Annotated in this window: 47 protein-coding genes (2 of these 47 cut by a window edge); 26 read left to right on the top strand and 21 right to left on the bottom strand. The window is 71.2% G+C overall.

All coding sequences use genetic code 11. From position 1 onward, the window contains the following. On the bottom strand, positions 1–204 hold the start of the coding sequence (locus ACFQSB_RS08885) for an SDR family NAD(P)-dependent oxidoreductase (RefSeq protein ID WP_380825523.1). It extends 555 nt beyond the left edge of the window; the window shows 204 of its 759 coding nt (coding positions 1–204); it begins with the start codon at positions 202–204; the stop codon falls past the left edge of the window. A 62-nt stretch (positions 205–266) separates the two neighbouring features. Here ACFQSB_RS08885 and ACFQSB_RS08880 point away from each other — a divergent pair, with 62 nt between their 5' ends. Next, the gene (locus ACFQSB_RS08880) at positions 267–743 is read left to right on the top strand and encodes a MarR family winged helix-turn-helix transcriptional regulator (protein WP_354843040.1); all 477 of its coding nucleotides are present in this window, start codon (positions 267–269) and stop codon (positions 741–743) included. Between the two features lie 148 nt (positions 744–891). On the opposite strand, the gene ACFQSB_RS08875 is transcribed toward ACFQSB_RS08880, so the two are convergent. Continuing rightward, the gene (locus tag ACFQSB_RS08875) at positions 892–2,004 is read right to left on the bottom strand and encodes a Vgb family protein (protein WP_380825522.1); all 1,113 of its coding nucleotides are present in this window, start codon (positions 2,002–2,004) and stop codon (positions 892–894) included. Between the two features lie 282 nt (positions 2,005–2,286). After that, entirely contained in the window at positions 2,287–3,255 is a 969-nt protein-coding gene (locus ACFQSB_RS08870) for a hypothetical protein (RefSeq protein ID WP_380825520.1), read from the bottom strand. 485 nt (positions 3,256–3,740) lie between these two features. On the opposite strand from ACFQSB_RS08870, the gene ACFQSB_RS08865 reads away from it, so the two are divergent. The 8 genes from ACFQSB_RS08865 to ACFQSB_RS08830 all read left to right on the top strand — a co-directional run bounded on the left by ACFQSB_RS08865 (position 3,741) and on the right by ACFQSB_RS08830 (position 11,876). After that, positions 3,741–4,301 (top strand): hypothetical protein, encoded by a 561-nt coding sequence (locus ACFQSB_RS08865; protein WP_380825519.1) that lies wholly within the window; start codon positions 3,741–3,743, stop codon positions 4,299–4,301. Continuing rightward, complete coding sequence (locus ACFQSB_RS08860) at positions 4,294–5,316, top strand: peptidase (RefSeq protein ID WP_380825518.1); 1,023 nt, start codon at positions 4,294–4,296, stop codon at positions 5,314–5,316. The genes ACFQSB_RS08865 and ACFQSB_RS08860 overlap by 8 nt, the downstream gene beginning before the upstream one ends. A 308-nt stretch (positions 5,317–5,624) precedes the next feature. Next, complete coding sequence (locus tag ACFQSB_RS08855) at positions 5,625–6,863, top strand: MFS transporter (RefSeq protein ID WP_354843025.1); 1,239 nt, start codon at positions 5,625–5,627, stop codon at positions 6,861–6,863. A 251-nt stretch (positions 6,864–7,114) separates the two neighbouring features. Beyond that, entirely contained in the window at positions 7,115–7,258 is a 144-nt protein-coding gene (locus ACFQSB_RS08850) for a hypothetical protein (RefSeq protein WP_380825517.1), read from the top strand. Between the two features lie 97 nt (positions 7,259–7,355). Next, positions 7,356–8,465 carry a HesA/MoeB/ThiF family protein gene (locus ACFQSB_RS08845; RefSeq protein ID WP_380825515.1) on the top strand — a complete coding sequence of 370 codons (1,110 nt, stop codon included), beginning with the start codon at positions 7,356–7,358 and terminating at the stop codon, positions 8,463–8,465. 16 nt (positions 8,466–8,481) lie between these two features. Beyond that, the gene (locus ACFQSB_RS08840; RefSeq protein WP_380825513.1) at positions 8,482–9,720 is read left to right on the top strand and encodes a hypothetical protein; all 1,239 of its coding nucleotides are present in this window, start codon (positions 8,482–8,484) and stop codon (positions 9,718–9,720) included. A 378-nt stretch (positions 9,721–10,098) separates the two neighbouring features. Beyond that, positions 10,099–11,265: a molybdopterin-dependent oxidoreductase gene (locus tag ACFQSB_RS08835; protein WP_380825512.1), complete on the top strand. Its 1,167-nt coding sequence runs from the start codon at positions 10,099–10,101 to the stop codon at positions 11,263–11,265. Continuing rightward, positions 11,262–11,876: a hypothetical protein gene (locus tag ACFQSB_RS08830; RefSeq protein WP_380825510.1), complete on the top strand. Its 615-nt coding sequence runs from the start codon at positions 11,262–11,264 to the stop codon at positions 11,874–11,876. The genes ACFQSB_RS08835 and ACFQSB_RS08830 overlap by 4 nt, the downstream gene beginning before the upstream one ends. Positions 11,877–11,894: 18 nt before the next feature. Here the strand turns inward: ACFQSB_RS08830 and ACFQSB_RS08825 are convergent, their stop codons facing one another. Next, positions 11,895–12,530, bottom strand: a complete 636-nt coding sequence (locus ACFQSB_RS08825) for a TIGR04282 family arsenosugar biosynthesis glycosyltransferase (RefSeq protein ID WP_380825508.1) — start codon at positions 12,528–12,530, stop codon at positions 11,895–11,897. Then, positions 12,527–13,183 carry a glycosyltransferase family 2 protein gene (locus tag ACFQSB_RS08820; RefSeq protein ID WP_380825507.1) on the bottom strand — a complete coding sequence of 219 codons (657 nt, stop codon included), beginning with the start codon at positions 13,181–13,183 and terminating at the stop codon, positions 12,527–12,529. Before ACFQSB_RS08820 ends, ACFQSB_RS08825 begins: the two co-directional genes overlap by 4 nt. 320 nt (positions 13,184–13,503) lie before the next feature. Between ACFQSB_RS08820 and ACFQSB_RS08815 the strand changes: the two genes are divergently transcribed. After that, positions 13,504–14,754, top strand: a complete 1,251-nt coding sequence (locus ACFQSB_RS08815) for an anhydro-N-acetylmuramic acid kinase (protein WP_380825506.1) — start codon at positions 13,504–13,506, stop codon at positions 14,752–14,754. Here ACFQSB_RS08815 and ACFQSB_RS08810 read toward each other — a convergent pair. Further along, a complete protein-coding gene (locus ACFQSB_RS08810) occupies positions 14,725–15,951 on the bottom strand; it encodes an MFS transporter (RefSeq protein ID WP_380825505.1) in 1,227 nt (408 codons plus the stop codon). The two genes, ACFQSB_RS08815 and ACFQSB_RS08810, sit on opposite strands and share 30 nt — an antisense overlap. A gap of 242 nt (positions 15,952–16,193) precedes the next feature. Here ACFQSB_RS08810 and ACFQSB_RS08805 point away from each other — a divergent pair, with 242 nt between their 5' ends. Next, positions 16,194–16,799, top strand: coding sequence for a TetR/AcrR family transcriptional regulator (locus tag ACFQSB_RS08805; protein ID WP_380825504.1), 606 nt, complete (start codon positions 16,194–16,196; stop codon positions 16,797–16,799). A 222-nt stretch (positions 16,800–17,021) separates the two neighbouring features. After that, complete coding sequence (locus tag ACFQSB_RS08800) at positions 17,022–18,131, top strand: aldo/keto reductase (RefSeq protein WP_380825503.1); 1,110 nt, start codon at positions 17,022–17,024, stop codon at positions 18,129–18,131. 19 nt (positions 18,132–18,150) lie between these two features. Here the strand turns inward: ACFQSB_RS08800 and ACFQSB_RS08795 are convergent, their stop codons facing one another. Beyond that, complete coding sequence (locus ACFQSB_RS08795) at positions 18,151–20,217, bottom strand: beta-galactosidase (protein ID WP_380825501.1); 2,067 nt, start codon at positions 20,215–20,217, stop codon at positions 18,151–18,153. A 427-nt stretch (positions 20,218–20,644) separates the two neighbouring features. Here ACFQSB_RS08795 and ACFQSB_RS08790 point away from each other — a divergent pair, with 427 nt between their 5' ends. The 4 genes from ACFQSB_RS08790 to ACFQSB_RS08775 all read left to right on the top strand — a co-directional run bounded on the left by ACFQSB_RS08790 (position 20,645) and on the right by ACFQSB_RS08775 (position 26,459). Further along, positions 20,645–22,930 (top strand): alpha-glucuronidase, encoded by a 2,286-nt coding sequence (locus ACFQSB_RS08790; RefSeq protein ID WP_380825499.1) that lies wholly within the window; start codon positions 20,645–20,647, stop codon positions 22,928–22,930. A 195-nt stretch (positions 22,931–23,125) separates the two neighbouring features. After that, the gene (locus ACFQSB_RS08785; protein WP_380825497.1) at positions 23,126–24,262 is read left to right on the top strand and encodes a LacI family DNA-binding transcriptional regulator; all 1,137 of its coding nucleotides are present in this window, start codon (positions 23,126–23,128) and stop codon (positions 24,260–24,262) included. Between the two features lie 162 nt (positions 24,263–24,424). Next, positions 24,425–25,558 (top strand): Gfo/Idh/MocA family protein, encoded by a 1,134-nt coding sequence (locus ACFQSB_RS08780; RefSeq protein ID WP_380825495.1) that lies wholly within the window; start codon positions 24,425–24,427, stop codon positions 25,556–25,558. Continuing rightward, entirely contained in the window at positions 25,551–26,459 is a 909-nt protein-coding gene (locus ACFQSB_RS08775; RefSeq protein ID WP_380825494.1) for a DUF6807 domain-containing protein, read from the top strand. The genes ACFQSB_RS08780 and ACFQSB_RS08775 overlap by 8 nt, the downstream gene beginning before the upstream one ends. Before the next feature lie 53 nt (positions 26,460–26,512). On the opposite strand, the gene ACFQSB_RS08770 is transcribed toward ACFQSB_RS08775, so the two are convergent. After that, positions 26,513–27,523 (bottom strand): LacI family DNA-binding transcriptional regulator, encoded by a 1,011-nt coding sequence (locus tag ACFQSB_RS08770; RefSeq protein WP_380825492.1) that lies wholly within the window; start codon positions 27,521–27,523, stop codon positions 26,513–26,515. A 345-nt stretch (positions 27,524–27,868) separates the two neighbouring features. On the opposite strand from ACFQSB_RS08770, the gene ACFQSB_RS08765 reads away from it, so the two are divergent. The 5 genes from ACFQSB_RS08765 to ACFQSB_RS08745 are packed head-to-tail and all read left to right on the top strand — an operon-like array spanning position 27,869 to position 32,243. Further along, on the top strand, positions 27,869–28,000 hold the full coding sequence (locus ACFQSB_RS08765) for a hypothetical protein (protein WP_354842974.1): 132 nt from the start codon (positions 27,869–27,871) through the stop codon (positions 27,998–28,000). Continuing rightward, complete coding sequence (locus ACFQSB_RS08760; RefSeq protein WP_354842971.1) at positions 28,000–28,980, top strand: ABC transporter permease; 981 nt, start codon at positions 28,000–28,002, stop codon at positions 28,978–28,980. The genes ACFQSB_RS08765 and ACFQSB_RS08760 overlap by 1 nt, the downstream gene beginning before the upstream one ends. After that, positions 28,977–29,852 (top strand): carbohydrate ABC transporter permease, encoded by an 876-nt coding sequence (locus tag ACFQSB_RS08755; RefSeq protein ID WP_380825491.1) that lies wholly within the window; start codon positions 28,977–28,979, stop codon positions 29,850–29,852. The genes ACFQSB_RS08760 and ACFQSB_RS08755 overlap by 4 nt, the downstream gene beginning before the upstream one ends. A 37-nt stretch (positions 29,853–29,889) precedes the next feature. Then, the gene (locus tag ACFQSB_RS08750) at positions 29,890–31,530 is read left to right on the top strand and encodes an ABC transporter substrate-binding protein (RefSeq protein WP_380825490.1); all 1,641 of its coding nucleotides are present in this window, start codon (positions 29,890–29,892) and stop codon (positions 31,528–31,530) included. After that, positions 31,527–32,243, top strand: coding sequence for a YesL family protein (locus ACFQSB_RS08745; protein ID WP_380825487.1), 717 nt, complete (start codon positions 31,527–31,529; stop codon positions 32,241–32,243). The genes ACFQSB_RS08750 and ACFQSB_RS08745 overlap by 4 nt, the downstream gene beginning before the upstream one ends. A 51-nt stretch (positions 32,244–32,294) precedes the next feature. On the opposite strand, the gene ACFQSB_RS08740 is transcribed toward ACFQSB_RS08745, so the two are convergent. Next, complete coding sequence (locus ACFQSB_RS08740; RefSeq protein ID WP_354842960.1) at positions 32,295–33,335, bottom strand: LacI family DNA-binding transcriptional regulator; 1,041 nt, start codon at positions 33,333–33,335, stop codon at positions 32,295–32,297. A 415-nt stretch (positions 33,336–33,750) separates the two neighbouring features. Here ACFQSB_RS08740 and ACFQSB_RS08735 point away from each other — a divergent pair, with 415 nt between their 5' ends. The 3 genes from ACFQSB_RS08735 to ACFQSB_RS08725 all read left to right on the top strand — a co-directional run bounded on the left by ACFQSB_RS08735 (position 33,751) and on the right by ACFQSB_RS08725 (position 36,920). Continuing rightward, positions 33,751–35,031, top strand: coding sequence for an ABC transporter substrate-binding protein (locus ACFQSB_RS08735; protein WP_354842957.1), 1,281 nt, complete (start codon positions 33,751–33,753; stop codon positions 35,029–35,031). A gap of 76 nt (positions 35,032–35,107) precedes the next feature. Then, positions 35,108–36,067 carry a carbohydrate ABC transporter permease gene (locus ACFQSB_RS08730; RefSeq protein WP_354842954.1) on the top strand — a complete coding sequence of 320 codons (960 nt, stop codon included), beginning with the start codon at positions 35,108–35,110 and terminating at the stop codon, positions 36,065–36,067. Between the two features lie 10 nt (positions 36,068–36,077). After that, positions 36,078–36,920 (top strand): carbohydrate ABC transporter permease, encoded by an 843-nt coding sequence (locus ACFQSB_RS08725; RefSeq protein ID WP_354842952.1) that lies wholly within the window; start codon positions 36,078–36,080, stop codon positions 36,918–36,920. Here ACFQSB_RS08725 and ACFQSB_RS08720 read toward each other — a convergent pair. Next, positions 36,910–37,980, bottom strand: coding sequence for a LacI family DNA-binding transcriptional regulator (locus ACFQSB_RS08720; protein ID WP_380825486.1), 1,071 nt, complete (start codon positions 37,978–37,980; stop codon positions 36,910–36,912). The two genes, ACFQSB_RS08725 and ACFQSB_RS08720, sit on opposite strands and share 11 nt — an antisense overlap. A 522-nt stretch (positions 37,981–38,502) precedes the next feature. Between ACFQSB_RS08720 and ACFQSB_RS08715 the strand changes: the two genes are divergently transcribed. Continuing rightward, on the top strand, positions 38,503–41,376 hold the full coding sequence (locus ACFQSB_RS08715) for a cellulose-binding domain-containing protein (RefSeq protein WP_380825484.1): 2,874 nt from the start codon (positions 38,503–38,505) through the stop codon (positions 41,374–41,376). Positions 41,377–41,625: 249 nt separating this feature from the next. Here the strand turns inward: ACFQSB_RS08715 and ACFQSB_RS08710 are convergent, their stop codons facing one another. The 5 genes from ACFQSB_RS08710 to ACFQSB_RS08690 form a co-directional block, all read right to left on the bottom strand. Next, positions 41,626–43,965 (bottom strand): beta-L-arabinofuranosidase domain-containing protein, encoded by a 2,340-nt coding sequence (locus ACFQSB_RS08710; RefSeq protein WP_380825481.1) that lies wholly within the window; start codon positions 43,963–43,965, stop codon positions 41,626–41,628. A 69-nt stretch (positions 43,966–44,034) separates the two neighbouring features. Next, entirely contained in the window at positions 44,035–46,098 is a 2,064-nt protein-coding gene (locus ACFQSB_RS08705; RefSeq protein WP_380825479.1) for a family 43 glycosylhydrolase, read from the bottom strand. A gap of 164 nt (positions 46,099–46,262) precedes the next feature. Further along, complete coding sequence (locus ACFQSB_RS08700; RefSeq protein WP_380825572.1) at positions 46,263–47,738, bottom strand: non-reducing end alpha-L-arabinofuranosidase family hydrolase; 1,476 nt, start codon at positions 47,736–47,738, stop codon at positions 46,263–46,265. A gap of 353 nt (positions 47,739–48,091) precedes the next feature. Next, positions 48,092–50,224, bottom strand: a complete 2,133-nt coding sequence (locus tag ACFQSB_RS08695) for a family 43 glycosylhydrolase (RefSeq protein WP_380825478.1) — start codon at positions 50,222–50,224, stop codon at positions 48,092–48,094. Positions 50,225–50,942: 718 nt separating this feature from the next. Then, a complete protein-coding gene (locus ACFQSB_RS08690; RefSeq protein ID WP_380825476.1) occupies positions 50,943–52,301 on the bottom strand; it encodes an extracellular catalytic domain type 1 short-chain-length polyhydroxyalkanoate depolymerase in 1,359 nt (452 codons plus the stop codon). Positions 52,302–52,560: 259 nt separating this feature from the next. Here ACFQSB_RS08690 and ACFQSB_RS08685 point away from each other — a divergent pair, with 259 nt between their 5' ends. Then, positions 52,561–53,031: a MarR family winged helix-turn-helix transcriptional regulator gene (locus ACFQSB_RS08685; RefSeq protein WP_380825474.1), complete on the top strand. Its 471-nt coding sequence runs from the start codon at positions 52,561–52,563 to the stop codon at positions 53,029–53,031. Between the two features lie 44 nt (positions 53,032–53,075). On the opposite strand, the gene ACFQSB_RS08680 is transcribed toward ACFQSB_RS08685, so the two are convergent. From ACFQSB_RS08680 to ACFQSB_RS08655, 6 genes are all read right to left on the bottom strand, one after another. Continuing rightward, entirely contained in the window at positions 53,076–53,669 is a 594-nt protein-coding gene (locus ACFQSB_RS08680) for a copper resistance CopC family protein (RefSeq protein ID WP_380825473.1), read from the bottom strand. 107 nt (positions 53,670–53,776) lie between these two features. After that, positions 53,777–54,526, bottom strand: coding sequence for a YcnI family copper-binding membrane protein (locus ACFQSB_RS08675; protein ID WP_380825472.1), 750 nt, complete (start codon positions 54,524–54,526; stop codon positions 53,777–53,779). Positions 54,527–54,614: 88 nt separating this feature from the next. Next, positions 54,615–55,217, bottom strand: a complete 603-nt coding sequence (locus tag ACFQSB_RS08670) for an MFS transporter (RefSeq protein WP_380825471.1) — start codon at positions 55,215–55,217, stop codon at positions 54,615–54,617. 79 nt (positions 55,218–55,296) lie between these two features. Next, positions 55,297–56,616 carry a hypothetical protein gene (locus ACFQSB_RS08665; RefSeq protein ID WP_380825470.1) on the bottom strand — a complete coding sequence of 440 codons (1,320 nt, stop codon included), beginning with the start codon at positions 56,614–56,616 and terminating at the stop codon, positions 55,297–55,299. A 10-nt stretch (positions 56,617–56,626) separates the two neighbouring features. Next, the gene (locus ACFQSB_RS08660) at positions 56,627–56,998 is read right to left on the bottom strand and encodes a cupredoxin domain-containing protein (RefSeq protein ID WP_380825469.1); all 372 of its coding nucleotides are present in this window, start codon (positions 56,996–56,998) and stop codon (positions 56,627–56,629) included. A 35-nt stretch (positions 56,999–57,033) separates the two neighbouring features. Next, positions 57,034–57,671: the 3' portion of a copper resistance protein CopC gene (locus tag ACFQSB_RS08655; protein ID WP_380825466.1), read on the bottom strand. The gene runs 340 nt beyond the window's last position; 638 of the gene's 978 nt are visible here — the last part of the coding sequence; its start codon lies beyond the right edge, outside the window; its stop codon occupies positions 57,034–57,036.

Below are 57,671 nucleotides of genomic sequence, written 5' to 3'. Positions count from 1 at the left end.
GTCGCGCTGGTCGATGCGCACCGCGATCGCCTTCCCGCCCGCCTGGGTGATCGACTCGACCACGGCGCGCGCGTTCTCCTCGTTGCCGTGCCAGCCCGCGGCGACCAGAGCGCCCTCCTGCGCGAACGTCGCGGCGATCGCGGCGCCGATGGCGCCGGACGCCCCGGTGACCAGCACGACGCGACCGTTGAGCCCGAGATCCATGGCTGCTCCCTAATAGTTAGTCGGCTATCTATTAGCCGACTATACATCGATAGGATGGGGGCATGGACAGCAGTGAGGTCATGCGCGTCAACCGGGCGCTGAACAAGATGAGCAAGCTCTACCGCGCCGCGAAGGCGCGCAAGCTGGCGGCGCTCGGGCTGCACCCGGGGCAGGACGTGCTGCTGTGGCTGCTGGTCCAGGAACGTGACGGCATGACGATCTCCGAACTGGCGGCACGGCTCGGCATCGAGCCGCCGACCGCCACTCGCAGCCTGGCCCGCCTGGAGTCGGGCGGGTGGTTCCGTCGTGAGCCCGTGCCCACCGATCGCCGCCAAGTGCGCATCGTGGTCACCGAGGCCGGCCACGAGCTGGTGCCCGCCATCGAACGCGTGTGGACGGAGCTGGCCGAGCAGACGCTGGGGGAGGCGAGCGGCGAGCAGCGCGAGATCGTGCTGAGCGCGATCGAGGACGCCAACGACCGGCTGCGCGGCCTCGTCGGGGGCGAGGATCAGGCCCAGGCCGTCCTGGCCGACGAGTGAGCCCGTACCCCCTGGAGATCATATTCGAACCTGTGTACGAGTCTGTGGAAACTGTGGACAACTCTCGTACGGCAGGACGGCAGGACGAGAGAAGACGGAACGACCGGCGGCCGCGGCGCCGGGGGCGGCGGCCGCCGGGATCACCGGGTCAGGGTGTGACGACGGCGAGCTTGTCGACGTAGTCCTCGGTGACCCAGAGGTTGTCGTCGGAGGCGACGGTGAGCTGTAGCGGCCCGGCGACACTGGTGGGCAGGGCGTACTCGCTGACCGTGCCGGTCGTGGTGACGCTCGCGACCTTGCCGGCGGACTGCTCGGCGAACCGCACGTTGCCGTCCAGGCCGAGGGTCATTCCCCAGGGCAAGGCGTTGGGGTCGGTGAGGGAGTAGTCGGTGAAGGTGCCGGTGGTGGTGACCGAGCCCACCTTGCCGTTGCCGTCGCCGTACCACAGGTTGCCGTCCGCGCCGGTGGTGATGCCCAGCGGCATCGCACCGGAGGGGGCGGTGAACTCGGTGACCGTGCCGCCGGTGGTGATCCGCGCGACCTTGCCGAGGAGCGGCTCGGTGAACCACAGGTTCCCGTCCGGTCCGGCGGTGATGAACAGCGGGTAGGCGCCGGAGGTCGGCAGGGTGTACTCGGTGATGGTGCCCGAGGTGGTGATCTTGGCGACCTTGTTGGCGTCGGGTTCGGTGAACCACAGGTTGCCGTCCGGCCCCGAGGTGATCGACCAGGGGTAGGAGCCCGAGACCGGCAGGGTGTACTCGGTGATGGTGCCCGAGGTGGTGATCTTGCCGATCCTGTTGCCCGTCGCCTCGGTGAACCACAGCAGGCCGTCCGGTCCGGCGGTGATGTGCGCGGGCTGGGAGTCGGCGGTGGGCAGGGAGTACTCGGTGAACACGCCCGCCGTGGTGACCTTGCCGATCTTGTTGCCGGCGTTCTCGGTGAACCACACGTTGTCGTCCGGCCCGGAGGCGATGCCGACGGGGGTGGCCGGGCTCGTCGGAATGGAGATCTCGTTGATGGTCGGCGTCAGCGCGGATCGCTCCGCGCTCGCGCCCCGCCGCTCCCGGGGCTTGGGCGGGATGGAACAGCGGATGCGCTTGTGACGGGGCTGCGTCTTGAGCTTCAGGCAGAGCTTCACCCACGGACGCGGGGGCGAAGGCCGGTGCGGCGGTGCGGTGGACGCGGCGGCCGGCATGTGGGCCGCCAGGATCAGCGCCATGACCATGAGCGGATATCCCAGCGACCTGGGGCTGCGAGGCATGACATTCCTTCCGGAAATATGCGGAACACGTGAGTGCATTGATTTCTTGGGCGGCTCGAATGCTTTTGGTGCCATGGCGTCATGCTCGATGCGCGGATTTCACCGGCAGTGGGCGTCGAACGCTCCGTCACGAGCCGTCCGGGTGAATTGCCACCGCGGTTCGGCCCAGCCGGTGCAACTATCTCCCGGCGCCGCGGCCCCGCCTCCGGCGCGTTTGTTCGTGGCCGGTCAGGAGTCCGCCAATAAAGAAGGAGAATGCGGCTCCGGCGGAGAAGGCCGCGATCAGGCGACCGCGTGGGTGATGACGCCGGTGTAGACGCCCGTCTGGACCGAGACGGGGATGGTCACCACCAGCGTCGGCTGCCAGCTGGTGATGGCGGTCAAAGGCGATTTGGTGCCCTTGAAGGCGGCCACCGGCGACGACAGCGGGACGCGCTGGGCCGCGGTGGGTTGTCCAGGGGTGCGGGTGCCGGCGCCGGAGGAGGCGGTGGTCGGTCCGGACCAGTAGGCGATGTTGCCTTTCGAGATGGTCTGTGACGCCGTTCTGGCGCCGGTGGTGAAGTCGGTGGCCGAGACCGTCGCGGTCCAGGAGGCCGACCCGTTGCGGGAGTCCTCCACGGTGACCGTGCCGAGGCTTGAGCTGATGGTGCCGCCGAGGTGGCCGGCGCCGAGGTTCGCCGTGGCGGGCACGGTGATCGTCAAGGTGTTCGCCAGCGCCGCCCTTCTCTGCCGGCGCGCCGGACGCGAGCCGGTGTCCCCGGCCTCCGCCCTGCCGGCACGGGGCCGGGGCCGGCGGGGTGGCGGCTCTGGGAGCGGGACCTCTCGCGGCGGCTCGGTCGCCTGCTCCGGCGACGGCTCGACGAGCGGCCCCCTGAACGGCTCGTCGGACGACGTGGCGAAGGGCGCGTCGAACGGCTCGTCGGACGGCGCGGCGAAGGGCGCGTCGGACGGCGCGGACGACGGCCCGCGAGACGGCTGGACCGGCGGCCCGGTGAACGACGGGAGCGGAGGGATGGACGGGTACGGCGGGGACGGCTCGGAGGTGGGCTGGGTGGACGCGGAGAGCCACGCCCGGGCCGACGGCGGCTCGGAGGTGGGCTGGGGGGACGGGGAGTGCCACGCCCGGGCCAGCGGCGGCCGGAGGCGGTCCGGCGGCTCGGGAGCGCCGGCCGCGGCCGCGGGCGCGCTCAGCACGGCGGCCAACGTGATCGAGGCCAGCAGCGATGAGGCACCGCGGTGGCGGTTTTTCATCCGTTCCCCCCGATCACCTGGTTCGTGTTTACCCTCGGGCGCCGCTCCCCGGTATGCCAAGAAAACATTGGCAGCCTAGGGCTCCGAATCGGACGGTGTTGGCCCACCGGAACCCGCGTACGGCAAACACGACGCAAACAAGTGATCGTCGGCATGCGGGAACAGTGCCAATAGGACGAAGGTTCCACATGGTGAATTCGGTGCGTATTTTGGAAATGCCAGTTCTATCAAGGGGGGCCGATACGGCCGACCGTTCCGGATTACTCGCCATCTGGCAGATCACCAAATATCCGGCGGTACTCGGCGAATCGCCCCTTAGGCGATCATCGGCCCTTCAAACGGTGATCAAAAATCCCTCCGGCGGCCCGCCCGTCCGGTTTCAGGGCGCTGATCACCGTGCAAGATCTGATCAGTATCAGAGCCCACGCGTGGGGGCCCGGGTCAAGGGGGATCGGCAGTTGCCTGGAACATTCCGTCGTAGTGCCATGCCGGCCGCTGCCGTCGCCATCGGCGCCGCCCTGATGGTGGCGCCCTCCGCCACTCCGGCGGAGGCCGGCACCTGCGCCGCCTCGACCACCTGTCCCACCACCGTGACGTTCACGGTGACGGCGTCGGACTCGCTGACCATCGCCGTGCCGGACGGCCCGGTCGCCATCGGAGGCAACACCCCGGGCAACCCGGCCACCGGGCAGCTCGGTTTGATCACGGTCTCCGACCAGCGGGCCGCGCTGACCGCCACTTGGACCGCGACCGTCTCGGCCACGAGCTTCACCACCGGTGGCGGCACCGCCGCCGAGACCATCCTCAACAGCGCCGTCCAATATTGGTCCGGGACCGCCACCGCGACCAGCGGCACCGGAACGTTCGTCCCCGGACAGCTGAACGCCGCGGCGGCGGTGACGCTGGACCAGCCGCGCACCGCGTTCAGCAAGACCACGGGCTCGGGCTCCAACTCCGCCACCTGGAACCCCACCTTGATCGTCAACATCCCCGCCCAGGCCGTGGCGGGCAGCTACACGGGCACGGTGAGCCACCTCGTTGCCTGATCAGCTGTCCCGGCGCGCCCGCGCGTCGCTGCTCACGCTCACCTTCGCAGTCTGCGCGCCGATCGCCGCGCACGCCGGCACCGCGACCGCCGATCCACCCGCCCCGGGCGGGCGGTTCGGCATCGGGGTGGCCGAGATCCCGGCCAGCCGGCTCGACGACCCGCGTGCGCGCGTCTACATCGACGACCACGTCAACCCCGGAACCACCTTCACCAGGGCCCTGAAGGTCTTCAACTTCTCGGCGAAGACCCGGCACATCACGCTGCGCGCCGGTGGCGCGGCCATCAGGAACCATCGCTTCACCTTCGCGCCGCCCCCGGCTGGCAACGAGCTGACCTCCTGGATCCGCTTGAGCCGGACCAAGCTGGACCTGCGTCCTGGCGACAGTGCGCTGGTGAGGGCGACCATCGCCGTTCCGGCCTGGGCGAGCGAGGGAGAGCGGTACGCCGTGATCTGGGCGAGGCTCGCCTCGCCCAAACCCGGACCGGGGACCAACATCGCCCTGGTCAACCTGGTGGGCGTCCGCGCCTACCTGCACGTGGGCCCGGGCGGCGAACCGGCCACGGACTTCGAGATCGGCCAGGTGCACCCCCGCCTCGGGGTGGACGGCGACTACCGGGTCGTGGCGACCGTGACCAATACCGGACATCGTGCCATCGACGTGCAGGGCCGGCTGTACCTGTTGGAGGGCCCCGACCGACTGAAGGAGGCCGGTCCGTATCCCATCGCCCGGGGCACGACCCTGGCCCCCGGCGAGGAGGCGGAGGTCACCGTGCCGCTCGGTCGCGGCGTGCCCGACGGACGGTGGAAGTACCGTCTCACCGTGCAGAGCGGCCGGGTCAGCCGGACCGCGACCGGCACGCTGACCCTGTTGCGCGGGCCGGCCGCCCCCCACCGGGCGCTCGCGCTGCTTCCCCTGCTGCTCACCGGCCTGGGCTGCGCCGCACTGACCCTGCTCGCGGCCATCGTGTACCGCCGCGTGCGCGAACGCGTGCCCGGCCGCCAGGCCGGGTGATGGCCCGTTGACGGCCGGGTCGACGACCGGCTGACGGCCGGCTGGCGGCCGCGTGATGGCGGTCTGAGGCCGGTTCCCGCGACCGAGGCGATCGGTGTCCGGCGACCGGTACCGCGGTCGTGGCCGAGGCCCGGCGACGGCGCCGCCTGGCATGGCCGGAACGCGGAAAGGTGCGTAAGAATGAGGCGAGCCGCCGGAGAAAGCCGAAACAACCTCCCTTGCGGGTTCTGACTCATCGAGGTTGATTTCGTGGCATGCGCACTCGTGTGGGGAAAGTAAATCGTCCTGCTCGTCCCGTAGATGGTTCTGTGACGAGAAATCGGGAGTTCCGTCTGCTGTGGCTGAGCTTCACCATGTCGGTGGCGGCCGACCAGATCTTCCCGGTCACGGTGACCATCGTGGCCCTCAACGCGGGCGGCACCGCCTCGACCGTCGGCGCGATCTTCACCGGCCGGTGGGTCGCGCTGATCGTGTTCTCCCTCCTGGGCGGGCTGTGGGCGGACCGGCTGCCGCGCCGGACGGTCATGATGGCCTCGCTGGCCTTCCAGTGCTGCGTGGTCGCGGTGGGACTGCACGGCGGCGGCCCCCCGTGGCTGCTGGCGTCCCTGGTCTTCCTCGTCGGGGCGGCGGAGGCGTTCCACCGGCCCGCCTACCAGGCATGCCTGTCGTCGGTGCTCACCCCCGCGCAGCGCCCGGCGGCGGCGGCGCTGATGGCGGTCTCCTGGCGGCTCGGCGCCATCGTCGGACCCGGCCTCGGCGCGTACATCGTGACCGCCTGGTCTCCCGGCATCGGGTTTCTCGCCGTGATGACGGCCTACCTGCTCGCCCTGCTCCTCCAGCTTCCGCTGCGCGAACCGGCCGTCGCGCCGGCGCGGCGGTCCTCGGCCGTCCGGGAGATCGCCGACGGCCTGTCGGAGGTGTCACGACGGCCGTGGGTCCTGGGAGGCACCCTCGCCATGGCGTTCCAGCACATGCTCGCCATCGCTCCGGCGCAGGTCATGCTGCCCCTGGTCTCCCGCGAGGCCTTCGGCGGCGACGCGGTCTACGGAGCCGCCCTCGCCCTGCTGTCGGTCGGCGGCCTGGTGGGCGGGCTGATCAGCATGAGGTGGAGACCGAGCCGGCCCGGGGTGGCCGCGATCTGCGGGGTCGCCATGTACGGCGCCGTGCCGCTCGCGCTGACCTGGCCGGCCTCGCCGCTGCTGCTGTACGCGTGCTACATCGCCGCCGGTGTGGGGCTGGAGATCTACGGCGTGCAGTGGGCGGTGAACCTCCAGCGGGAGATCCCGCCGGAACGCCTGGCCAGGGTGACCTCCGTCGACTGGCTGGTCTCCTCGATGATGACGCCTCTCGGCCTCATGGTGACCGGCCCGGCGAGCGCGGCGGTCGGCCGGTCGACGCTGCTGGGGCTGAGCGCGCTGGCCGCGTTCGCCGTGCCGCTCGCCACCCTCTTCCTACGCGGAATGCCGCGCTTCAACAGCGACCTGCCCCCGGCCGGCGCGGAGCGCATTTCCGCGGAGGCGGCGCCCGCCCCGCTCGGAACGCCCTGACTTTCCCCGCGGCGCCCGCGCTTTAGGAACCCGTGACGTTTTCCGAATTACGGCGGGACCGGAATGTGGCCGGAATTCGTGCCGACCCGCCATATTGCGAAACCTCGACAAGAAAGGATCTATCGCTCCGATTGCCGGCGATCTATTCTGAGGGGCGGTCGGACGGCCGTCGATCAGGTCAAAGAGTCAGCAAGTCAGCAAGTCAGCAAGTCGGCGAGTCAGCCGAGCGTGTCGACGAGAAGAGGCAACTCGTGAGCGACATCAGAGACTCCGACGAGAACCACGAGAACAAGGCCGCAGAGGACCCCTGCTCCACCGACGCCGTGAAGATCGAGATCCGCAGGCTGGACCGCCTCGAGACCACCGAACGCCTCAGCAACCCCTCCGGGTCCTGACCGGCCCCTATCGGCGGAGCCGCGACCGGGCCTCGCGCGCGCCCGACCGCGGCTCCGCGCCCCCCTTGGCGTCCACGCCTTCACCGGGGAGGCCGCGTTGCGGTTGCCGAGAGTGAAGCCCGAGCACGCGCCCTACCGTCTCGACGGCGGCCTGGTCCGCATCGGCGGCGACGTCTACGGGCCGGCCCACGAGATCAAGGACCCGAACGGCTGGGTGTGGACGGCCCTCGAGGCGATGAACGGCACGCGGACCTGCGCCGATGTCACCGCCCTGCTCCTGGCCGGCTTCCCGGAGCTGACCCGGCGCGACGCGGAGTCGATCGTCGCCCGGCTCCTCGGTTCCGGCCACATCGAGGACGCGGGAACGGCGGAGGCGCCCGAACTGACTCCGCGCGAGCGCGACCGGTACAGCCGGGGCCAGGCGTTCTTCCGCTGGGCGGACCTCACCCCGCGGGAGCACGGCTGGGACGCACAGCTCCGGCTGCGCCGCTCGCGCGTCCTGGTGGTCGGCGTCGGCGGCGTGGGCGCCTGCGCGGCGCAGGCCCTCGCGGCCTCCGGGGCGGGGGTGCTGCGCCTGGTCGACGACGACCGGGTCGAGTTGGCCAATCTCAACCGCCAGCTCCTGTTCACCGAGGCCGACATCGGCCGTCCCAAGGTGGAGGTCGCCGTCGAGCGGCTGAGCCGGCTGAACTCCGACATCGAGGTGTCGGGCGCCGTCCTGCGCGTCCGGAGCGAGCGGGATCTCGCGGCCCTGCTGCCGGGGTTCGACGTGGTGGCCATGTGCGCCGACGAGCCCAAAGGAGAGGACGGCATCCGCGTGTGGGCCGGCCGGGCCTGCTTCGCCGCCGGGATCCCCTGGGTGGGCGGCGGCTACAGCGGCCCGCTGGTGACCACGGGCGTCTTCGCCCCCGGCCGCGGAGCCTGCTACGAGTGCATGCAGCGCATCGAGGACCGCAGGCGCGCGGGCCCCGGTCACGGCCCTCCGGGGGCCGCGGGCCGTCCCGTCCACCTCGGCGGTCCCGGCGCGATCGCCACCTCGGCCGGGATGTGCGGCCACATGGTCGCCCATGGGGTCATCCGGCTCATCACCGAGGTCCCGCCGGTCACGGCGTGCTACATCCAGGGCACCAATCTCGTCGCCCCGGAGCAGCCGATCTTCGGCGAGTTCCCGCAGGGCGAGCCGGGGTGCGCCGTATGCACGCGGTGACGGGAGGCCGCGCCGTATGCACGCGGTGACGGGAGCCTCCCGCGTACGGCTCCACCGGCTCAGAACGCGTCGCGACGGTTCCGGCTGGATCATCGGGCGGGTCGAGACCGGCACGTTCGCGTCCTTCCCCGACATCGGTCGGACGGTGATCGACCTGCTGGCCGAGGGCCGGACGGTGGACGAGGTCGCGGCGCGGGTCACCGCCGAGACCGGGACGAGAGTCGACGTGGCCGACTTCTGCGCGGCGCTGACCGACCTGGGGTTCGTGGCGGGCATGGACGGCCGGCCGGTCGCGGACACCGGGCGGCGAAGGCCCTCGCTTCCCTGGCTGAAGCCGCGCCACGTCCGGTGGACGCTGAGTCCGGCCGTCCACGCCGGGGTGGGGTTGCTGGTCCTGTGCGGGCTGGTGGTCCTGGCCGTCCGCCCGGAGGTCATGCCGAGTCCCGGCATCATGGCCTGGAGCCGGTTCGGCACCGTCTCGCTGCTCACCCAGGTCGCCATCACCTGGGGGCTGGTGCTGCTGCACGAGCTCGCCCATCTCGGCACGGCCCGGGCGGCCGGGGTGCCCGGGCGGATCACCCTCGGCTCGCGCCTGCAGTTCCTCGTCGTGCAGACCGACGTGTCGGGGGTCTGGGGCGAGGACAGGCGCGTCCGGATGAGCGCCTACCTCGCCGGAATGGCGCTGGACGCGGCCGTCATGGCGGCCGGGCTGATGGCGCTCGCCGTCTGGCCGGGCGAGGGCGGCCCGCACACCGTTGCCGCCATCGTCGTCCTGACCCAGATCGACGCGCTGAGCTTCCAGTTCCTGGTGTTCATGCGGACCGACCTCTACTTCGTCGCCCAGGACCTCGCCGGGTGCCGCAACCTGTACGGCGACGGCGTGGCGTACGGGCGGTTCCTGATCGGCCGCCTGGCGAGAAGGGGTGGGGCGAACCCGCTCGCGGGCTTCCCGCGACGGGAGCGCGTCGCGGTGCGCCTCTACACGGTGCTGCTGGTGGTGGGTACGGCGGCCTGCCTGACCGTGGTCGCGACGCTCATGCTCCCCGCGCTCGCCGCCATCGCGGGGCCCGCGATCGGCACGCTGGTGAACGGCGGCGAGGCGCCGGCCGTCGTGGACGCGGTGGCGGTGGTCGCGGTGCTGGCCGGCGTCCAGGGCCTGTGGGTTTGGACGTGGTGGCGCCGGCACGGGCCGAAGGTCCGCCGATGGTGCGCGTCCGCCGCGGCGGCCCTGACGCCCTCCCGGCGGCACGGCTGACCCTCTGCCGGGCCGATTCCTTTCGCGGGACGGCGTGCTCCGTATCTCCCCTTGGCGACGAAATTCCCCCATTCGGTGAATCGACCTCTCGATCGCCGGCGCGAGGCTATTTCGAGGCCGTTCTCCCGCGGCCGGCCCGCCATTTCGGCCGTTGCCTCCCGAGAGGCCGCTTCATGTCCGTGCCGGCGCCGAAGTCCAGGTCAGCGGCTCACAGGCTGGCCAAGGCCCCCGATCGCGTCACAGGTTCGTAAGAATCGGTGAATGCCTTCCGCTGTAAGGTCGCAGAAGTGATCGAACAGTGCGGCGCGCGCGGCCGGCCGGTGGAAATGGCCGACGCCGGAATGCGGGCGCGCGAGAACACCGGAGCGAGGCGGGACGATGGTTCGCCGTAGTGACGGGAAAAGCCTGGAGCGCCGGGCGGAGGCATTCGTGCGCGGCGTCTCGGGGCGCTTCAGCAGCGGGCTGCACTCCGAGCGGACGGCCGCTCAGCTCGGCGTGTGGCTCGGCCTGAGCTTCACGGTGGCCTTCGTCACCGGGCTGGTGAGCCACTTCATGCAGCATCCGCCGGCCTGGCTGCTGTGGCCGTCCCGGCCGGTGAACCTGTACCGGGTCACGCAGGGAGCCCACGTCATCGGCGGGCTGGCGACCATCCCGTTGCTGCTGGCCAAGCTGTGGACGGTCTACCCGCGGCTGTTCCAGTGGCCGCCCTTCCGTTCGGCGCCGCAGGCGGTGGAACGCGCGCTGGTGCTCGCGCTGGTGGGCGGATCGCTGTTCCAGCTCGTCACCGGGCTGCTGAACATCTCTTACGCGTACCTGTGGCCGTTCTCCTTCACCGCGGCGCACTACTGGACGGCCTACCTGGTCTACGGCGCGCTGGTCATCCACGTGGTGAACGAGTGGGCCAAGGTCCGCGCCCGGTTCTGGACGCGGGAACCGGTCGGACCAGGCGACATGGCCCGGCGGCGGTTCCTCGCCACGGTGGCGGCGGCCTCGGGCGTCACCGTCCTGGTCACGGTGGGCGAGACCTACCCGCCCCTCGCCCGGTGGGCCGTGCTCGCGCCGCGCGGCCCGCGCATCGGCCCGCAGGGCGTCCCGGTGAACAAGACCGCGGCCGCGGCCGGGGTGAGCGCGGTCGCCGCGGACGCGGGGTACCGGCTCACGGTCACCGGGGCGGTGCGCACGCCCCTGTCCCTCACCTACGCCGACCTGCTGCGGTGGCCGCAGCACACCGCCCGGTTGCCGATCTCGTGCGTGGAGGGCTGGAGCGCGGAGGCGGAGTGGGCCGGGATCCGCCTGCGCGACCTGCTCGCCCGGGCGGGTGCGGCCCCGGACGCCGTGGTCACGGTCGAGTCGCTGGAGCGCGGCGGGGCCTACCGGTCCAGCGAGGTGCGCTCGCCGCACTGGGGCGACCCGCTCACCTTGCTGGCCCTGCGCCTCAACGGCGCCCCGCTCGCCCCCGACCACGGCTTCCCCCTGCGTCTCATCGCGCCGAACCGGCCCGGCGTGCTGCAGACCAAGTGGGTCACCGAGGTGGTGGTCACATGAACCGGCCGGACGGCACCTCTCCCGACGCCCGCACCGAACCGGGCGACTCCTCCCTCGCCGCGACGACAGGGCCCGACGGCGTCTCCTCCCTCGCCGCGATGGCAGGGCCCGGCGGCGCCTCCTCCGGCGCCGTGCACGGGCGGGACGACGCTTCGCGCGCCGGCTCGGGCCGGTGGCGGTGGGCGGGGTACGGCGCCGGCGGCGCGCTGGTCGTCGTCGGGCTGGCGGGTCTGGCGGCGGACGCCCACCACACCGACCCCCTCGGCTGGGCCCTGTGGTTCGGCGGGCTGGTCGCCGCGCACGACGGCGTCCTGGCGCCGCTGGTCGCGGCGGTCGCCGTGCTCACCGGGGCGGTGCGCGAGCCGTACCGGTTCTGGGTGCGCGCCGCGCTGGCCGTGGCCGGCGTGCTCGGCCTGCTCGCGCTGCCGATGGTGCTGGGCATCGGCCGCAGGGCCGACAACCCGTCGCTGCTCCCGCTGGACTACGGGCGCAACCTGCTCCTCGTGCTGGCCGTGGTCGCGGTCGCTGCCGCGGCGGCGATGGCCGCGGCCTGGCTGCGAGCTCGGCGAACCGGACGGGCGCGGCTCTCCCGGCGGCGGCGGACGCACTGAGAGCGGGCCGTCCCCGGCTCAGTCCAGGGCTTCGCGCACGGTGGTCAGTGTCGCGGCGAACCGGGTGCCGGGCGCTGAGGCCGCGACGTCGCAGGCGTCGGCGAAGGTGTCGACGTCGCGCAGTTCGGGCAGCACGGCAAGGCTCAGCCCGGCCTCGCGCAGGCGCCGTAGCTGGGCCGCTCCGGTGTGGGGCTGCGACATGGGCACGCCGAGCACCAGCGCCGGGTCGGGGCGGCGCAGGCCGAGCAGCCAGAACCCGCCGTCCGCGGCGGGCCCGTACACCGCGTCGTGCGAGGCCAGCGCGGCGCGGGCGGCCTCCAGCAGGGGTGCGGTGAGCTGCGGGGTGTCCATGCCGACCAGGACGGTGGGCATCGCGTGCGGCCGGCCGGCGTCGGTGAAGGCCGCCGCCAGCCGCTCGTCCAGCCCGGCCCCGCGTTGCGGGATGACCGTGAACCCACGGGGCAGCCAGGGGCCCGGCATCCCCTGCAGGGCGAGCACCCGGCGCGGCGTCCGGGTCGCCGCCACCGTGCGCAGGGTGTCCTCCAGGGCGGCGGCCGCGAGCCGGGCGGCCTGCTCGGCCGTGCACGGCGGGCAGAGCCGGGTCTTGACCCGGCCCGGCAGCGGTTCCTTGGCGATGACCAGGACCTGGGTCACGCGTTCTCCCGCATGACCCGCCGCATGTCGCCGATGGCGCGCACCGTCCCGCGCACCGTGCCCGTCACCTTGGAGCGTCCCGCGCGCGGGAGGTAGTCCACCTCGGCCTCGGCGATCCGCCAGCCGGCCGCGGCGGCGCGCAGCACCATCTCCAGCGGGTAGCCGAACCTGCGGTCGCTCAGCCCCAGGGCGAGCAGCGCGTCGCGGCGGGCCGCGCGCATCGGGCCGAGGTCGTGCACCCCGGCCCCGGTGCGGCGGCGCAGGCGGCGAGCCAGCAGGGCGTTGGCGGCCCGCGCGTGCGGCGGCCAGGCCCCGGCCGAGCGGGTGATCCGCCGGCCGAGCACCAGGTCGGCGTCCCCGGCCGCGACCGGCTCGGTGACGCGCGGCAGTTGCCGCGGATCGAGGGAGGCGTCGGCGTCCATGAAGGCGACGATGTCGCCGGTCGCGGCCAGCAGCCCGGCATGGCAGGCGGCGCCGAACCCGCGCCGCGGCTCGACGACCACCTGTGCCCCGAACCGGGCGGCGACCTTCACCGAGCCGTCCGTCGAGCCGTTGTCCACCACGATGGGCCGGCAGCCGGCCGGCATGCGCTCCAGCACCCAGGGGAGGGCGGCCTCCTCGTCCAGGCACGGCAGCACCACGTCGATCTCCATGGGCCGACGCTAAGGCAGGCGCGGCCCGGAGATTCTTACGGTGTGGTGACGTCGCCCCAAAATAACCGCTGGTCACGCCGCGCCGGTGCGAGTGGCGGCTGGATCGGGCCGTCCGGCGGCCCGGGTCGGGTCGGGCGTTGCGGGTACTACCGTCAGGGGAAGGGGCGTTCAGGGGCAGGGCGCGTTCGGCCGGAACAGGGGCGGGCCCGCCGCCGTTCTCCGGCCTCGCGCCGCCGCTGTTCTCCGGCCTCGCGCCCCGCCGTCGCTCCGGCCCCGCGCGGGGCGGTGGCCGGCCCGAAATCGTACTCGGAGGGGGCGCCGTGAGGGTTCTGGGCATGATCTCCGGCACCTCCCACGACGGCATCGACGTGGCGCTGGTCGACTTCGACCCGGCCTACGACGGCGGCACGCTCAGCGGAGTCGTCGAGCTCACCGCCGCCACGCCCTACCCGGACCGGCTGCGCGCCCGGCTGATGAACGCGCTGCCCCCGGCGGTGACCACCCTGGCCGAGGTGTGCGCGCTGGACACCCTCATCGGCCAGAGCTTCGCCGGGGCCGCCGCCGAGGCGATCGGACGGGCAGGGCCGGTCGACCTGGTCGTCTCCCACGGGCAGACCGTGTTCCACTGGGTCGAGGGCGCGCACGCTCTCGGCACCCTGCAGATCGGCCAGCCCGCGTGGATCGCCGAGCGCACGGGCACGCCCGTCCTTTCCGACGTGCGCTCCCGCGACGTCGCGGCCGGCGGGCAGGGCGCCCCGCTCGTGTGCCTGCTCGACGTCCTGCTGCTGGCCGGGCATCGCGGCACGGCCGCCGCGCTCAACCTGGGCGGCATCGCGAACCTGACGGTGGTGCGCGGTCCCGGCGACGTCGCCGCCTACGACATCGGCCCGGCGAACGCGCTGATCGACGCGGTCGTGGTGAACCGGGGACTGAACGAGCGCGGCTTCGACGAGGACGGGCGCGTCGCCGCCTCCGGCACGGTCGACGAGGGCCTTCTGGCGGTCCTGCTCGACCACCCGTACTACCGGCTGCCCCTCCCCAAGAGCACCGGCAAGGAGCTGTTCCACCTGGGCCACGTCGAAGAGGCGATGGCCAGGGCGGGCGCCCGGCCGGGTTCGGCCGACCTGGTGGCGACCCTCACCGAGCTCACCGTCCGCACGGTCGTCCGGGAGGTGGCCGCGAGCGGCGCCGGCCTGCTCGTCGTCTCGGGCGGCGGTTGCCGCAACCCCGTGCTCATGGACGGCCTGCGCCGCGCGCTCCCCGGCGTGACCGTCCGGCTGAGCGACGCCTACGGCGCCCCCGCCGACGGCAAGGAGGCGATCGCCTTCGCCCTCATCGGCTGGCACACCGCGCACGGCCTGCCGGGATCGGTCCCCGCGGGCACCGGAGCGCGCGCCGCCCGCGTCCTGGGCACCGTCACCCCGGGCGCGGCGCCGCTCGTCCTCCCGTCCCCGGCCCGCGAGGCGCCGCGCGCCCTCACCCTGACCCCGCGGCGCCAGGAGCCCGAGGCCGGTACCCGGGGCACCGGCCGGCACGGGGGCTCAGTCGGCGGCCGGCACGGGCCGGGGTGACTTCCGGACGCTGAGCAGCAGCAACGAGCCGACCGAGACGACCACCCCGACGGCGATGACCGGCACCAGGGCCGGGTACCCGAACCCGGTGGCCACCAGGCCGAACAACGGGGGGCCGAGCAGCGATCCGAGGCTGCCCGCCTGGGCGATCACGCCGTTGCCGACGTCGGCGTGGTCCAGACGCTCCAGCGTGAGAGGGAGTGCCGCGATGGCGAGCGCGCCCAGCAGCCCGTTCAGCACCGAGACGCCTCCCGCGCCGGCCAGCGCGCCGGCCGGCGAACTGCCGCCGCCGTAGATGAGCCAGGCGGCCGGTACCACCAGTAGCCCGGTCAGCGCCAGGACGCCGACAGGCGTGCCCCGGCGCAGCAGCACGCCGACCGCCAGCCCGCCGGCCACACCGAGCATCGAGATCACCGAGGTCATGGCGCCGGCGGCGGCGGCCGAGCGCCCGTACTGCTGGATCAGCAGCGTGGGCAGGAGCACGACCACCGGCATGGTCACCAGCACGATCAGGCAGAAGGCTCCCGCCAGGGCGACCGGTCGCGCCAGCGCCCTCGCCCCGGGGACGGGCCCGGACGCCGCGCGCCGCTCCGCCCCGCGCGGCAGGCGCAGCCAGACGGCCGGCGCGGCGAGGAGGGTCAGCCCGGCGATCAGCCCGATCCAGCCGCGCCAGCCCAGGGCGGAGCCGATCGCGCCTCCGGCCAGTGTGCTCACCCCGATGCCCACCGGGACGAACGTCGCCCAGATGGACAGGACGACGCCGCGGTCCCGCTCGTGGGCCAGCCGCAGGATCAGTGCCGGGCAGGCGACGGTGACCAGGATGTACCCGATGCCTTCGACGCCCCGGGCGGCCAGCAACCAGGCGAAGTCGCCCGCCGCCACGTTCGCCGCGCCCGCCACCGCGACCAGCGCCAGGCCGCCGACCAGCGACCTCTCGGCGCCCAGGCGGCGGACCAGGTATCCGGCGGGCAGGCCGGCGACGGCCCCCACGCCCACGACGGCCGAGATCACCCAGCCGAGCTGCGGCAGCGACAGCCCGAGCTGGGCCGCCACCGCCGGCCCGACCGAGGCGAACTTGCCCAGGCTCATCGCCGTGACCACCCCGGCGAGGTAGACGACGGCGATCGTCGCCCATCGCGTGCGTCCTTCGGAATCCTCGGGTCGCCGTGATCGGTCCGTCGTTGGCCGGGGGCTCATGAGGGTTCTCCTTCGCGCGACATCGCGACGGCCGGACGCGCCATGTCGCGACGGCCGGCGGGCTTACCGGACGGTCTTCCGACTGCGGAAGGACGCCGCGCGCCCGGCACGTTCCCCTCCGATCGGACGCCGCCGCACCCTCCCCGGTCCGATCATCACCGCCCGGGCGGCGCCGCGCCATACCTGCGGGCGCCTCGTGACCGGATAAAATGGACCGGAACATCCAGTCTGGGAGAGGTGTCATGCCTGCGCTGACCCGCAAGGGCGCCGCGACGCGGGAGCGGATACTCCAGGGCGCGGCCGCGCAGATCCGCGAGCACGGGGTGGTCGCGACCACCCTCGACGACGTGCTCGCCCGGACCACGACGAGCAAGAGCCAGTTGTTCCACTACTTCCCGGGCGGCCGGGAGGAGCTGTTGCTGGCCGTGGCCCGCCTCGAGGCCGACCGCGTGCTGGAGGACCAGCGACCCCAGCTGGGTGACCTGTCGTCCTGGCCCGCCTGGTGGCGGTGGCGCGACAGGGTGGTCGAGCGCTACCGCGCCCAGGGCACGCTGTGCCCGCTCAACGCCGTCATGTCGCAACTCGGCGGCGTCACGCCCGGGGCCCAGGCCGTGGTCACGGAGCTGATGCGCAGCTGGCAGGCCGAGATCGCCGCCGGCGTGCGCCACATGCAGCAGGCCGGCGAGATCGACCGGGCCATGGACGCCGACCGTGCGGCGGCGGCCCTGCTCGCGGGCGTCCAGGGGGGCGTCCTGATCCAGATGTCCACCGGTTCGACCGCGCACCTGGAGGCCGCCCTGGACATCGGCATCGCCCACCTCGGCGCCGGCGACCGCGGGCAGGCCTGACGGGTCGCGGGCCCGCCTGACGGAACGTCGCAGGCGCTCCGACCTGCAGTTTTGGACTTGACAGTCCATTTTCGGGTGCGCAAGCTGTGGACCGTATCGGTCCCGCACCGGGAGGCACGCGAGGAATCCCGGCCGCTCGCACGAGCAGGAAAAGGGGCCGGCACCGCGAGCCGGAAACCGCCGGCACCCGCGAGCCCGCACCCGAACGGAGAGACAGCTCTCATGTCCATGAACCACTACTACCTGCTCGGACGCTCCGGGCTCCGCGTCAGCCGGCTGGCACTCGGCACGATGAACTTCGGCACCGCCGGCTTCCACGCCGCCTACGGCAAGACCGAGGAGGAGGCGCGCGCCATCTTCCGCCGCTACCTCGAAGCGGGCGGGAACTTCGTCGACACCGCCGACTTCTACACCGCCGGCCAGAGCGAGACCATTCTGGGCAACCTCATGGCCGAGGCCAAGGTCCGCGACCGGGTCGTGCTCACCACCAAGTTCACCAACAGCGTCGACCCCGGGGACCCGAACGCGGGCGGCAACGGCCGCAAGCACATGATCCGCGCGGTCGAGGCGTCGCTGCGCCGGCTGCGCACCGACTACATCGACCTGTTCCTGCTGCACACCTGGGACCGGATCACCCCCGTCGAAGAGGTGGTGCGGACGTTCGACGACCTCACCAGGGCTGGGAAGATCCGTTACGCGGGCCTGTCGGACGTGCCGGCCTGGTACGCCGCGCGGGCCCAGAGCCACGCGGAGGCCAACTCCCTGGTGCCGATGGTCGGCCTCCAGCTGCCCTACTCGCTCATCGACCGGACGATCGAAGTGGAGCACGTCCCGATGGGGCGCGAGCTCGGACTGGGCCTCACCGCGTGGAGCCCGCTCGGCGGCGGCTTCCTCACCGGCAAGTACCGCCAGGCCGACCAGGGACTGGCCGGGGAGGGCAGGCTGGGTGAGACCGGCTCGTCCGGACGCTCCTACACCGACCAGGAATGGCGGCTCCTGGCGACGCTCGAAGGCGTGGCCGCCAAGCTCGGGGTGACGATGGCCCAGGCGGCGGTCAACTGGGTCGCCACCCAGCCCGGCATCGCCTCGGCGATCGTCGGGGCGAGCAGCGCGGCCCAGCTCGACGCCAACCTCGCCGCGCTCGACTTCGAGCTGCCGGCCGAGCTCCGCGCCGAGCTGGACGAGGCGAGCGCGGTGCCGCCGCGGTCGCTCTACCAGATGTTCACGCCCGCCTACCAGAGCTGGCTGGTCACTCCCGGCGCCAAGGTCGCCGACAAGCCCGCCGAATACGCCCCCGTGGTGCGGAACTGGACGGCCGACGCGACCGGTTGATCCACCAGGTGCGCCTCGATCACGAGGGCGGGCCGGATGGGCGCCGGGAGGCGTCCGCGCCGGCGACCGTCAGCGCGGACGGCCGCCGGCACTGGATCACCGCCACGCCGAGCGGCGCGAGCTCGACGTCGCCGGCGACCGGGGCTCCGGTCAGCAGGTCGGTTCCGGGACGGGGGAGCGGGACGGTGGCGGCGTCGGCGCCGTGGTTGAGCAGGAACAGGTACTCGTGCCGCTCGTCCTCGCGCACCGCGCACTCGACATGCGCCGGGACGTCGCGGAAGCGGCTCTCCACGCCCGCCGCCTCCACCTCCGCGAGCAGCACGCCCGCGAAGGCGTCCTGTTCCAGCAGGGTCGCGACGTAGACCACCCGCCCGGCGCCGTAGGCGTTCGCGACGACCGCGGCCCGGCCCTTGAGCAGCCCGTCGGTGTAGGTCGCCAACGCCGTCCCGGTCTCCAGATAGAGGTCCTCGCGCCACCACGTCGCGGTCGTCGTGCGGCCGTCGGCGAAGCGGACGGCGAACTCCTCGCCGGGACGCGCCGGCCAGTACTCGTCGATCTTGGCGCCGATGAGGTCGCGGAACGCGCCCGGATAGCCGTTCGAGCGCACGCGGTTGGACTCGTCCACGACGCCGGAGAACAAGGACATCACGACGGTGCCGCCGGAGCGGGCGAAGGCGGTGACGGCCTGGACGCCCTGGTCGTCGATGAGGTAGGCGTTGGGCACGACCAGCACCTTGTACGCGCCGAGGTCGCCGCCGGGTGGCACCACGTCGACGGCATGGTGGTGCTCCCACAGGGGCGTGTAGTGGCGCATCACGGTGTCGGCGTAGCTGAAGTCGTTGCGGGGCAGCCCGCCGACCTCCTCAAGACCCCACCAGCCGTTCCAGTCGAACAGGACGGCGATGTCGGCGCGGGTGGCGGCGCCCGCCACCGGCGCGAGCAGTTTGATCTCGCCGCCGAGACCGGTGACCTCGCGGAAGGTGCGCGAGCCCGGCCCCGAGTGGGGCAGCATCGCCGAGTGGAAGCGTTCCTGCCCGCCCCTGCTCGCGCGCCACTGGAAGAACATCACCGCGTCGGCGCCGCGCGACACCGCCTGGAGCGACCCGAGCCGCATCCGCCCCGGCTCCTTGACCACGTTCAGCCGCCACTGGCTGACCGCGCTCGCGGCCTGCTCCATCAGCACCCAGGGCCGGCCGCCCTTGAGCGAGCGGAACAGGTCGAACTGGAAGGCCGCCGACACGTGCGAGTCGGGCCGGGCGGGGTCGGGGTAGATGTCCAGGGCCGCCGCGTCCTCCTCGCGCGCCCACCTCCAGTAGTCGGCGTGCCGGTAGAAGGACATGAAGTTGGTCAGGACCGGGATGTCGGCGCGGAAGGAGCGGACGATGTTGCGTTCGGCGATGTAGCACTCGAGCAGCGCGTCTGAGGTGAAGCGCTTGAAGTCGAGGATGCGGCTCGGGTTCATCCAGGCCCGCGGGATGCTCGGGACCTCGATCTGGTCCCAGTCGGTGTAGACCTGCCCCCAGAAGCGGGTGGTCCAGGCGTCGTTGAGCGTGCCGAGGTCGCCGTACCGCTGCCGGAGCCACCGCCGGAAGTTGACCGAGGCCGCCTCGTTGTAGGCCGTGGGGCCGTACTCGTTGCCGATGTGCCACATGGCGAGCGCCGGGTGGAAGGAGTAGCGCTTGGCGAGCCGGGTGGTGATGGCGGCCGCGTGCTCGCGGTAGATCGGCGAGGAGGGGTCGTAGTGCAGGCGGTTCCCGAAGCCGAACGACTCGCCGTCGGCCATGACCGGGAAGACCTCCGGGTGCTCGCGGGTCAGCCAGACGGGCGGCGCGGCGGTGGGGGTGGCGAGGTCGACGCCGATGCCGGCCTGGTGGAGCAGGTCCATGACCTCGTCCATCCAGCCGAACTCGTACTTGCCGGGCTCGGGTTCCAGCGAGGCCCACGCGAAGACGCCGAGCGAGACGAGGTTCACCCCGGCCTCGCGCATGAGCCGCACGTCCTCCCGCCAGACGGAAGGGTCCCATTGCTCGGGGTTGTAGTCGCCGCCGAACGCCAGGCCGCCGACGCGCCGGCTGAAGGCGCGCATGCGGGCGTCGCTCGCCTGAGCGCTCCCGCCGCGGCGACCGCCATGAGGGCGGTGGGATTCTTCCTGCATGCGGGACATGAAAGGCTCCGTGCTGCCGTGGTGGGATCCCGGGAACGGTGATGTGGCGGGCCTGACAGGGGGAGTGTTCGCCACAAGCGCGGTGGACCGCAAGTGAGGCGCCGCTTCGCTGCCTGGATGCCAGGCAGGGCCACGTGGAGCGTCAACGACGACCGGACGAACCGGCCGCTCACCGTGCACGGCCGCCGTCGAGGAGCGTCGCTGCCGAAACTTTCGGGGTGCCCTCGCCCGCGTCGCCCGAGGGTCGGAGGGGCCGGCGGGAACTCCCACGGGGGAGCGATGCCGGTCATCGCCGTCTGACAACGCCCTTGACCCCGGGCGACCGAGCGCTTAGGTTTCCGCGGTGTCGATGGATCATCCCGAAAGTTTCGAAGTCCGCCCGGCAGCTCATGACGATCCGCCCCCGGTCCACCCGGCGTGGCTGCCACCGGAGGCGTTCCGGCCGATCGGCTCGCGCCGCACCCTCGTGTGCGGCGGCGGCCCGCTCGCCGAGACCGTGCACGACGAGGTGGCGCGGGCCTGCGCCCGGTACGGCGGCGGTGTGCGGCACTCGGCGCCCGGCACGACGGGCGACCGATCCCCGTGCGCCGGCGTCGGGGGCGACGCGGACGTTCCGGGCGGTGCGGAAGAGGGGCCTTTCGACCTGGTCCTCGCGCTCACCGGGGCCGAGCCCGTGCCGGACGCCGTGCGGAGACTGCGGACGAAGTGGCCTGCCCACGGGGGCGACGACCGCCCGACCGGGGAGGAGGGGTTCGTCGTCGCCCGCCATGACGGCGTCACGGTCGTGCTCGCCGACGAGCCGGCCGGTCTGCTCTACGGCCTGTTCCACCTCGTGCGACTCGGCGAGCGGGCCTTCGGCGCCGCCCGGCCGCGGGAGCTTCACCGGCCCGCGACGCGGCGGCGCATGCTCGACCACTGGGACAACGTCGCGGTGCATCCGGTGATGGGCCAGGTCGAGCGCGGCTACGCGGGCGGATCGATCTTCTGGCGGGACGGCGCCCTGACCGGCGATCTCGCCCGGGTGGGGGCGTACGCGCGGCTGCTGGCCGCGTGCGGGGTGAACGCCGTCACGGTGAACAACGTCAACGTGCACGCCGCCGAGGCCCGCCTGCTGACCGACCGGCTCGGCGACGTCGCCGCGATCGCCGACCGGTTGCGGCCCTACGGCGTCCGGGTGCACCTGTCGGCCGGGTTCGCCTCGCCCGTCGTCCTGGGCGGGCTGCCGACCGCCGACCCGCTGGACCACGACGTGCGTACGTGGTGGGCGCGGGCCGCCGAACGGGCCTACCAGGCGATCCCCGACCTGGGCGGATTCGTGGTCAAGGCCGACTCGGAGGGACAGCCGGGCCCGTTCGCCTACGGGCGCAGCCACGCCGACGGCGCGAACACGCTCGCCGACGCCCTGGCGCCGTTCGGCGGGGTGGTCCACTGGCGCGCCTTCGTGTACGACCACCGGCAGGACTGGCGCGACCGGTCGACCGACCGGGCCCGCGCGGCGCGCGACCACTTCGCCCCCCTCGACGGGCTGTTCCGCGACAACGTGATCCTCCAGGTGAAGCACGGCCCGATGGACTTCCAGCCGCGAGAGCCGGTCTCTCCCCTCCTCGCGGCCATGCCGCGCACCCGCCTGGCCGTGGAAGTCCAGGTGACCCAGGAGTACACCGGCCAGCAGCGGCACGTGTGCTACCTCGCCCCCATGTGGAGCGAGGTGCTGGCGTTCCGTCCCTGGGGGACCGCGGGCCCCGCCGTGGCGAACATCGTCACCGGCGCGACGGCGGACGACGCCCCGGAACCGCCGGACGAGGAGCCGCAGGACGGGGAGGGGCGCGACCGGTGGGCGGCGCGGGAGGGCGGCGGCCTCGTCGGGGTGTCCAACGTGGGCGACGACCACTTCTGGACCGGCCACCCGCTCGCGCAGGCCAACCTGTACGCCTTCGGCCGGCTCGCGTGGGCGCCCTGGGCGGACCCGGTCGCCATCCTGGACGAGTGGATCGACCTGACCTTCGCGCCATCGAAGACCGGCGAGACGGGCGACGCGGGCGACGTCGGCGAGACCGGCGAGGCCGCGCGGCTGCGGCGCACGCTGCACGCGATCATGGACGGCTCGTGGCGCACCTACGAGCGGTACGCCGCGCCGCTCGGCGTCGGGTTCATGGTGCGTCCCGGGCATCACTACGGCCCTGACGTGGACGGGTACGAGTACACGCCGTGGGGCACCTACCACTTCGCCGACCGCGACGGCGTCGGCGTGGACCGCACCCGTGCCACCGGCACCGGCTTCACCGGCCAGTTTCCGCGGCCCTGGTCGCAGGTGTACGAGTCGGCCGAGCGGTGCCCGGACGAGCTGCTGCTGTTCTTCCACCATGTGCCCTACGGGCATGTGCTGCACGACGGGTCCACCGTCATCCAGCACATCTACGACACCCACTTCGCCGGGGTGGAACAGGTCGCCGAGGCCCGGTCGCTGTGGGCCGGTCTGGCCGGCGCCGGGTCGGTGCCCGCCGGCCTGCACGCCCGGGTGCGCGAGCTGTTCGACGAGCAGCTCCGGTGCGCGGAGGAGTGGCGTGACCAGATCAACGCCTATTTCTTCCGCAAGTCGGGAGTGCCGGACGCCCGGGGGCGCCGGATCCACTGACGCCGAATGCCTGGCGAGGAAACCTCGCGGCGCCGCCGGAAACGCGGGTCATCGGCGTGAGGCCCGGTGAATAGCCGTGACCGTCTTCCCGTAGACCCCGCCGAAAGGCTATATAGCATGTTTACGGGGCGTTCAATAAAGGCTTCCGGTCGTGTGAGATCCGAGGTTCGCGAAGCGGACAAGGGAGGAAGTGCTGTGGGTGGACGGGAGCGTCGTGCCACGGTCGCCGACGTCGCCGCACTGGCCGGGGTGTCGGTGGGCACCGCTTCCAAGGCGCTCAACGGGCGCGGGTCGTTGCGGGAGGAGACCCGCACGCGGGTCAAGGAGGCCGCCCGGCAGCTGAACGTGCTGGTCGGCCCGGCCGGCCGCGGCGTCGCCTCCGGCCGCACCTACACCGTCGGCATGATCACCACCGACCGCATGGGCCGCATCAGCCTCCCGGTCCTGATGGGCGCCGAGGACGCGCTGGGCGCCGGGCAGATGTCGGTCTTCCTGTGCGACGGGCGTGACGACCCCATCCGCGAGCAGTACTACCTCAAGACCCTGCTGAGCCGCCGCGTCGACGGGATCATCGTCACCGGACGGCGCACCCGGCCGCGGGCGCCCATCGGCGCGAACCTCCCCGTGCCCGTCGTGTACGCCTACATCGGCTCCACCGATCCGCGCGACTGCACCGTCGAGCCCGACGAGGCCGGGGGCGTCCGCAAGGGCATCGAGCACCTGCTGGCCATCGGCCGCACGCGCATCGCGCACATCGCCGGCCCGGAGCAGCACAACTCCTCCCGGCTGCGCAGCGCCGCGGCGGCCGACCGGCTGGCGGAGGAGGGCCTGGAACTGGTGACGCCCCCGATGTTCGGCGCCTGGACCGAGACCTGGGGACGCCAGGCCGTCGGCATCCTGCTGTCCAGCCGCATCGAGTTCGACGCGGTGTTCTGCGGCAACGACCAGATCGGCCGCGGCGCCGCCGACGCGTTGCGCGCCGCGGGGCGCCGCGTGCCCGAGGACGTGGCGATCCTGGGGTTCGACAACTGGGACATCATGGCCGAGTACTCCCAGCCGCCGCTGACCAGCGTCGACATGAACCTCACGGGGCTCGGTCGTTCGGCGGCCCACATCCTGCTCGCCGGCATCAACGGCAATCCCTCGCCCGGCCGCCATCTGTACCCCTGCGACCTGGTCATCCGCGAGTCGACCACCGTTCCCCTGCTGTCGGCGCCGCGTACGCCCGATGCCCGGCCTGGCGCCGACCTGCGGCCGGAGGCGTCCGTGGCCGGCCTCACCGGTCATGGGATGCCCCTGGCCGGTGACGTGCCGCACGCCTCGGCGGGGTAGGCGCCCGAGCGCCGTCTCCGGCCGGCCGATCAGGTCGACGCGCCGGTTTCGGGCCGTCGCCGGGATGAAACGTTCAGATCGGCGTTGACACTTCAAAGCGCTCGTAACTATGTTGAACCGGAAAAGTGATCGATCACTTTCCCGTCTCCTGAGGGAGCATCCGTGTCGGAGTCGTCGTCCCCGGTTCGCGTCGCCGTCGTCGGCGCGGGCGGCATCGCCCGCGTCGCCCACCTGCCCGCCCTGGCCGCGGCGGGCGACGCCGTACAGGTCGTCGCCGTGTGCGACGTCGACTCCGGCCGGGCGGACGAGCTGGCAGAAGCCCACGGCGTCCCGGGCCGGTACACCGTCCTGGCGGACATGCTGGCCCGCGAGAGCCCCGATCTCGTCGTCGTCGCCACGCCGCCGGTCGCGCACCGCGAGGCCGTGCTGGCGAGCCTGGACGCCGGCGCGTGGGTGTGGTGTGAGAAACCGCCGACGCTGTCGCTGGCGGAGTACGACGAGATCACCTCCCGCGAGCGGGACGGCGGGCCGTACGCCGCCTACGTCTTCCAGCACCGCTTCGGCGGCGCCGCGCGGCGGCTGCGCCGGCACATCGCCGACGGCGAGCTCGGCCGGCCGCTGGTCGCGGTGTGCAACACGCTCTGGTACCGCGGGCACGACTACTTCGAGGTGCCGTGGCGCGGCAGGTGGGAGACCGAGGGCGGCGGGCCCACCATGGGCCACGGCATCCACCAGATGGACCTGCTGCTCCATCTGCTCGGCGACTGGCACGAGGTGCACGCCGTGGCGGCCACACTCGATCGGCGGGTCCAGACCGAAGACGTGTCGTTCGCGATCGTCCGCTTCGCCTCCGGCGCCATCGGCTCGATCGTCAACAGCGTCCTGTCTCCCCGCGAGACGAGCTACCTGCGCCTGGACTTCACCGACGCGACCGTCGAGGTGGAGCACCTCTACGGCTACGACGACTCCCACTGGCGGTGGACGCCCGCGCCGCACGTCACCGACTCGGGCAGGATCGCCGGCTGGGCGCCGGCCGGGAACACGCCCAGCTCGCACCGCGCCCAGCTCGCCGCGCTGCTGGCCGCCATGGCGGCCGGCGAACGCCCGCCGGCCGCCGGCGCCGACGGCAGGCGCGTCCTCGAGCTGATCACCGGGATGTACCAGTCGGCCCTGACCGGACGCCCGGTCACCCGGGCCGAGCTCGACGAGGGCAACCCCTTCTACCACTCGCTCAACGGCGGCGATCCGCCGAACGCCACCGACCGCCTGCAGCAGGAGGAGACCGGCCGTGCCTGAGCCCACCCTCAGCGTCCGCGACGCGGACACGTCCCTGATCGTCACCGCCGGCGACGTGCCGATCGCGCACTACGTCCACCGCCCGGACGCGCCCGGCGCCGAGGCGCCCAAGCCCTACCTGCATCCGATCCGCAGCCTCACCGGCGCGCCCATGTCGGTCTACCGCCCGTGGGACCACCCCTGGCACAAGGGACTGCAGATGACCTGGGCCCACCTGTCCGGGCAGAACTTCTGGGGCGGCCCCAGCTTCTCGGCGGAGAGCGGCTACCAGTGGCAGAACAATCTAGGTCACATCGACCACGTCGACTTCACCGAGGTCTCCGGCGACGGCCGGCGGGTCACGGTCGAGGAGACCCTGCACTGGGTCACGGCGGCGGACGAACGGTGGATCGCCGAGCGGCGCCGCCAGGTGTTCCACGGCGTGGACGCCGCCCGCGGCATCTGGGCGCTGGACTTCACGACGCGGCTGCGCAACGTCCGCGGCGCGGCCCTGGAATTCGGCAGCCCCACCACCCACGGCCGGCCGGCGGCCGGTTACGCGGGGTTCTTCTGGCGCGGCCCCAGGTCGTGGACCCAGGGCACGATCATCGGCGCCGGCGGGCGGGGCGGCGAGGAGATGATGGGCGCGGAGGCCGCGTGGCTGGCCCTGGCCGGCCGGCACGACGAGATCGACGGAGGCGGCACCGTGCTCGCCGTGGCCGGGCGGTCCAGCGCGCCGGTGCCGATCAAGTGGTTCGTGCGCCGGGAGCCGTTCGCCGTGATCAGCCCATCTCCCGCCTTCGACGAGGAGTTCACGCTGGCCGACGGGGAGGTCCTGGAGCTCGCGCACCGCTATGTCTTCATCGACCGCCTCTGCGAGCGCGCCGAACTCGACGACCTCGGCGCGGAGTTCGCGCTGTGACCCCGCTCGTCCCGCCGCCCTTCCCGCCGCTCGTCCGACGCCCCTCCCGCCGGTCATCGACGGGCGGACGGCGGCGGGCCCACCGTCTCGCGGAGGATGATGCGGTTGATCGACCGTACCGACGGCGGCGGGGCGGGCTCGCCGCGCACCTCCGCGATGAGCTTGGCCATGGCCTCCCGTCCCTGGACCTCGCGATCGACGGCCACCGTGGACAGCGAGGGAGTGGCGAAGCGCCCCATCTCCTCGTCGTCCCAGCCGAACACGCTGACGTCCTCGGGAACCCGCCAGCCGCGCGAGAGGGCGGCGCGTACGGCGCCCATGGCGACGTGGTCGTTCGCGGCGATGATGGCGGTCACGCCGCTCGCCTCGGGAAGGCGGCGGACCGCGTCGTGGCCCGACTGGGCGGTCCAGTTGCCGATGGCGACGCCGTAGGAGGTGAGCCCGCGGCGCTGGATGGTCTCCTCGTAGACCAGCTTGCGGTTGCGCGCCGAAGTGAAGTTCTGCGCGCCCGCGATGTGGAAGAAGACCCTGTGGCCCAGCGACGCGAGATGCTCGATGATCTCGCGCACCGGGGACGCGTCCGCGAGCTCGTTGACGCCGCGCAGGTCGTCGTCGTAGGCCCCGGTGGCGACGATGGGCACCGGCGACGCCGCGGGGGCGATCTCCAGCGGCGTCAGGGACAGGATGCCCTCGACCTGTCCCGAGCTCGCGAGCTCCAGCGTGCGCTCGGCCCGGGCGCGGGGATCGCCCTCGACACTGACGACCTCCAGCTGGAAGCCCTCGGCGTGCGCGGCCGCCGAGGCGGCGCTGAGCAGGCGCGCCGGCCACAGGTAGGTGGAGGCGGGCAGGGTGATCGCCAGCCGGTTGGTGCGGCGGGTGCGCATGGAGCGCGCCAGCAGGTTCGGCCGGTAGTTGAGCTCGGCGACGACCAGATCGATCTTCTTGCGGGTCTCGGGCTTCAACCCCTCGTTGTGGCGGAAGTACCGGGAGACGGTCTGATGGGAGACGCCGGCTCGCCGGGCCACCTCGTGGATGGTGATGCGCGGCGTCTCAGCCTGGCCCACGGGACCCTCCTTCGCTCCGCCGAACAGCCTAGCCGGTGGCGGACGGACCACCGTTGACACCATAGTGATCGATCACTACCATACGGCGGCAAGCAGGGTGATCGATCACTCCATATCGGGTCCGGCCCCTGGACGTCGTGGGCGCGCCGATGGCCGCCCGGTCGTCGAAAGTTTCAGGAAAACCGCCGCAGAACCAGGTCGAACCCATGGAAACGAGTCCATGGGCAGCGGCCGATCGGGCGAGGAAATAGCAGTTGATGACCCCCTTGACATGTTTCCTTGCTCCCCCTTACGTTGCCGAAATATTGAAAGACCTTCGTTGAAATTTTCGGCCGAAGGGGTGACATGAGGGGCCACGCACCGGACGACACCAGCCCCGCCACCGAGCGGTGGCGGGACACCCGGCCGTCTCCCGCCGAGCGGGCGAAGGCGCCGCTCCCGCCGGCGACGACGGGCGCCGCCTCGGAGGGCGCGTAATGAGCACGACGAGCACACTCGACGACCCGCCGGAGACCCGTCCGGCGCGCCCCGACCCCGGCCGCCGGCACGCGCGGCCGGGCACCTGGCGGCATGCGATCCGCCGCGACTGGCAGCTGTACTCGCTGGCGGTGCTGCCGCTGCTGTTCTTCCTGGTCTTCCGGTACGGCCCCATGATCGGCAACGTGATCGCCTTCCGGCGGTTCGAGCCGGGCGGCAGCGTCTTCGGCGAGTCCTGGGTGGGCCTGCGGTACGTGAAAATGTTCCTCGGCGACCCGACGTTCTGGAACGTGTTCACCAACACGCTCGTCCTCGGCGGGCTGACCCTGCTGTTCTGCTGGCCGCTGCCGATCGTGCTGGCGCTGCTGCTCAACGAGGTGCGCAGCCGCCGCGTCAAGCGGTTCCTGCAGTCGGTGTCCTACCTGCCGCACTTCCTGTCGATGGTCATCGTGGCCGGCATCGTCATGCAGACGCTGGCCATCGACGGGCCGGTGAACCAGATCGTGAAGGCGCTCGGAGGGGAGCCCACCGCGTTCATGCAGAAGCCCGACTGGTTCCGCACGATCTTCGTCTCCTCGGAGGTCTGGCAGACCGTCGGCTGGGGGACCATCCTCTACCTGGCCGCGCTGACGACCATCGACGAGCAGCTCTACGACGCGGCGCGCATCGACGGCGCCGGCCGGTGGCGGCAGACCTGGCACGTCACCCTGCCCGGCATCCGCCCGACGGCGGTCACGCTGCTGATCCTCAACATGGGCACGTTCATGACCACGGGCTTCGAGAAGGTCCTGCTGCTGTACAACCCGCTGACCTATCCGACCGCGGACGTGATCTCGACCTACCTGTACCGGATGGGCGTGGAGTCCAGCAACCTCAGCTACGCCGCCGCGATCGGACTGTTCGAGGCGCTGGTCGGCGTGGTGCTGATCACCTCGGCGAACCTGATCTCCCGTCGCACGGTGGGAGCGGGCCTGTGGTGACCATCGCGAAGAGCCGCGGTTACCGCGTGTTCCAGGTGGTCAACGCCGTCATCCTGACCGGCGTCGTGATCGTGACGCTGTACCCCTTCGTCAACATCGTCGCCCGCTCGTTCAGCGCGGAGCGCTACATCATCACCGGTGGGGTCAACCTCATCCCGCGCGGGTTCAACCTGACGACGTACCGCATCGTCATCGCCGACCCGATGTTCTGGCGGAACTACGGCAACACCGTGATCTACACGATCGTCGCCACGGCGATCGCGATGGTGCTGACCACGTCCTACGCGTACGTGCTGTCCAAGCCGCACCTCAGGGGCCGCAAGGTCCTCATCTGGGCGGCCGTCTTCACCATGATCTTCTCGGGCGGCCTGATCCCGCAGTACGTGCTGGTCAACAATCTCGGCCTGACGAACTCCATCTGGGCGATCGCGCTGCCCAACGCCATCAGCGTCTTCAACCTGCTGGTCATGAAGTCGTTCTTCGAGGGCCTGCCGAGCGAGCTGGAAGAGGCCGCCGCGATCGACGGGCTGAACACCTACGGCGTCCTGTGGCGGGTGGTGCTGCCGCTGTCGAAGGCGGTCGTCGCCACGATGGTGCTGTTCTACACCGTCTCGTTCTGGAACTCCTGGTTCACGGCATTCCTGTACCTGAACGAGCAGGAGCTGTTCCCGGTGACCATCTACCTGCGCAACCTCATCGCGGGGGCCACCGGCGCCGAGTCCACCGGCGCGGGGCTGTCGGAGATGACGCAGGCCGCGTCCAACATCCAGTCGGTCACGATCATGCTCACCGTGCTTCCCATCCTCGCGGTCTACCCCTTCGTCCAGAGGTACTTCGTCTCCGGAGTGCTGCTCGGCGCGGTCAAGGGCTAGTCCCCGGTCCAGTCCCCACGGCAAAGGAACCCCCCAAATGCGCGACATCTCACGACGTCAGGCGATCATCGGTCTGGGCGCGTTCACTCTCGTGCTCGCCGGTTGCAGTGAGGAAGAGGCTCCGAAGAAGGGCGCCGCCGGCCAGTCCGGGAACAAGGCGGGCGCGATGGCGAGCTACGGCGTGGGCCAGCAGTTCAAGGCCACGCAGCCGGTCTCGTTCGACGTGCTCTACAACAACCACCCGTTCTACCCGCTCAAGAACGACTGGCTGTTCTGGCAGGAGCTCACCAAGCGGACCAACGTGACGATCAAGCCCGTCGCGGTGCCGCTGAGCGACTACGAGAAGAAGCGCGGCCTGCTGGTGGGCTCGGGTCAGGCACCGCTCATCATCCCCAAGACCTACCACCCGCAGGAGGAGGCGTTCGTCGCCTCCGGCGCCGTCCTGCCGGTCAGCGACTACCTGGACCTGATGCCGAACTTCAAGGACCTGGTCGCCAAGTGGAAGATGGAGCCCGAGCTGGACACCCTGCGGCAGTCCGACGGCCGCTTCTACCTGCTGCCCGGGATGCACGAGGAGATCTGGGCCGACTACACCTTCGCCGTCCGGACCGACATCCTGGACAAGCTGAAGCTGGAGGTCCCCAAGACCTTGGACGACTTCTACGCCATGCTCAAGGCGATGAAGAAGGAGTACCCCGATCTGTACCCGATGACCGACCGGTGGAGCGTCCCGAACCCGGGCGGCAACCTGCTCAAGCTCATCGCCCAGGCGTACGGCTCCAAGGGCGGGTGGGAGTACCAGCACGCGACCTGGGACGCGACCGCCGGGAAGTTCGTCTACACCGGCGCCATGCCGCAGTACAAGCAGATGATCGAGTACCTGCGCAAGCTGGTGGAGGAGAAGCTGCTCGACCCCGAGAGCTTCACCCAGCAGGACGAGCAGGCCGAGCAGAAGTTCAACTCCGGCAAGTCCTTCGTCATCAGCACCAACGCGCAGTCGCTGATCAACGACTACCGCCCGACGCTGTACAAGACCGTCGAGGGCGCCAAGATCGCCAAGATCCCGGTGCCCATCGGCCCGGTCGGGGAGTACAAGATCGGCAGCCGGCTGGAGAACGGCGTGATGATCTCCAAGAAGGCGCTGCAGAACCCGAACTTCGTCGCCATGATGCAGTTCATCGACTGGCTGTGGTACTCCGAGCAGGGCCAGGAGTTCGCCAAGTGGGGCGTCGAGGGCACGACGTTCACCAAGGACTCCTCCGGCGCCTACAAGCTCGCCAAGGACGTCGACTTCGTCGGCCTCAACCCCGGCGCGCCCAAGCACCTGCAGAAGGACTTCGGCTTCTCCAACGGCGTCTTCGCCTACGGCGGCACCACCAAGCTGCTGAACTCCACCTTCTCCGAGGAGGAGGTCGCCTTCCAGGACGTGATGAACGCGCGCAAGCCCTGGCCGGTCGAGCCGCCGCACCCGTTCACCGACGAGGAGCGCGAGCAGGCCTCCCTGTGGGAGACGCCGCTGAAGGACCACGTCACCCAGAACACCCTGAAGTTCATCCTCGGCGAGCGCGACCTGGGCGAGTGGGACGCCTACGTCAAGGAGCTGGAGGGCAAGAACATGACCACCTACATGACCCTGGTCACCACCGCCTACGAGCGGTTCAAGAAGGACCACGGGTGAGCGAGGCGGCGGCCGGGCGGCCGTTCGGCGAGGGGCCGCTGTCGAGGGCCTCGGCACTGGTCTACACCCTGCTGGTCGTCGAGCTGTCGTTCCTGGCCGCCGCCCTGCCCGGCCTGGCCGGGCTCGTCCTGCTCGACCGGTCGGCCGGCAACCTGCCGCTGGCGGTCGCCTGCGCCCTGCCCGTCGGTCCCGCGCTCTCCGCCGCCCTGTACGCCCTGCACCGCCGCGGCCGGGACCTCGCCGATCTGCGGCCCGCGGCGGCGTTCTGGCGGGGGTACCGGGCCAACCTCGGCGGCGTGCTGAAGCTGTGGATCCCGTACCTGGGTTGGATGGCCATCGTCGCCACGACCCTGGCGAACCTCGGCGCGGCGGGCGTGCCCGGGTGGTGGGCGGCGCTGCTGGCGGCGGTGGCGGTGGCGGCCACCCTGTGGGCCGCCGGCGCGCTGGTCATCACCTCGTTGTTCGCGTTCCGGGCGGCGGACGTCGCCCGGCTCGCGGCGTACTTCCTCTCGCGCCGCCCCGCGGTGACCCTCGCCAACGCCTGCCTGCTGGTCGTGGCGGGCGGGGTGACACTGGTGGCCACCGAGGCGGTGACGGCGCTGCTGGCCTCCGTGCTGGTGGCGGCGCTGCTGTGGAACGCGCGTCCGGTCGTCGCGGATGTCGAGCGGGAGTTCACCGCGCCCGCCGCCGCCCCGCCCACGGGGGAGATCTGAATGCGCCGCGGGGCCCGGAAACCGTCACCTCCGCGAAAATGTTTCGCAGGCTCAGCCGGCCGCCGGTGGGGCGGTGCTACGACGGGTGACCAACTGGGTGGTGAACTCCAGCCGGGTCTGCGGCGGCCGGCCGCCGTCCATGAGGGCGACCAGCATGCCGGTCGCGGCGGCGGCCATGTCGGTGAGGGGCTGGCGGATCGTGGTGAGCGGCGGGACCAGCCACTGCGCCATGGGCAGGTCGTCGAAGCCGACCACGCTGAGGTCGTGCGGGATGCGCACGCCGGCCTGGTCGGCCGCCTGGTAGACGCCCACGGCCGTGGCGTCGTTGCCGGCGAAGACCGCGGTGGGAGGGTCGGGGAGGGCGAGCAGGGCGCGGGCGTGGGCCAGGCCCTCGGCCACGTCGAAGTCGCCCGCCACGACCAGGGCGGGATCGACGGGCACCCCGGCCGCGTCCATCGCCGCCCGGTATCCGTCCAGCCGGGCCCGGCTCGACAGGACATGGGGCGCCCCGGTGATGATGGCGATGCGCCGGTGCCCGAGGTCGAGGAGATGACGCGTGGCCGCGAGGCCGCCGGACCAGTTCCCGGCGCCGACCGACGGCACGCGGTTGGGGGCCCCGGCCGGATCGACCAGCACCACGGGGATGTCGCGCGTGCGCAACTGCGCGCGCTGGGCGTCGGTGAGCTCGCAGAAGATGGCGATCACCCCGCATGACCTGCGGCTGAGCACCTCCTCGACCCAGCCGCGGGGCGGTGTGGGCCGCTCGCGCATCTCCGAGAGCACCACGGCCAGGTGGTTCTCGCGCGCCACGCGCTGGACGCCTTTGATGATCTCGATGGCGCACGGGCCGTCCATCTCGTGGAAGGCCACCTCGATCAGGGCCGCCGCCTTCGGCCGCTTCTTCTGCCGCCGGTAGCCGTGCCGGCGGATCAGCCCCTCCACCAGGGTGCGGGTCGCGGGGGCCACCTCGGTCCTGCCGTTGAGGACCTTCGACACCGTGGCCGTGGACACGCCCGCCAGTTCGGCTATCTGCGCGAGGGTGAGCGCATGGGGCGGATCTGCGGGAGAGGCGGGCTCTGTCATCGCGCTCATGGCCGCAGTGTAGTTCCGAAACTTGCGGCTACAAGCCGATTGTTTCAGAGGTGTTGCCTGAACATTATTGACGCTCGCCTTGACCCGGGCCTAGGGTCCCGAACTAACGATCGGCATGGCGCTCGGCAGTTTTCGGCCCACCCTTCCGCCGTTTTTCGGGCCGAGCTCCGAAACCAGGCCGGTGCCACAGTCGCGGGCCTGAACAGGCCTGCCGACGCGGAACTCGGCATAGATCGGTGTAGCTCTGGCCTGGTTTCGGTCGGTCTCGCGGCCGAAATGTGAGGAGCGCAGAAATGCACCGCACCCCCTTCGCTCCGATCTCGCCTCCCCCGCAAGGGTGCTGAACGCACCACAGCCCCTCGTACCGGTTCTGACGACCCCAACCCCCTGACCACAGCATGTGAAAGAGGTCGCCGTGAAGTCCCGCATCGTCTCCGTGGCCGCGATCGCCGCGGCCACCACTCTCGCCATGGCAGGTTGTTCCGGCTCATCGACCGGGACGGCCTCCGGAGGAGCGGCGGACGCCAAGACGTTCGAGTTCTGGTCGTTCACCGGGATCAACGCGAAGGGGTCCGCCGCCGAGTACAAGGCGAAGAGGCCGGACATCCAGATCAAGCTGACCGAGGTGGGGAACGCGCAGGAGACGGCGCAGGCGCTCACGACGGCGCTCGCCGGCGGCAAGGTGCCCGACCTGGTGCTGATCCAGGGCGATGACCTGCCCAAGTTCGTCCAGCAGCCGCAGAACTTCGTCGACCTGCGCACGCTGGGCGCCGACAAGGTCAAGGGCGACTACCTCGACTGGGTGATCAGCCAGCCCACGGCCAAGGACGGCTCGATCATCGGCATCCCGACCGACGTCGGCGGCATGGCCATCGCCTACCGCGCCGACCTGTTCAAGAAGGCCGGGCTGCCGACCGGCCGCGAGGAGGTGGGCAAGCTCTGGCCCACCTGGGACGCCTTCATCGAGACCGGCAAGAAGTACACCGCCGCGACCGGCAAGGCATTCGTCGACAACGCCGCCACGAGCGTCTTCGCGCAGGTGGTCAACCAGGGGCAGGAGAAGTACTACGACCCCTCCGGCGGTCTGGTGTACGAGCGGAGCCCGCAGGTCAAGACGGCCTTCGACGAGGCGCTCAAGGCAATGGCCGCCGGGATCACCGCCAAGCAGAGCACCTTCACCGACGGCTGGAGCGCCGCGATGAAGAAGGGGGACTTCGCCGCCATCGCCGCACCGGTCTGGATGCTCGGCGCCATCCGCGACAACGCCCCCGACACCAAGGGCGACTGGGACGTCGCCACCATCCCCGGCGGGTCGGGCAACTGGGGCGGCAGCTTCCTCGCCATCCCCAAGGGTGCCAAGAACCCGAAGGCCGCCTGGGACTACATCTCCACCACGCAGTCGCCGCAGGGCCAGCTCGACCACTTCGCCCAGGCCAGGTCGCTGCCCGCGACGCCGTCGGTCTACAAGGACCCGAAGCTCACCTCGGTCGAGGACCCGTTCTTCTCCGGCGCGCCCCTCGGCAAGATCTACACCGACTCACTGCTCGGCCTCAAGCCCTTCCTCATCGGGCCGGACAGCACGACGATCGGCACGGAGTTCGGCAACGCCCTGCAGAACGTCGAGCAGGGCAAGGGCGATCCCGCGAAGGCGTGGGACGCGGCGGTCACCAACATCAAGAACGCGATCGGCGGCTAGGACCCCCTGCCACGAGCGCCGCCGGCGCCGGGCGTCCCGGACGCCCGGCACCGGCGGCGGGGAAGCGACCACACCCGTGACGACGAGCATCAGCCCTGCCAAGGCGGCGCCGCCCCCACCTGCGCCGGTGACCAAGACCTCCCGGGGCGGCCTCACCGAGTTGGTGGCCCCCTACGCCTACATCGCCCCGTTCTTCGTGCTCTTCGCGATCTTCGGCCTCATCCCGCTGCTGTTCACCTTCTACGTGGCGTTGTTCGACTGGAACCCGATCGGCGAGCACGTGTTCGTCGGCCTGGACAACTTCACGCGGCTGTTCCAGGACGTGCGGTTCTGGAACGCGGCGCGCAACACCGTCAGCATCTGGGTGCTGTCGACCGTGCCGCAACTGCTGGTGGCACTCGTGCTGGCGCACCTGCTCAACCACGTCCGGCTGCGCTTCGCGACGCTCTTCCGCATGTCGATGCTCGTGCCGTACATCACCTCGGTGGCCGCCACCGCGATCGTCTTCGCCCAGATGTTCGACCGCGACTACGGGCTGCTGAACTGGCTGCTCGGCCTGGTGGGCATCGGGCACATCGACTTCATCCAGTCGGTGGCGGGCAGCCACGTGCTGATCGCCGTGATGATCACCTGGCGGTGGTTCGGCTACACGGCACTGCTCTACCTCGCCTCCCTGCAGGCCGTCCCCCGGACGATCTACGAGGCGGCCGCCGTCGACGGCGCCGGCACCCTGCGGCAGTTCCTGCACATCTCCATCCCGGCGTTGCGGCCGGTCATCGTGTTCACCATCGTGACCTCGACCATCTACGGGCTGCAGACCTTCACCGAGCCCCTGCTCATCTCCCGGAGCGCGCCGAGCACCTGCGGGCCGATCCGCCAGTGCCAGACGCTGACCCTCTTCCTGTTCGAGCAGGGCTTCACCCAGTTCAAGTTCGGGTACGCGGCGGCCATCGGCGTGGCGCTGTTCGTGATGGTCGTGGCACTCGCCGGCCTCAACTACTTCCTGTCCACCCGGACCCGCCCGGAGAGGGCATGAGGGAGCCATCATGAGTAGGACGACACCGCGGTCCGGCGACCGCCTGCGATGGTGGGTCTACGCCCTGCTGGTCCTGGCCGCGTTCGCCTGCGTGTTCCCGCTCTACTGGATGTTCGTCGTCGCCACCACCGACACCGCGGCGGCCACGGAGCTGCCCCCGAGAGTGGTCCCGGGCGGCAACTTCTTCCACCTCGCGGGCCTGGTGTTCTCGACCGTGCCGTTCGTCCGGTCGATCATCAACAGCCTGGTCGTGGCCGGGACGATCGCCATCGGCCAGGCGCTGTTCTGCGCGCTGGCGGGCTTCGCGTTCGCCAAACTGCGCTTCCGCGGCCGCGACCTGTTGTTCCTGCTCGTCGTGCTGACGATGACCGTGCCCACCCAGCTCGCCATCGTCCCGCAGTACATGATCATCTCCTCGCTGGGCTGGGTGGACACCCTGCAGGCGCTGATCGTTCCGGGCCTGGCCAACGCGTTCGGGATCTTCTGGATGCGCCAGCACATGGCCAACGCCATCAGCGACGAGATCCTCCAGGCGGCCCGCATCGACGGGGCGACCACCTGGCAGATCTTCTGGCGCATCGCGTTCCCGCTGGTGCGCCCGGCCGCGTTCGTTCTCGGCCTGATCGGGTTCGTCTACGCCTGGAACGACTTCCTGTGGCCGTTCGTGGTGCTGAAGTCGCCGGAGATGTACACCGTCCAGATCGCGATCAAGGCGCTGCAGACGAACTTCAGCATCGACCTCGGGCTGGCGATGTCCGGCTCCTTCCTGGCCACCCTGCCGCTGATCGTCCTGTTCGTCTTCGTCGGACGCCGCATGGTGGCCGGGATCATGGACGGCGCCTTCAAGGGCTGACCCCCTGGCGTCGCCCCGCCGGGCCCTGACGCCGGGGAGGAGCGGTGCTGTCGCGGACGACCAGGTCGGTGGCGAACTCGATGCGATCGCGCGCCAGAGGCTCGCCTCCGGCGAGCGTCAGCAGCATGTCGGCGGCGGCGGCGGCCATCTCGGTGAGCGGCTGGTGGACCGTGGTCAGCGGCGGGACCGTCCACCGCGTCTGGGGCATGTCGTCGAACCCCACGACGCTCAGGTCGTCCGGGATGCGCAACCCCAGCTCGTAGGCCGCGCGGTAGACGCCTATGGCCTGGCCGTCGTTGCAGGCGAAGACGGCGGTGGGCGGGTCGGCCAGGCGCAGCAGCCGGTGGGTGTTGGTCACGCCGTCCTGGATCTGGAAGTCGCCCTGGCAGATCAGGTCGGGGTCCGCCGGCACGCCGGCCGTGTCCAGGGCCGCGCGGTAGCCGTCGAGCCGCGCGCGGCTGGACAGCGCGTGGGGCGGACCGGTGATCACGGCGATCCGCCGGTGGCCGAGTTCGAGCAGGTGGTGGGTGGCCGCGAGCCCGCCGGTCCAGTTGCCCGCGCCCACCGAGGGGACCGGCTGGGCCGGGTCGCCCAGGGGATCGAGCAGGACCAGGGGGATGCCCCGGGTGGCGAGCCGGTCGTGCTGCAGGTCGGTGAGGCTGGAGAAGACCGCGATGACGCCGGTCGGGCGGCGGCTGAGCACGTCCTCGACCCAGTCGCCGCCGCTGCCGCGGCCGCTGCGCAGCTCGGAGACCGTCACGGCCAGGCGGTGCCGGCGGGCCACCCGCCCGACCCCCTTGATGATCTGGGTGGGATAGTCGCCGGCCAGTTCGTGGAACAGCAGCTCCACCTGGGCGGCCGGGTTGATCCGGCGCCGCTGCCTGCGGTAGCCGTGCTCGCGGATGAGGCCCTCGATCAGGGCGCGGGTCTCCGGCGCGACGGCCGAGCGGCCGTTCACCACTTTGGAGACCGTCGCCGTGGACACCCCGGCGAGCTGGGCGAGCTCCGCGATGGTCAGCGGTTCGGCGCCGAACGCGGATGACTCTTCCAAAGCGGTCATGCCAGTAGTTTAAGAGCGAACAACTTGCACCAGCCAATTTCCGCCCTTACGGCTTCTCCATGAAACGCGCTCACCGGACACGGCGTGAATACGTGTCGAAATGGCGGCGAGGCTTTCTGTCGTCCTCGGGCACGCAGGCCGCCGTCCGGTGATGGCCGTCACCGACAGCAGACCACGCCCGCACATCCTCGATCGCGGCGTCGCACGTTATGCGGCACCGGCGCCGGGCCGGGGAATTCGTACGTTAATGCCCGCGAGAGTGAAACTTACAGACCGCGCGCCGACGGCCTTGGCCGTGTAGGCGGCCTCAACCGCAGGTCGGGGCCTGGTGCCGGGCCCGAACGCCGCACGGGTGCGAGCGCGGATCGTTGACGTACCTCGCGGCGTCGGATTGGCTCCGCGCACAGCGCCTTCCACGCTCGGAGTCGCCGTGCGGACCGAACGAGGATGTTAGCGCTAACAACAGCTCGTGGCCACCCTCCCGTGCCCCGCGCATCCGTCCACCGTCTCTGAGGAACCCGCATGCGAGTCATCCCCCACCGGCCGCGGTCGGCGCTGATGGCCATCGTGGCCGCGCTCGCCGCCGTCGCCGCCGTGGTCACTCCGGTGACCTCCGCCGTCGCGGCCGTCGCCTGCCGTGTCACCTACACCGTGTCCAGCCAGTGGGACGGCGGCTTCGGAGCAAATGTTAGCGTTAACAACCTGGGCGACGCGGTCAACGGCTGGCGGTTGACCTGGTCGTTCCCCGCCGGGCAGAGCATCACCCAGCTGTGGAACGGAACCTCCGCCCAGTCGGGCTCCCAGGTCACCGTGACCAACGCCGCCTACAACGCCGCCATCCCCGCGGGCGGCAGCGTCTCCTTCGGGTTCAACGGAAGCTGGACCGGATCCAACCCGGCGCCGACCGACTTCGCCCTCAACGGCACCACCTGCAACGGCCCCGCCACCCCCACCCCCACACCGACGCCCACCCCGACGCCGACCGTCACCCCGACGCCCACACCCACGCCCACGCCGACTCCCACGCCGACGCCCACGGTCACCCCCACCCCCACGCCGAGCCCGTCGGTCTCTCCGTCACCGGGGGCCACCACGACCGCGTGGCAGAACGGCGCCTTCGTGGTGGACACCCCGAACGTGGTGCGCCGGTCGAACATCGTGCTCAACCGGGCCAACACCAGCTCCACCCAGTTCATCCCGCTGGGGAACGGCACTCTGGGAGTGGCGGCGTGGGGAGCCAACGGGTTCACCGCGCAGCTGAACCGCAACGACACCTTCCCCGACCGCAAGTCGCCGGGTCAGGTGTACATCCCGGGGCTGAGCCGGCTCACCGGCGCCTCGGACTTCAAGGGCTACCTGGACATGTACGACGGGACGCTGTACGAGTCCGGCGGCGGCATGACGTTGAAGGCCTACGTGCGCGCCGACACCGCGCAGCTCGTGGTGGACGTCACCGGCGCCGACCCGAACAGCTCCCAGACCGCGCAGGTGAAGCTGTGGAGCCCGCGCAACCCGAGCGCCCAGGCGTCCGGCTCGGTGGCGACGCTCTCGGAGACCTGGACCGACGGCAACGGCGGCAACGGCACCTCCGGCAGGACGTTCGGGACCATGGCGGGCCTCAGCGCGGGCGGGCGCAACGTCCGGGCCACCAACCCCGACTCGCGGACCGCGCAGGTGAGCTTCCAGCCCAACGGCGACGGGTCGTTCCGGGTCATCGTGGTGTCCCCGGGCTGGACCGGCGGCAACGCCCTCACCACCGCGACCACGCTGCTGGGAGGCGACCTGACCCGCGCCTCGGCGGACCTGGCCGCGAGCACCCTGTCGTGGTGGCACGACTACTGGAGCTCGACCGGACTGATCAAGATCACCTCCAGCGACGGGTCCGGCGAGTACTTCGAGAACATGCGGACGCTGTACCTGTTCAGCATCGCCGCGAGCAACCGGGACACCCTCCCCGGCACCCAGGCCGGTGAGGCGAACCTGTTCAACGTCGGCCAGGACACCCAGCCCTGGTACCCGGCGGGGTACTGGTTCTGGAACCTGCGGATGATGATGCAGGCCAACCTCTCGGCCGGCGCCTTCGCGCTGAACTCGCCGATGTTCACCCTGTACCGCACCAACCTGAGCAACATCACGGCGTGGACCAGCGCCCACTACCCGGGTCACGAGGGCATCTGCGTGCCCGAGACGATGCGGTTCAACGGCAACGGCACCTGGTACTCGGGCAACGAGTCCTGCGAGTCGCGCATCGCCCCGTCGTACAACTCCCAGACCGTCACCAGCGGCGCCGAGATCGGGCTGTGGATCTGGCAGACCTACCTGGCCACCGACGACCGCTCGTTCCTGTCGGCGAACTACCCCGTCATGCGGGACTCGGCGAAGTTCCTGCTGTCGCACGCCAAGACCGGATCCGACGGCCTGCTGCACACCACCTCCAACGCCCACGAGACCCAGTGGGCGGTCAACGACCCGGTCACCGACGTGGCCGCGATGCAGGCGCTGTTCCCGGTCACGGTGTCGGCGGCGCAGACCCTCGGCCTCGACTCGGACCTGGTCGGCCGGCTCCAGTCGGCGATCCCCAAGATCCGGCCGCTGCCCCGCACCGACTTCGGGCAGACCCAGGTGCTCACCCCGTCCAGCGACGCGGGCGGCAACGACATGATCGCCCTGTCCGCCCAGCCGACGGCGGCCAAGCACAACGTGGAGAACCTCGGCCTGGAGGCGGTGTGGCCCTACAACCTGATCGGCGACAGCGGCAACCAGTCGGACCTGGCCAAGCGCACCTTCAGCCACCGCAGCTACATCACCGAGACCGACTGGAGCTACGACGCGCTGCACGCGGCCCGGCTGGGCCTGGGCAACGACATGCGGACCGCCCTCATCGCCAACGTCAACAAGTACCAGGTCTTCGCCAACGGGTTCGCCAGCTGGGATGTCAGCAAGACGACCAACCCATACCTGGAGCAGATGGGCGTGACCGCCGCGGCGATCGGCGAGGCCCTGGTCCAGGACTATGACGGCACGCTGCGCGTCGCACCCGGCTGGCCGAGCACCTGGAGCGCCGACGGGACGGTGTACATCCAGCACAAGGGCAAGGCGCACGTCCAGATCCGCAACGGCAACCTGGTCACCGTCGCGGTCCAGGCGGGGGCGGACGGCGCCATCACCGTACGCAACCCCTGGCCCGGCCAGAACGTCACGGTCGTGGACGGCTCCGGCGCCACCGTGCTGAGCGATCAGACCGGGACGACCTTCGCCATTCCCGCGCGGGCCGGCACGTCCTATCTGATCCAGCGGGCCTCGGCGCCCACCACCGCCCTGCCTTACTGGCCGGTCACCGGCACCCCGGCGACCGCGCCCAAGGTCCTGGGCAGCCGGACCATCGGCGTCCGCTGAACCCCCGCCCCGGCCGCCGGCACCCACCGGCGGCCGGGGCCTTTCCCCGCGGCCCCGCGGCCCGCGGCCCTGCCGCTCCGTCGGACCGCCGCACCCTGGGACCGCCGGATGCCCGGGACGGACGAGCGCCCCGCCACCGGGCGTCCGGCATGGAAGAGCGCCGGGCCGCCAACGCGGCCCGGCGCTCGGTGTGGTCCCCTGAACGGTGCCTCTCGCCCAGGCGACCGGCTCCCGGTGCGGCCGGCGGGTCTAGTTCTGGACCAGCCGCCACCGGTTGTCGGCGGTTCCGTTGTCGGAGTCCTGGACGGCCTGGGCCCCGTTGGCGGTGGAGTTGTTCTGGATGGCGAGCAGCTTGCCGCTGTTCACGTTGCGGATCTTGTAGGTTCCGTCGCCGTTGTTGACCATGGTCCACCGGTGGTCGGCGGTGCCGTTGTCGGACCACTGCAGGACGCGGGCGTTGTCGGCGGTGGACATGTTCTCCACGCCCAGCACCTTGCCGCTGTTGACGTTGCGGAATCGCACCGCGTCACCGTCGGTGACCATCACCCAGTTGTGGTCGGCGGTGCCGCTGTCGGTCCACTGCAGCGCGAGGCCGCCGTCCGCGGTGGACATGTTCTGGATGCCGAGGACCAGACCGCTGGCGGCGTTGACCAGCCGGTAGCTCGTCGTCCCGCCTCCGCTCTGCCCGTTGGCGTTCCAGTAGACGGTGTAGTTGTGCCCCTGCGCGTCGTAGAAGGGGATCAGGTTGACCGTCGCGTTGTTGGCGGTCGCCGTGAAGGTGAGCGCCGTGGTGCTGGTCCGGGTGATCGAGGAGGTGTTCAGGCTCGGCAGCGCCGACAGCGCGGTGTTGCCGTAGTTCCCCGACAGGACGAGCGGCCCGTAGGTGATCGCCGAGACGTTCTGGTTGTCGTTGGCGGCCTTCATGACCACCCGCATGGGCAGGCGCACCGTCACGGTGTCGCCGGAGGTCCACGTCCGGGTGAGGGTGGCGTAGGAGCCGGGGGTGGTGTCCACGCTCTGCTGGGTGCCGTTGACGCTGATCGTGGCGCCCGTGGTCCAGGCCGGGATGCGCACGCGCATCGTCCAGGAGTCGCCCGCGCCGCCGGTGACCTGCAGGGTCGTGGTGTCGCTCGCCGGGTAGGAGGTGGTCTGGGTGACCGTGATCCCGCGCTGTGACCAGTTCAGGGTGGAGGGCTGGAACATGTTCACGAACAGCGTGGTGCCGTTGTAGGAGTAGATGGAGTCCATCAGGGCCGTGTTGACCTCGACGCCCGTGCCCTGGCAGCACCAGAACGAGTTGTAGTCGGTGCTCCACGTGCCGCCGCCCCACGCCGGGCCCACCCCGCGGCGGCCGCCGGGCTTGAGCGGGGTGAAGTAGGTGACGTGCCCGTGGCTGTCAGCGGGGTTCTGCGCGCCGAGGATGTGGTTGAACAGCGCCCGCTCGTAGAAGTCCATGTAGGACGCCTGGTTGGGGTTCAGCAGCCACAGCTCGCGGGTCAGCTTGAGCATGTTGTAGCTGTTGCAGTGCTCGCAGGTGTCGTTGGTGAGGTACCCGGCGATCGCGTTGGGCGCCCGGAAGTGCTCCGCCTGGCTGTTGCCGCCGATCGCGTAGGTGTGCGCGCCGACCGTGATGTTCCAGGCGTTGCTAGCGATGTCCCGGTAGCGGGTGGTTCCGGTGGCCTTGTACTCTCGCGCCGCGCCGATCCACTTGGGCACCTGGGTGTTGGCGTGCAGGCCGTTGAGCTGGTCCTGATTGGAGGCGAGCGGGTTGAACACGGCGGCGTGGTCGAACCGCTGCGCCGTGGTGAGCCAGCGCCCGTCACCGGTCTGCTGGTAGATGTCGGTCAGCACCGCGTTCATGCCGCCGAACTCGGTGCCCAGCATGTTCTGCATCTGGCTGGAGCTGAGCCGGGAGGTGCGCTGGTCCACCCAGCCGGCGAGCGAGAGCAGCACGTCGCGGGCCTGGGTGCTGCCGATGAGGCGCCACACGTCGAGCAGGCCGGCCAGGGTCTTGTGCATGACGTAGTACGGCACGTTGCCGTTGCTCAGCGTGCGCGCCTCCAGGGCGCTGAAGTCGGACTCGGGGAAGCCGGACAGGTACCCGGAGGCGAACCCGGCCGCGCCGTTGTTCGCCTGGCACTTGGCCAGCTCGGCGACCATGTAGGTGGCCTTGTCCCGGCAGGTGGTGTCACCCAGCACGGCCCAGGCCTGGGCCCACGCGGTGAGCAGGTGCCCCTGCATGTGGCTGCGGAACGGGAACGAGGGCGCGTCCCATCCGCCGTTGGAGGCGGCGCCGTTGGTGGACAGCCGGTGGTTGGCCCGGAAGACGTACAGCATCCGGTCCACGTCGACGAACCGCAGGTAGGACAGCGTGCGGTTCTGGTTGTCCAGCCAGCGGCCGGAGGTCAGCCGCACCTGCCCGAGGTCGAACATGTACGCCGACACGCCGATGTCGGGCCGGGCCGGGGCGACCGCGGCCGCGGCGGCCGAGGCGCCGGCGACCTGTCCGGCAGCGGTGGCGGCGGAGGCGGCGACGGCGACGCCCGCGGCCTGGAAGAGCTGGCGGCGGCTCAGTGATGAGGGGGACACTTCTGCTCCAGGACATCGAGGGAGGAGGGGCCGGCGCGGGCGCGCGTCGACCCGTGGTGTGGGAGCCCGTCAGGGGGTGGTCATGGTGAAGCGCGGCACGGTGACGGTTCCGCCGAGCGATTGGGTGGCGTAGTTGAAGATCGCGTAGCGGTAGCCCATGAAGAACTGCCAGGCGTTGCCCATCGTGAAGGCCGGGCCCAGCGTGGTGAAGTTGGTCCCGTCGGTGCTGTAGGAGAAGCGGGCCTGCCTGCCGGTGCCGGGGCGGATGTCGGCGTTGACGCGCAGCCAGATCCGTCCGCCGGAGACCGCCGCGCTCGCGGCTTCGGTGCCGGTGCCGGTGGTGTTCCAGTTGGAGTCCATGCTCAGGCCGTTGGTCATGGACACCCGGGTCTGCCCGTTGTCGCGTTTGACGCCGATCCAGGCCGAGGAGTCGCGCAACATCGCCAGCCCGCTCCGGTCCCCGTCCCGCATCGCCGAGTAGTCCAGCTCGACCGTCGCCGTCGAACTGGGCCCGAGTATGCGATGGGTCAGGGTGTTACGCGCTGCGTACAGGTCGTTGGTCACGGTGGCGGTCTGCAGCCGCAGCCCGTTGTTCACGCTGTACTTGGTGGTGTCGGGGTTGTGGTTCCATTCCCACTCGGGGCCCAGCGTGGTCCCGGCGAAGGTGTCGGTCCCGGTGGGCGACTTCACCTGGCGCGGCGGGCGCGGGACGTTGGGGTAGGGGTAGTTGGTGCCCCACGCTCCGTTGACCGTCTGCACGGTGGGCCAGCCGTCGGAGGTCCACATGATCGGGGCCAGCACCGGCACCCGGCCGCCGGGGTAGGCGTCCTGGAAGCCCATGTAGTACCAGGCGCCGTTCTGGGTCTGCACCAGCCCGCCCTGGTGCGGCACGCCGCCACCGGAGATCGGCCCGGACATGTTCAGCAGCACCTGGCGCATCTCGTACGGTCCGAACGGGCTGGAGGACTTCAGGACGTACTGGCCATTGGCCGGGCGGGTGAGGAAGATGTAGTAGTTCCCGTTCCGCTTGTACATCCGGGAGCCTTCCAGGGTGCCGACGCTGGAGGGCGTCTGGAACACCTGCTGGGAGCGCACCTCGGTCTTACCGTCGGCCGAGAGCTGGGCCACGCTGATGCTGGTGTTGCCGTAGGAGACGTACATCGTGTCGTTGTCGTCGATCAGCAGGCCGGCGTCGTAGTAGCACTTGTTGATCGTGGTGTGCCGGTTCCACGGCCCCTCGACCGAGCTCGCGGTATAGATGTAGGTCTTGCTGAAGTCGATGCAGCCGCCCCAGTAGAACGTCTTGTTGCTCTTGCGGTAGTTCAGGAACGACGCCCAGACGCCGTCGATGTAGGCGTTGCCGCCGTTGAGGTCGTACTTGGACCCGAAGTCCAGCTTGGGCACCGAGTGGCCGGCGTACTCCCAGTTGACCAGGTCGTAGGAGCGCAGGATCGGCGCGCCCGGCGAGTAGTGCATCGTCGAGGCCGAGTAGTAGTAGGTGTCGTCCACCCGGAAGACGTCGATGTCCGCCAGGTCCTCCCACAACACCGGGTTGGCGTACTGCGACGACGGCGGCCACGGGCCTGTCGGCGTCGGCGTGGGGGTCGGCGTAGGAGTCGGGGTGGGCGTCGGTGTGGGCGTCGGCGTGGGGGTGACCGTCGGCGTGGGCGTCGGCGTGGGGGTGACGGTCGGCGTAGGTGTGGGGGTGGGGGTGGGGGTGGCGGGGCCGTTGCAGGTGGTGCCGTTGAGGGCGAAGTCGGTCGGCACCGGGTTGGAGCCGGTCCAGCTTCCGTTGAACCCGAAGGAGACGCTGCCGCCCGAAGGGATGGCGGCGTTGTAGGCGGCGTTGGTCACGGTGACCTGGGAGCCCGACTGGGCGGAGGTTCCGTTCCACAGCTGGGTGATGCTCTGCCCGGCGGGGAACGACCAGGTCAACCGCCAGCCGTCGACCGGGTCGCCGAGGTTGGTGACCTCGACGTTGGCGCCGAAGCCGTCCTGCCACTGGTTGGTCACGGTGTAGCCGACCCGGCACCCCGCGGCGGCCTGGGCGGAGACCGCGGTCATGACGCCGGCGAGGCTGAGAAAGACGGCTGTCGCGGCCACGAGCAGGCGCCGCCATCGATTGGCACGCACGGAAGCCCTCCGGGGTGGGATCGGATCGACGGAAGATCGCTGACGTCACGTTGGTGGGACGCCCGCGCTTTGCGGCCCGCCGGGGCCGCGGTGCGGCACCGGCGGGCGGCGCCTCGGGTGCGGCGGGGTCAGGTCCGCCGCACCCGAGGCGGGTCTCGCCGCGGCTAGCGCTGGAGGGTCAGCAGGCCCGGGCGGTAGGGCAGCAGGCCGTAGTCGACTCCGTTGGAGCTGGGGCTGCGGCCTTGGTAGAGCAGCTGCAGGTTGCAGGGGTCGACGGTCTTGGTCTGGTCGGGGTTGTTGCGGACCAGGTCACCGTGGCTGATGTCGTTGGTCCAGGTGGCGCCGCTGTTGGCCTTGCCGGCGAAGGGGTTGCTCTCGCTGGCGGCGTTGGGCGTCCAGGAGCCGCTGAGGCTGTCGGCGGTGAAGGAACGGAAGTAGCGTCCCTGCGAGCCGATCGCCTCCACCAGCATCAGGTACTTGTTCTGGTTCTGCAGCTTGTAGACCTCGACCGCCTCGAACAGGTTGTTGGTCGAGTCGCTCATGATCTGGGTGTAGTTGGAGCCGAAGCTGCCCGGGAAGTTCCCGAGCGGCATGCTCTGACGGTAGATCTTGCCGTTGTCGCCGGCGAAGAACAGGTACATGTTCTGGCCGTCACCGATCAGCGTCTGGTCGATCGGCCCGGTGCCCGACCCGGAGATGCTCGCCGTGGACAGCGTCTGCGCCCCCGACCAGCCGTTGGGGTTGGTGGGATCGCTGGAGGTGCGGTAGGAGAACGCCGTGCCGCCCCACTGGTAGGCCAGCACCCAGATGTTCTTCGGCGCGAAGTAGAACAGCGTGGGCGCCACGGTGCCCGAGTTCATCCCGGTCTGAGTCGCCGAACCCATGTCCGACCAGTTGGTGAACGTGCTGAACGCCATCGAACCCCAGCTGGAGCCGTTGTCGTGCGTGGTGGCGTACACCAGGTGCTTGCCGTTGTAGACCACGTTGGTGAAGTCCTTCAGCGACACCCAGCCCGACTTCGGCTGCGCCAGCGCCCCGGTCGACGTCCAGCGGTACGACGACGGCAGGTTGCACGTGCCGGTCGGCGTCGGCGTCGGCGTGGGGGTGACGGTGGGGGTCGGCGTGGGGTTGGTGCCGCCGCCCAGCTTGACGAGTTGCCACTGCTGGTTGGCGCCGTTCCAGTCGCTGTACTGGACGACGTTGCCGCCGTCGGCGGTGGAGGCGCCCTGGACTTCGACGACCTTGTTGCTGTTGCGGTTGATCAGGCGGATGTAGCCGCTGTCGGAGTCGGCGAGGCGGAACTGCTGGTTGGTGCCGTTGCCGTCGGTCCACTGCACGATGTTGGCGCCGTCGGCCGTGGAGAAGTTGTAGACGTCCAGCACCTTGCCCGACAGGCGGGACTTCAGCCGGTAGTAGCCGCCGCCGGAGTCGACGAACTGCCACTGCTGGTTATTGCCGTCATTGCGCGTCCACTGGGCGATGCGCGCCCCGTCTGCGGTCGACGCGCCGTACACGTCCAGCGCCTTGCCGCTGTTGCGGTTCACCAGCACGTACCAGGCGGTGGTGTCGACGCTCGCCGCGTTCGCGACGGTGGTCGGTCCGAGGCTCACCAGCAGACCGACGAAGAGTGTGGCCACCATCGCGAAGGCGGCCGCCACGCTCCTGCGCATCCGTGCCGGACGCGGGGCGGGGTCGGGTTGAAACGGGGGTGGGGTCCCGTTCTTGGTATCCAAGGGTCGCTCCTTTTCACGTGTGCGGACGCGCCCGCTCCGAAGGCGGAACGGGCGGCGCCGCGCGGGGGGTGACGGCGGACGGCCCGCGTACGGGCCGGTCCGGAGGGAGTTCGGACCGGCCCGAGCTCTGCGAGGTGGACCGCCGCCGTGCCGTCCGTCCAAGGGGACGGGTCGTTACTGCCGGCCGGCGCCGCTTCCTTCGTCGTACCGGACGATGCCGGTGGAGCCGGACGGGCCGTCGCCCGTCCGGTGCCTCTCCGTCATGGGGTGGTCAGGTCGAATCGCCGTACGGTCACCGACCCGCCGAGGGCCTGGGTGGCGTAGTTGAACATCCCGAACCGGTAGCCCATGAAGAACTGCCAGGCGTTGTTCAGCGTGAACGCCGGGCCCAGGGTGGTGAAGTTGGTTCCGTCCGTGCTGTAGGAGAAGCGGGCCTGCCGCCCCGAGCCCGGGCGGATGTCGGCGTTGACCCGCAGCCAGATCCTCCCGCCGGAGATCGCCGCGCTCGCGGCGTCGGTGCCGGTGCCGGTGGTGTTCCAGTTGCCGTCCATGCTCAGGCCGTTGGTCATGGACACCCGGGTCTGCCCGTTGTCGCGTCTGACCCCGATCCACGCCGAGGAGTCGCGGAGCATGGCCAGGCCCGCCCGGTCGCCGTTGCTCATCGTGGAGTAGTCCAGCTCGATCGTCGCGGTGGACGAGGGCCCCTGGATGCGGTGGGTCAGGGTGTTACGCGCGTTGTACAGGTCGTTGGTCACGGTCGCGGTCTGCAGCCGCAGCCCGCTGCCGGACGACCACTTGCTGTTGTCGGGGTTGTGGTTCCACTCCCACCGCGGGTCGAGCGCGCTCGTGGTGAAGGTGTCCGGGCCGATCATCGACTTGACGGTCTTGGTCGTGGAGATCGCCGGCTTGGGATAGGTGGCGCCCCAGCCACCGTTCACGGTCTGCACCGACGGCCACCCGTCGGAGCTCCACGAGATCGGCGCCAGCGCCGGTACCCGGCCTCCGGGGTAGGCGTCGACGAACGCCATGTAGTACCAGGCGCCGTTCTGGGTCTGCACCAGACCACCCTGGTGCGGCACCCCGCCGCCGGAGATCGGGCTCGGCATGTTCAGCAGCACCTGGCGCATCTCGTACGGCCCCCACGGGCTGGTCGAGCGCAGCACGTACTGGCCGTTGGCCGGGCGGGTCACCCAGATGTAGTAGTAGCCGCCCCGCTTGTAGAAGCGCGAGCCCTCCAGCGTGCCGACGCTCGACGGCGTGGTGAACACCTGCTGGTGGCGCACCTCGCTGAGGCCGTCGGAGGACAGTTGCGCGACGCTGAGGGTGCTGTTGCCGTAGGCGACGTACATGGTGTCGTTGTCGTCGACCAGCAGACCGGCGTCGTAGTAGCAGTTGTTGATCCGCGACCGCTTGGACCAGGCGCCGTCCACCGCCGAGGCCGTGTAGACGTAGGTGCGGTTGAACTCGGTGCAGCCGATCCAGTAGTAGGTGCTGTTGCTGGGCCGGTAGTTGAACGCCGAGGCCCAGATGCCCTTCACGTACGCCCGTCCGCCGTTCAGGTCGTAGGCGTTCGAGTCGAAGGCGAGGCTGGGCACCGAGTGACCCGCGTACTCCCAGTTCACCAGGTCGTAGGAGCGCAGGATCGGCGCTCCGGGCGAGTAGTGCATGGTCGAGGCCGAGTAGTAGTACGCGTCGCCGACCCGGATGATGTCACCGTCGGCGAAGTCCTGCCAGACCACGGGGTTGTTGTACTGGCCCGTCGGCCCGGTGGGCGTCGGCGTGGGAGTGGGGGTCGCGGTCGGAGTGGGCGTGGGGTTGGTGCCGCCGCCCAGCTTGACGAGTTGCCACTGCTGGTTGGTGCCGTTCCAGTCGCTGTACTGGACGACGTTGCCGCCGTCGGCGGTGGAGGCGCCCTGCACTTCGACGGCCTTGTTGCTGTTGCGGTTGATCAGGCGGATGTAGCCGCTGTCGGAGTCGGCGAGGCGGAACTGCTGGTTGGTGCCGTTGCCGTCGGTCCACTGCACGATGTTGGCGCCGTCGGCGGTCGAGAGGTTGTAGACGTCCAGGACCTTGCCCGACAGGCGGGACTTCAGCCGGTAGTAGCCGCCGCCGGAGTCGACGAACTGCCACTGCTGGTTGTTGCCGTCGTTACGTGTCCACTGCGTGATGCGCGCCCCGTCTGCGGTCGACGCGCCGTACACGTCCAGCGCCTTGCCGCTGTTGCGGTTCACCAGCACGTACCAGGCGGTGGTGTCGACGGTCGCCGCCGACGCCGTCGTCGTGCCGATCGCGAGCATGGAGCCGGCCAGGATGGCCGTGGCGAGAATGGCGAGCAGCGACCGCCAGCCGCGTCTCCATGTGAAGGCTCGTCGGACCTCACCAGTGGTGGCCAATGCTTCCTCCTTCGATGTCGGACCGGGCGGCCGGCTGGGGGTGGGCCGCTCCGTCACGCAAGGCCATCGGTCGCGCACGATGGGTCCTCAAGGTGGTGCTCGTACTTCCGTCTCCGCCTGAAAAAGTCTGTTAGCGCTAACATCGGGTTTGTCATCGTACGTATGCTGTTTACGGAGAGAATTCCCGCCGATGTGGCCGACGAGGGTTTCCATGCGATGTGAGCGCTAACATTCGTATGGCTTCGATCGGGGATGTTTCTGTTGTCCGGTGCTATTCACCGCCCACCCGGTTGCAGCGGTTCTCCGGCCGCGCGCCTGTGCTGAACCTGCGTGGGACGAAAAACCAGTGGCTCGGGAGGTTTCGTTCTCGTGTCCAGTAAGTTACGTGACATAGTGAGCGATCGTTTTGGTGAAGTCAATGGCGCCCGAGATCGGCCGGGCCGTCCCGCGGGCCGGCCCGCCGCGAGGGAAACCCGCCCCCGCCGAAGGGCCTCCACCACCCCGCACGGTCGCCACAGGCGGCGACGTGCCGGCCCCGGGGCCGCCACCCGTCCCGCGGTGAACCCTGACAGACCGGGTGGCTCCGCGACTCGCACGTGAACGTCGATGAAACTTACACGTCGCCGGCGCCACCTCTTCCGCGCTCGCCGGTGAACGCGGAAGAGGTGGCACTCGCACGACGCTCACCCGGCACCGCCGGGTGAGCGCGTTGCCCGGGCTACACCCGGGCGCAGACGGTGCCGTTGAGTGCGAACTGGCTCGGCGCCGTGTTGGTGCCGTTGAAGCTCGCCTGGAAGCCGAAACTGGTGTTCCCGCCGGCGGGGATGGTGGCGTTGTAGCTCGCGTTGCGCGCCGTGACCTGCGTGCCGGACTGCGTGATCGTGGCGTTCCACGCGTTGGTGACCTGCTGGTTGCCGGGCCAGGTCCAGGTCACCGTCCAGCCGTTGACGGCGGAGGCGCCGCTGTTGGTGACGGTGAGGTTGGCGGTGAACCCGTTGTTCCAGCCGTTGGTGGTGTAGGCGACCCGGCACGGAGCGTTGGTCGGGGTGACGCTGGGGGTCGGAGTGGGAGTCGGGGTCGGGGTGACCGTCGGGGTCGGCGTCGGAGTCGGGGTGACGGTCGGGGTCGGCGTGGGCGTGGGGGTGGGGGTGGGGGAGGTGCCGTTGAGGCCGAAGAACTGGATGGCGACGGCCGCCATGCCGCCCGCCGGGAGGCTGTGGCCCGCACCCTGGATGGTGTACGCCTCGACCCGCACGCTGCCGGAGGAGTCGGCGTAGCGGCGCCGGCTCCAACCGGACTGCGGGGTGTCAGTGCTGGTCGGCGTCTGGCTCACGCCGTTGACGTTGGTCCACTGCTTGATCTCCTCCTCCAGCTCGGAGTAGGCGACGACGTTGTCGGCGGTGCCGTGCCACAGCTGCATGCGCGGCCACGGTCCCCGGTAGCTCGGGTTGGCGTTGCGCGCCAGGTCGCCCCACTGCTGGGCGGTCTTGCCGACGCACGGCGCCGAGTTGCCGCCGGGCTGGTAGGCGGCCTCGTTGGGGAAGCAGGTGAACGGCACGCCCATGAACGCCGCGCCCGCCTTGAACACCTCGGGGTACAGGGCCAGCATGGCGTTGGTCATCATGGCGCCCGAGGAGCTGCCGGTGGCGAACACCCGGTTCGGGTCGCCGTGGTACTGCTGCTCCACGTAGGTCACCATGGACATCAGCGACACCGGGTCGGTCTGCCCGCCGCGCACCTTCGAGGCCTCGGACCAGTTGTCGAAGCAGTTGGCCTTCTTCGACGCCGACGGGTAGATCACCACGAAGCCGTACCGGTCGGCGAGCGAGGCGAACTCGCTGGAGGAGTAGAACCCCGGTCCGGAGCCGCCGCACGGGTGCATGGCCAGCACGATGGCGGGGTTCGCCTGCGCGTTGTTCGGCACGTACAGGTGCATGCGCAGGTTGCCGGGGTTGGAGCCGAAGCCGGTCACCTCGGTCAGGGTGGCCGCGGCGGCCTGGTGGGGCAGCACCAGGGCGACGGCGGCGTAGAGCAGCGCCGCGCAGGCCATGCTCAGTATCGCGCTCAATCGTGTCATCCGCTCTCCTAATGTCGGTGTGCGGGCTTGGTCCCTGCTCGACGGCTCGAACCGGCGGCGCCGGTCTCACGGAGACATCGGGCTCGGCGGGTGGAAAATAGACGCGGCCCGGATCGGCGGTCAAGATGACGACGCGAGAACGCACACCACCAGCACCCCGGAGCGATGCCTTGGCCCTGCTTATCAAGTGGCTTGTTATAAAGTGCCTTGATATAGGACACGAAACTTACATCCGATGGACACGCGGTATGGTCGTTCGGTGACCGCCCGCCGTATCCCCGGGGCGTCCCGGTCGGCCGCATCCGTCCCCCGCTTGAGCTATTTGGTGTTCCGTCTGGAACGCCGCATTCGAGCGGGCCTGGACGAGGCGCTGGCCCGGCACGGCGTCACCACGACGGAGTACATGGCGCTCAGCGAACTGCGCATGCGCGAGGGGTTGTCGTCGGCGGAGCTGGCCCGCATCGCCTTCGTCACGCCGCAGGCGATGAACCTCGTCATCCGCGACCTGGAACAGCGCGAGGTGATCCGCCGCGACCCGCACCCGGACGGCGGCCGGGTGCTGTGCGCCCGTCTCACCCGCAAGGGCCTGTCCCTGCTCAGACGCTGCGACCGCTCGCTCGACGCCATCGAGGCGACCATGCTGGCCGACGTCGACGACTCGACCCTGAAGACGCTCACGGACGGTCTCATGCGGTGCTCACACGCGTTGCGTCCGGACGCGGGGGTGTGAGCCCGGCGCCCGGACACTCGGCGAGCGGTGAGGGGGGTCGGCCGTCAGTCGTCCTCGGCGGCGGCATCGGGGCTGGCCGCGTCCTGAGCGCCCTTGCGCCTGCCGAGCAACAGCAGCACCGCCAGGATGACCACCAGGACGATCGGGGCGCCCCACACCCACGCGGACACGCCCTGCTCCGATGCCGCGGGGGCCGAGCCGCCCGTGGCCGGGGCGTTCGCCGTGGACGGTCCCGGGGTCGCGGTGGCCGGGGGCGGCGGGGCGGCGCCGGTCGCGGTGGACCGGACGGTGAAGGGGATCTCCCCCTCCACCGGGTGGCCGTCGGAGGAGACGATGCGCCAGGCGATGACGTAGGCGCCCGAGGGCAGCGGCCCGGCGACCTTCTCCACGACCTTGGGGCCGTCGGCGCGCGGAGCGCCGGACTCGTAGCGTCGTCCGGCCGCGTCGTGCAGGATCACGACGGGGAAGCTGACGTGCGCGCTGAACTCCAGCTCGATCTGGTCCAGGCCGTCGACGACGGCGTTCTTGGCCGGGGAGCTGCTCTTGAGGCTGTCGTGCGCCAGGGCCGGCGCGGCCGGCAGGACCAGCAGCACGACGGAGGCACAGAGCAGCAGCGTTCGGATGATGAGGGATCGCACGGGGACTCCCGGGTGAGGAAACGGGGCGTGGGGTCACGCGCCGGCGCGGTACGGGAGCGTGCCCCCGTCCCCGCCGGCGCGTGACCCCGCTGCGGCCGGCGGCGCCGTCAGGCGCGTGAACGGCGCCGCGCGGCCACGGCGAGGCCGGCGCCGAGCAGGCCGATGACGATGCCGAGGATGGCGAGCACCCGGGCGGTGCCGTCCGGCCCGGCGGCCGGGGCGGAGGCGGCGGCCCCGGCGGGCGTCACCGAGGGCCCGGCCGGGGCGGCGGCCGACGGCGAGGAGCTCGCGGAGTGGCCGTCACCGGCCTGCTCGGCGGCGGCCACCAGCTTGAGCGCCGGCACGGGGTGCTCGGCCTCCGAGCCGTCCGCCTTCGGCATGTCGCCCCAGGTGACGACCTCGCCGCCGGAGTAGGTCTGGACGGTCGGGAACAGCAGCTCATCGACGTCCTTGGGCAGCGGCCCGACCGACACCTCGAACTCCTGGAACTGACCCGGCTCGATCTTCCCGCCGGTCCAAGTGATCTTCAGGACCGACTCGGTGACCTTGTCGCCGTCGTCGGAGACCACCGGCTGGGGCAGCTTGCCCCGGGTCAGCTCGGCGTCCCAGCCGGGAACCGGGCGGACCGAGACGAACGGGAGCGGATGGTCGGTGGGGAACCGCACCTCCAGCTTGGTGGTCGACTCCTTGTCCCGCTCGTTGGGCACCCGGAAGGCGAGCTTGGTCCAGCCGCCCTTCTCGGCGGTGCCGGGGTTGATCGTGACGTGCGCCAGCGCGGGCAGCGCCAGGCCCACGGTGAGAGCGAGCGCGCCGGCGGTGACGGCGACCGCCCGACGGTAGATGGCCGTGGAAGGCATGGGGATTCTCCGTTGTCTCGGTGAACGCGCAAGGGGTCTGGAGATGCGCGAAGGGACGCGCCGCGGCGGATGCCGGCGCGCTGAGAACTCACAAGACGGGGAGAACCGGGGGACCTCGCCGCACGACCGCGTGCCGCAGGACGCGCTCGCGCGGGGAACACAGGACGGCCGGGGGCCGGCGGAAGCGCACGGCGGGCGCCCCGGGCGACGCCTCGCGCCGCAGCAGAAGCAGCAGCGCCGCCAGGCGGCGCACCGCGAAGGCGCCGAGGGCGCGCAGCAGCGACCACAGCGCCGTCTCACCACGCGACAGCCACCATCCGGTGACCAGCGCCGCGGTCGTGTGGGCGACGATCATGCCCACGCCGACGCCCAGACCGGGGTCATGCGGCAGGGCGTCCAGGTGGTGGGGATGGAGCGGGACGGGCGCGGCGTCGGCCGGGCCGAGCGCCTGGTGCAGGAACGCCTGGGCGGCCAGCAGCAGCCCGGTCACGGCCGCCGGCGAGCGTTCCCGGCCGGCCAGCGCCGCGGTGACCGCCATGACGACCAGCCCGCCCGGGAGCAACGCCCGCGGCTCGGGAGCCGAACCACCCGCGAACCAGTGCGCCACCGAGGCAAGCGTCAGGCACACGACGGCGAAGGCCGCCGCCCGCGCGAGTCTCAACGGCACGTTGGCGTGCATGACGCCATGCATCGTCCCACAGTCGCGGTCACCGCACATGTCGCAGATTGCCGTGACTCGCGTCCTATGACGTCAGGCGGCTCCTATGACGTCAGGCGGCGAACAGCAGCAGCAGGCCGGTCACCGTGTAGGCCACCATCAGGACCAGGAGCGGGACCTGCCCCTTGACGGCGGTGCGGCGCGGGAACAGGGTCAGCGCGCGGTCGTGGGCGAGCACGGTGCCCATGACATGGCCGAGGACGATCACCGTGACCTGGAGCATGGCGATCGCCGCAGGGCTCGTGCCGGCCGCGCTGACCTTCCACCCGGCCGTGCCGAGCCAGTCGGCCCCGGTGACCAGCGGGTCGGAGAGCAGCGAGATGGTCCGCTGGCCTTCGAGCAGCAGCAGCGTGAAGTAGTGGGCGACCAGGTAACCGACGGCGATCGGCACGATGGAGTGGGCCAGTTCGCCCGCAGTGGTCCCGGACGCTGCACCACCCCAGCGCCCGGCCAGCGCGGTGGCCCCCAGGTAGGCCGCCAGCACCAGGCCGATGACGACGACCAGGCCGGCGGTGCCCGGCACCGGCGCGGGCAGCGGGCTCTCCTGCACGAACCGCACCCAGAACGGCGCGTTGGAGAGGCTGTCGTACATGGTGGACCCGAGCAACAGCACCACCAGGGCCGTCAGGCCCGGCGCCGGCTCCAGCCCGGCCATCCCGTGCAGCGGGTTGCGCCAGGTGAGCGTGCCGTCGGGATTCCGGCCGACGGGGGCCAGGCGGCCGATGAGGCCGCTGTAGGCCTCGAACGCGTCGCCCTTGTCGAACCAGCCGGAACCGAAGACCGCCGCGCCCGCGAGCATGGCGACGCAGTACACCGCCAGCCAGGCGCCGATGACCGGCAAGGTGGCCCGCTCGGGGGCGACCAGCTCCAGCCAGGTGAAGGCGAGCAGACCGGCGGCGGCGGGCCAGTACCCGAGCCGGTCCGGAAGCGGCCGCACGCCGCGGCGCGGGTCGCGCCCGAGCGCGGAGCACGCCAGCAGGTGCAGCGTCCGCAAGGGATTCAGCGTCCGCCAGATCGGGCCGAACAGCAGAGACAGCGGGATGAGGCCCACCCAGAACAGGACGTAGAACACCCCCGCCGTCGGGTTGGCGGAGCGGTCGGGACCGAACAGCAGGCCCAGGCAGAAGTACGCCGCCGCGAGAAGCCCGGCCACCCGCCAGGACCACCGCCATGCCGGCAGGCTCACCAGGCTTCGCACGCCCGCGGACACCGGACGGGCGTACCGGAGCGCGCCGGCGAGCCGCGGCTCGGTCCACAGCGCGCCGAGCGCGGCGAAGGACACCAGCAACGCCAGGACGGCGCCGGCCATCGCGGCAGGGAAGGGGATCGGCAGGTCCTGACGGCCTCCGATGCCATGGGCCAGCGGGAGCACCCGGGGACTCCTAACGCACCAGAAGCTGGAAGAGCTGCAGTTCCTGCCCGTGGGTCTCCACCTCGAACAGGCCGCTCTGGTCGGCCACGAACTCGATCGTCGCCGGGCTGCCCGGCTTGAGGTCGGCCGCCTTGTCGTAGCCGTGCACGTGGGCCTGGTCGGCCACGTCGCTGGTGACGGTGATCCGCACCGTCTGGCCCTTGGCCACGTCGATCCGCGACGGAGGGGGCGTCACGGTCCGCTCGCTGATGGCCACCGCGATCTGCTTGACGGTCGTCGGGGCGGGGGCCTGTGCCCCGCCGCACGCCGTCAGGAACAGCAGCGCCGCCGCGAGCAGGGCGGCGACGGGAAAGGGGCGGATGCGGGCAGGGAGAGGTCTCACGTCGTACTCCTGGTGCGGAACGGGCGTCATCCGGGTCAGCGGCGCCGGGCACGTGGCGCGGCGGCGGAACGGCCGGGACCGGCACGTTTCCCCGGACCGGCGGGACGGCGCGGACCGGCCCCCTTACCCGGACCGGCGGGCTTGCCCGGCGCCGACCGGCCGTCCGGCCGGGGCCGCGCGGCCCGCGCCACCATGACGGCCACTCCCACGACGAGCAGGGCGGGCAGCAGCCACACCAGCACGTCCACGCCGCTGGACGCGGACGGCTCCGCCGCGGCGCCCGGCGGGGTGCCGGCGCCCGGCGTGGTCGCGGCGACCGGCTCCTGCGACGTGGGGCCGTTGTCACAGCCGGTCTCGGGCATGGTCCTCGGCGTGCAGCCGGCCGATGACGTGCCCCCCGACGGTGCGGCGGCCGACGGTGTGCCGGCCGGCGTCTGGCCCGGCCTCGGGCCGACGGCCGTGTCCTGCACGCCGGCGGCGGCCAGCAGGGCGGCGCTGGGCGTGTCGACGGGGGGCTCCCAGCCCTTGGGCGGCGTGGTGCGCCTGCCCGTGTAGGTGAACCGGACCTCTCCCCGCACCTGGTCTCCGTCCGAGGCGACGGTCCAGTAGTGCGCGGTGTAGACGCCCTTGCCCGGCCAGTGCGCCACGGGTATGCGCGCCTGGTACCCGTCGT

Origin of the sequence: Sphaerisporangium rhizosphaerae (assembly GCF_042665155.1) — a bacterium.
In the GTDB taxonomy this organism is placed as follows: Bacteria; Actinomycetota; Actinomycetes; order Streptosporangiales; family Streptosporangiaceae; genus Sphaerisporangium; species Sphaerisporangium rhizosphaerae.
Note: the sequence above shows the minus strand (reverse complement) of the source record. Positions and strands in the feature narration are given on the sequence as shown.

Coding starts and splice junctions, on each gene's coding strand:
- ACFQSB_RS08750 (WP_380825490.1), top strand. CDS start 29,890: ATGCGCGACATCTCACGACGTCAGGCGATCATCGGTCTGGGCGCGTTC.
- ACFQSB_RS08720 (WP_380825486.1), bottom strand. CDS start 37,980: ATGACCGCTTTGGAAGAGTCATCCGCGTTCGGCGCCGAACCGCTGACC.
- ACFQSB_RS08690 (WP_380825476.1), bottom strand. CDS start 52,301: ATGACACGATTGAGCGCGATACTGAGCATGGCCTGCGCGGCGCTGCTC.
- ACFQSB_RS08875 (WP_380825522.1), bottom strand. CDS start 2,004: ATGCCTCGCAGCCCCAGGTCGCTGGGATATCCGCTCATGGTCATGGCG.
- ACFQSB_RS08835 (WP_380825512.1), top strand. CDS start 10,099: ATGGTTCGCCGTAGTGACGGGAAAAGCCTGGAGCGCCGGGCGGAGGCA.
- ACFQSB_RS08805 (WP_380825504.1), top strand. CDS start 16,194: ATGCCTGCGCTGACCCGCAAGGGCGCCGCGACGCGGGAGCGGATACTC.
- ACFQSB_RS08820 (WP_380825507.1), bottom strand. CDS start 13,183: ATGGAGATCGACGTGGTGCTGCCGTGCCTGGACGAGGAGGCCGCCCTC.
- ACFQSB_RS08740 (WP_354842960.1), bottom strand. CDS start 33,335: ATGAGCGCGATGACAGAGCCCGCCTCTCCCGCAGATCCGCCCCATGCG.
- ACFQSB_RS08670 (WP_380825471.1), bottom strand. CDS start 55,217: ATGCATGGCGTCATGCACGCCAACGTGCCGTTGAGACTCGCGCGGGCG.
- ACFQSB_RS08810 (WP_380825505.1), bottom strand. CDS start 15,951: ATGAGCCCCCGGCCAACGACGGACCGATCACGGCGACCCGAGGATTCC.
- ACFQSB_RS08795 (WP_380825501.1), bottom strand. CDS start 20,217: ATGCGCGCCTTCAGCCGGCGCGTCGGCGGCCTGGCGTTCGGCGGCGAC.
- ACFQSB_RS08840 (WP_380825513.1), top strand. CDS start 8,482: ATGCACGCGGTGACGGGAGCCTCCCGCGTACGGCTCCACCGGCTCAGA.
- ACFQSB_RS08715 (WP_380825484.1), top strand. CDS start 38,503: ATGCGAGTCATCCCCCACCGGCCGCGGTCGGCGCTGATGGCCATCGTG.
- ACFQSB_RS08870 (WP_380825520.1), bottom strand. CDS start 3,255: ATGAAAAACCGCCACCGCGGTGCCTCATCGCTGCTGGCCTCGATCACG.
- ACFQSB_RS08790 (WP_380825499.1), top strand. CDS start 20,645: ATGGATCATCCCGAAAGTTTCGAAGTCCGCCCGGCAGCTCATGACGAT.
- ACFQSB_RS08700 (WP_380825572.1), bottom strand. CDS start 47,738: ATGGTGGCCACACTCTTCGTCGGTCTGCTGGTGAGCCTCGGACCGACC.
- ACFQSB_RS08800 (WP_380825503.1), top strand. CDS start 17,022: ATGTCCATGAACCACTACTACCTGCTCGGACGCTCCGGGCTCCGCGTC.
- ACFQSB_RS08765 (WP_354842974.1), top strand. CDS start 27,869: ATGAGGGGCCACGCACCGGACGACACCAGCCCCGCCACCGAGCGGTGG.
- ACFQSB_RS08865 (WP_380825519.1), top strand. CDS start 3,741: ATGCCGGCCGCTGCCGTCGCCATCGGCGCCGCCCTGATGGTGGCGCCC.
- ACFQSB_RS08880 (WP_354843040.1), top strand. CDS start 267: ATGGACAGCAGTGAGGTCATGCGCGTCAACCGGGCGCTGAACAAGATG.
- ACFQSB_RS08830 (WP_380825510.1), top strand. CDS start 11,262: ATGAACCGGCCGGACGGCACCTCTCCCGACGCCCGCACCGAACCGGGC.
- ACFQSB_RS08675 (WP_380825472.1), bottom strand. CDS start 54,526: ATGCCTTCCACGGCCATCTACCGTCGGGCGGTCGCCGTCACCGCCGGC.
- ACFQSB_RS08760 (WP_354842971.1), top strand. CDS start 28,000: ATGAGCACGACGAGCACACTCGACGACCCGCCGGAGACCCGTCCGGCG.
- ACFQSB_RS08725 (WP_354842952.1), top strand. CDS start 36,078: ATGAGTAGGACGACACCGCGGTCCGGCGACCGCCTGCGATGGTGGGTC.